The sequence below is a fragment of the Kitasatospora sp. NPDC096077 genome, assembly GCF_040303245.1.
GTDB lineage: Bacteria > Actinomycetota > Actinomycetes > Streptomycetales > Streptomycetaceae > Kitasatospora.
This window is the reverse complement of record NZ_JBEOSV010000024.1, coordinates 56105-110081: the sequence shown is the minus strand read 5'-3', so window position 1 is coordinate 110081 and position 53977 is coordinate 56105. Positions and strand designations below refer to the sequence as shown.

Sequence of the window (53977 nt, the reverse complement as noted above, 5' to 3'; positions counted from 1 at the left end):
GGCTGACGACGTACGTCACCGGCGGCGCGGCCTCGGTGGTGGACTTCCAGGACGAGCTGCTGTCGCGCGGGCCGTGGGCGCTCGGCCTGGTGGCGGCCGGGACGCTGGTGCTGCTGTTCCTGATGACCGGCTCGGTGGTGATGCCGGTCAAGGCGCTGCTGATGAACCTGCTCTCGCTCGGGGCCTCGCTGGGGGCGCTGACCCTGGTGTTCCAGGACGGGTGGTTCAGCGGGCTGCTCGGGTTCAGCCCGACCGGCGGGCTGGAGACCTTCATCCCGGTGCTGGTCTTCGCGTTCGCCTTCGGGCTGTCGATGGACTACGAGGTGTTCCTGCTCGCCCGGATCAAGGAGCTGACCGCGCGCGGGCACGGCTGCGTCCGGGCGGTGGAGCTGGGTGTCCAGCGCAGCGGTCGGATCATCACCTCGGCGGCGCTGCTGATGGTGATCGTCTTCGCCGGCTTCGCGCTCGGGGACATGCTCATGGTCAAGCAGATGGGCATCGCGCTGGCCGTCGCGGTCGCGGTGGACGCCACGCTCGTGCGGTGCCTGCTGGTGCCCGCGGCGATGAGCCTGTTCGGCGAGTTCAACTGGTGGGCGCCGGCTCCGCTGCGGAGGCTGCACCGGCGGTTCGGGCTGAGCGAGCACGTCGACCTGCCGGAGCTCGGGCGGCCGGGGATTCCGGTGCCGCGGCCGGAGGCGGCGGAGCCGGACCTCGTGAAGGCCTGACCGGTGCGGTGGAAGGCCTGACCGGTCCGGTGCGAAAGGCCTGACCGCTTGGCCGCCGCCCCGGACGGGGCTCAGGCCAGGCGGCCCAACAGGGCCACGGCGGTGCGGAGTTGGTCCCGCTCGGTGGCGGACAGCCGGGACTCGATGGCGGTCGCGATGTGGTGCTCGCGGCGGGCCCGCTGGTCGAGCAGGGCGGTGCGGCCGGCCCCGGTGGCGGCGATCAGCTGCTTGCGGCCGTCGGTGGGGTGCGGCTGCTGGGCGACCAGGCCGGCCTCGATCATCAGCGCGACGGTGCGGGCCATCGACTGGTGGCGCACCCGGCGGCGGTCGGCGAGCTCGGCGACGGTGTAGGAGCGTTCGTCGCGGACCAGCAGGCCGAGCACGGCGGCCTGGTTGGGCGGCAGGTCGTCGCTGTCGCGCAGGGTCCGGACCAGGCTGCCGAGGGCGGTGCGCAGGTCGGCGGCGAGGTCCAGGGTGTCCGGGTGCGGGGCGTTGCTGGTCATGGGAGCAGTGTATCCGGAAGGTGTGCAGCAAAACTGTACAGTTGTGCTGTATGGTTTCGGGCATGCGAATCACCAAGTTCGGACACGCCTGCGTACGCATCCAGCACCACGGGACCACCGTCGTCGTCGACCCCGGGGCCTTCACCGACCCCGCCGCACTGGCCGGGGCGGACGCCGTCCTGATCACCCACGAGCACATGGACCACTTCGAGGAGTCCCGGCTGCGCGCCGCGCTGGAGGCCGACCCGGCGGTGCGGGTCTGGACCAACGACGCGGTCGCCGCCCAGCTGGAGGGCCTCGGGCAGCGGGTCACCGTGGTCGGCGAGGGCGACGCCTTCGAGGTCGGCGGGATCGACGTCTCGGTGCACGGCGAGTGGCACGCGGTGATCCACCCGGACGTGCCGCTGGTGAAGAACATCGGCTTCCTGTTCGACGGCCGGCTGTTCCACCCCGGCGACTCCTTCACCGTGCCGCCGCACACCGTGGACACCCTGCTGCTGCCGCTCGCCGGGCCGTGGAGCAAGGCCGGTGAGGTGATCGACTACGTCCGGGAGGCGGGCGCGCGCCAGGCGGTGCCGGTGCACGAGGCGACGCTCAGCCCGATCGGGCAGATGGTGGCCACCCGGCTGCTCGGGCCGGACGGGCCGGGCGTCGGCTCCGAGCTGGTGGTGCTGGGCGAGGGCGAGGAACTGGACCTGGGCTGAGCGGCCGGGGCGGCCGGGCCCGAGGGGTCGGGGCGGACGGGCCTTGAGAGGTCGGGGCCGAGGGGTCGGGGCTGACGCCGCCGAGTCGGCGCCGGTAGCCTGACGCCATGCTGAAGATCGGACTGACGGGCGGGATCGGCGCGGGCAAGAGCGAGGTGTCCCGGCTGTTCGCCGCGCGCGGCGCGGTGATCGTGGACTCCGACCTGATCGCCCGCGAGGTGGTCGCCCCCGGGACGGACGGCCTGGCGGCCGTGGTCGCCGAGTTCGGCCCGCAGGTGCTGCGGGAGGACGGCGCGCTGGACCGTCCGGCCCTCGGGGCGATCGTGTTCGCCGACCCGGAGAAGCTCCGGGCGCTGAACGCGATCGTCCACCCGCTGGTGCGGGCCCGCTCCGCCGAACTGGAGGCGGCCGCCGCCCCCGACGCCGTCGTGGTGCACGACGTGCCGCTGCTCGCCGAGAACGGGCTGGCCCCGCTGTTCGACCTGGTCGTGGTGGTCGACGCGGACGACGCGGTGCGGGTGGACCGGCTGGTGCGGCTGCGCGGGATGGCCGAGGAGGAGGCCCGGGCCCGGATGGCCGCGCAGGCCGCGCGGGCGGACCGGCTGGCGATCGCCGACCTGGTGATCGACAACGGCGGGGCGCTGGAGGCGCTGGCGGCGCGGGTCGACGAGGTGTGGGCGGAGCTGGTGAAGCGGGCGGCGGCCGGTTCCTAGGGCTGTTCGCTCAGGCGGGGGTGAGCGGCAGTCGGGCCCGGACGGCGAAGCCGCCTTCGGGCGTCGGCCCGGCGTGCAGGGTGCCGCCGAGGTCGTCGGCGCGGGTGCGCATGCCGACCAGGCCGTGTCCCCCGGAGGGCAGTTCCGGCTCCGGGGCGGTGGTTCCGCCCGGTCCGGTTGCTTCGGCCGTGCCGTGCGTTCCGGTGGTTCCGTGCGTTCCGGCGGTCTCGGTGGGGGAGTTGACCACGGCCAGGCGCAGCCCGTCCGGTTCGACCGCGACGGTGACGGCGACCTCGGCGGCCGGGGCGTGCTTGTGCGCGTTGGTCAGCGCCTCCTGGACGATCCGGTAGGCCGCGTACTGCACCTTCGGGCCGGGCGCGGGCAGCCCGTCGTCCGGGCCGGTGACGGTCAGGCCCACCGCCAGTCCGGCCTGCCGGGACTCCTCGACCAGGGTCGGCAGGCCGCGCAGCGAGGGCGCCTGGTCGGAGGCCGGGGTCAACACCCCGAGGAGGCCGCGCAGTTCGGTGAGCGCCTGGAGGCCCAGGGCGCGGATCAGGCCGAGGGTCTCCCCGACGGCGGCCGGGTCCCCGGCCTGGGCGACCTGCCCGGCGCCCGCGTGCAGGGTGATCAGCGAGACCCGGTTGGACACCACGTCGTGCATCTCCCGGGCGAGCCGGGCGCGTTCGGCGGCCGCGGCCCGCTCCTCGGCGTGCAGCCGGGCCTCCACCAGCAGCCGGTTGCGCTCGGCCAGCAGTCGGGCGCGTTCGGCGAGTACCCGGACCGTGCGGCCGCGTTGGTGGGCGGTCAGCCCCAGGGCGAGCGGGACGGCGCCGAACACCAGGGGGTCCTCGACCAGGTTGGCCAGCGCCGAGGGGTTGCTGATGTCGCCGAGGTCGAAGGGGACGAACAGCCGGAGCTCGGCCAGTACCGCCAGGACGTACAGCAGCGGGCCGGCGCCGCGCCGGATGGCCAGCCCGTACAGCGCGAAGGCGAGCGGGAGTTGGCCGCTCAGCAGGGTGGCCGCGGCGGTCGCCGCCGGGAAGCGGCTGCGGAAGGCGAGCGCGCAGGCGCCGAACGCCATCAGGGCGGCGTTCGTCCTGGACGAGGCGGTGGGGCCGAAGTCCGGGTCGTGCGCGGCCAGCGGGACGAGCAGCAGCAGGACCACGGCGGTCGGCGCCAGGACCCGGACCGGGCGGGGCAGGCGCAGCAGGGGGCCGGGCAGCGGTGCGGTGAGGTCGTCGGCCGGCTGGTCGGTGGGCTGGCGCATGAGGGGAATGTTTCCACACGTCCGAGGAACGGGCTGATCATGTGACCGATCCGGTGGCCGGGAGGGGACTTGGAGGCCGTTCGGCTGGGCATGGAGCATGGAGTGATGAATGATCGTTTTTCTGTTGAGCCACTGCCCGTCGAGCGCCTGGAGACGTACTCCCGTGCCGAACAGGAGGAGATCCTCGGCGCCGGCGAGGACCCGTACGGCGTCGCCTACACCGGGCTGAGCTTCCGTTCCAAGGACGTGCACTTCGCCATCCGGGCCGCCGACGGCCGGCTCGTCGCCCACACCGGGCTGCTCCCGATCCCGCTCACGGTCGGCGGCACCGACCTGGAGGCGATCGGCGTCGGCGGGGTCTGCGTCGCCGCCGAGCGGCGCGGCGAGGGCCTGGCGCACGCCGTGGTGGAGACCGCCCTGGAGCACGGGCGCGCGCTCGGCTTCCGTTACGCGCTGCTGTTCTGCCGTCCGCCGCTGGCCGCGTTCTACCGGGGGCTCGGCTTCCGCGAGGTGGCCGAGGTGGTGACGGTCGAGCAGCCGGAGGGGCGGCTCGCCGTCATGCCGCTGCGCACCATGTGGCGGGCGCTGGCGGAGGGCGCCGGGTGGCCGGAGGGGCCGGTGCGGCTGCGGTCGTTGCCGATGTGACGCCTGCTCGCGGGGGTGCCGCTCAGGCGGGCGTCGGCTCGGCCTGGGCGGCCGCGGCCTGGGCGGTACGGGCGTCCTGGGTGGCCCGGGTGGCGTGGGCGACGGCGGCCGCGGCCAGGGCGCGGATCATCGGGTGGGCCCGGGTGCCGTCGCCGGACAGCTCGGGCTGGAACAGCGAGGCCAGGAAGAACGGGTGCCCCGGCAGCTCCAGGATCCGGACCTGGCCGGACTCGTCCGCGCCGCTGAAGCGCAGGCCGTGGGCGCGCAGCCGGTCCAGGTAGTCGGCGTTGAGGCCGTAGTTGCAGTGGTAGCGCTCCAGCGAGCGGGACGCGCCGAGGGCGCGTTCGGCCAGGGTGTCCGGGGTGGTCACGACGGCGCCCTCGTGGCCGACCAGGGAGCAGGCGAGCGGCACGATCACCTGCTGCTCGCGCTCCGGGTCCTGCTCGCCGTGGACGGTGTCGGCCAGGCCGCAGACGTCGCGGGCGAACTCCAGCACCGCGTGCTGGAACCCGGCGCAGGTGCCGAGGAAGGGGATGCGCTCCTCGCGGGCGGTCCGGATCGCGGCCAGGGCGCCCGCCTCGCTGCGGTACGGGCTGCCGGGCAGCAGCCAGACCGCGTCGAAGCCGTCGAGGGCGCCGGGCGCCTCGGCGTCCTCGGTGGGGATCCAGTAGGCGTCCAGCACCAGCTGGTCGCGCTCGGCGAGGGCGTCGAGCAGGCCGGGGATGCGGGCGTGCGAGCGGACGGCGGGGGAGCGGTCGCCGACCAGGGCGATCCGGGGGGTCAGGTAGGTCATGCGGCTATCCTGGCCCCGCACCCGAGATCAGCGCCAACGATGATTTCTTACGTCTCGATCAGATCGGTTGATGACCGCCGTGGATCCGCAGCAGCTGCGCACCTTCGTCACCGTCAGCCGGCTCGCCTCGTTCTCCGAGGCGGCCCGGGAACTCGGCTACACCCAGTCCGCGGTCTCCCAGCAGATCGCCGCCCTGGAGGCGGACCTCGGCACCGCCCTGCTGGTCCGCCGCCCGGTCGGCCCGACCGTCGCCGGGCGGCGGCTGCTGGAGCACGCCGCCCCGCTGCTGGTCCGGCTGGAGGCGGCGCGCGCCGATGTCGCGCGCCTGGCCGGCGCCCCGAGCGCCCGGCTGGTGCTCGGCGCCACCCCGCTGGCGGTCGGGGCGTCCCTGGGGCGCGCGCTCGGCGAGGTGCGCCGGGCGTACCCGCAGGTGGAACCGGTGGTCCGGGTGCTCGCCCAGGACGTGCTGCCCGCCCAGGTCGCCACCGGCGAGGTCGACCTCGCCCTGATCGACGGCCTGGCCGCGCCCAGCGACCCGCTGCCACTGCCCGAGGTCGGTCCGCTGGCCACCCTCGCGGTCGACGAGCAGCCGGTCGCGGTCGCCCTGCCGGTCGGGCACCCGCTGGCCGGCCGCCCCGGCCTCGCCCTCGCCGACCTGTCCGCCGCCCGCTGGCTGGACGCCCCCGACCTCACCCCCACCGCCGCCCGCCTGCGCGCCGCCACCGGCACCGACGGCTTCCGGCCCGCCACCCGCTACCGGGGCACCGACCTGCACGGCCTGCTCGCCCTGGTCGCCACCGGCCACGGGCTCACCCTGCTGCCCGAACCGGTGGCGGTGGCGGCGACGGGCATCGCCCACGCGGCGATCGCCGCACCCCGGCTGGTGCACCGCACCGAGCTGGTGCACGGCAGCCTGCCGGAGGGGCCGGCGGCGCTGCTGGCGCGGCTGTTGGCGGAGGGGGCGTAGGGCGGACGGGGGGCGGGGGCTCAGGGCGACGGGGACGGGGACGGGGCTCAGGGCGGGAGCGGTCAGGGGGTGCGCCGGGCCGGCGGGGGCGCGGTCGAGGCGAGGAAGCCGGCGACCATGCCGCTCAGGGCCGCCGGGTCGTCCAGCCACGGGTAGTGGCCCGCGCCGGGCTGGACGGTGAGGATGACGTCCGGGAACAGGGCGGCCGCCGCGGTGGCCGAGGCGGCGGTGGGCCAGAGGTCGAGCTGGCCGGCCAGCAGGAGCACCGGGCAGGCGAGCGCGCCGAGTTGCCGGCGGAGGGCCTCGGTGTCCGGTCGGTAGCCCGCGTAGTAGTGCTCGCCGACCGGGAGGGAGCGCTGCGCCGGGTCGGCGGCGGCGTGGGCGCGGGCGGCGTCGTCCCAGCGGCCGTACATCAGCGGCTCGAAGGCGAAGCGGTACCGAGCGGCCTCGGCGAAGCCGGTCGCGGACTGCATCCCCTCGTACGCCGCGACGGCCTCCGCGTACCAGGGCTCGGTGGCGCGGGCGGCGATCACCGTCCGGGCCCCGAGGTCGGAGGGCAGTCCGACGCCGGCGAAGGAGGGCGTGATCAGGGTCAGGCTGGTCAGGCGGTCGGGGTGGGCGGCGGCGTAGAGCATGGCCAGGCTGCCGCCGGCGGAGTGGCCGAGCAGGTCGATCCGGTCCAGGCCGAGGTGCTCGCGCAGCGCCTCGACGTCGGGGACCAGCCGGTCGACCCGGCAGCTGGTGAGGTCGGCGGGCAGCGCGGAGGCGCCGGTGCCCCGGGTGTCCGGGATGATCAGGGTGCGGTCGGCGCTCAGGCCGCCGAGGTCGCCGAGGTACTCGCCGGCGCGGCCGGGGCCGCCGGGCAGGCAGAGCAGGGCGGGGCCGCTGCCGAGGGTGCGGAAGGCCAGCTCAGTGCCGTCGTACGAGGTGAAGAACTCCATGGCGGACAGCTTGGGAGGCCGGGGCGCGGCCCGGCTATCGTTCAGCCACGGCTAAACGGTCGGGGCCCGGTGAGCAGGGGCCCGGTGGCCGGGGGCTCGATGGTCGGCGGGCCCGGTGGCCCGGCGGTCCGGCGGCCCGGTGGCCCGGTGGCCGGGGCGGAGCGGTCGGGGCGGAGCGGCCGGGAGCAGGGTGCTCCGGGCCGACTGATCGAGGGGGCGGCATGGCGGTGGCGATCCGGTTGTCGGCGGCGGAGGTGGCCCGGGTGCGGTTCGCCGTGTCGCCGCTGTCCGAGACGGTGCTCGGGCTGCGGGCGGCGCTCGGGTTCGCCGCGCACGAGGTGCACCGGCCGTGGGTGCGCGGGGCCCGGGCGCTGCTCGCCGACGAGCCCGAACTCCCGCTGCTGCTGGCACTGTTGAAGGGCTGCCTGCCCTCCTTCCTGTTCCCCGTGCCGGCCGTGCGGCTGCCCGCCTTCGAGGCCGAACTGGCCGGTCTGCGGGCCGCCGACCCGGCGTACGTGGAGGCCGAGTGCGCCGCCGCGCTGCGCGCCCGGGCCGGTGAACTGCCGCCCGCGGCCGAACTGTTGGAGCGGATCGCCGACGCGATGGAGCGCTGCCACGCCGCGCTGACGGCCCCGCACTGGGCGCGGATGCGGGCCGTGCTGGAAGCGGACCTCGGCCGCCGGGCGGCGGCCCTGGTGGACGGCGGGGTGGAGGGGCTGTTCGCCCGGCTGCACGAGGACGTGGTCTGGCGGGAGGGCGAGGTGCTGGTGCACGGCCGCCGCCGCACCGGCGCGGTGCGCACGGTCGGGACGGGCGGGCACGGCCTGGTGCTGATGCCCTCCGTCTTCGGTCGGCCGGACGTGATCGTCGACTACGCCCCGAGTGCCGCCGCCTCGATCCGCTACCCGGCGGACGGGGTCGGGACGCTCTGGGGGCGGGCCGGGGCCGGGTCCCGCTCCCGGCCGTCCTCCGCCGGCCTGGCCGCCGTGCTCGGCCGTACCCGTGCCGAACTGCTCGTCGCGCTCGGCGAACCGCTCGGCACCCCCGAACTCGCCGCCCGGCTGGGCGTCACACCCGGGGCCGTCTCCCAGCACCTCGGCGCACTGCGCGGCGCGGGCCTGGTGACGACCCGTCGGACCGGCCGCAGCGCCCTGCACCTGCGGACCCGGGCGGGCGCGGTGCTCACCGGGGAGGCGGATCCGGGGGACCCCGGCGCCGGGGTGGGGGAGTGGGGCCCGGGGGTCGAGGCCGGAGGCGTGGCGCCGGGAGTGTGAAGGCGTTCCCGCAGATGTGGAAGCCCGGTCACCACGCGTTCACATCCCGGGGCTGACGGCGGTCGCGCGGGCGGTGCTGTCATGGGCACAGTCGCCCGGCGGTCGGCCGGGCCGGTCCAGGGAGAGCGCCCACCATGATACTCTGTCAGCGTCTCACCGTCGTCGCCGCGGCGGCCGTCCTCGCCGCCGCCGGGCTCGCCACCGGCACCGCGCAGGCCGCCGCCCCGGCCCACCACAAGCCGGTCAAGACCGTTGCGGCGAGCGCCAGTTGTTCGCAGGCCTACCTGCCGCTGCCCGACCCGTCCTGCACCCCCGGCGCGTACAACCCGGCGGTCACCCAGGCCACCATCGGCCAGACCATCTGCGTCTCCGGCTGGACCGCCACCGTGCGCCCGCCGACCAGCTACACCAATGCGCTGAAGACCCAGCAGATCGCCCAGTACGGCTACGCGGACACCAACCCGGCGGACTACGAGGAGGACCACTTCGTCCCGCTGGAGCTCGGCGGCGCGCCGCGCGACCCGCACAACCTGTGGCCGGAGCCGCGCTACGGCAACGAGCCGGCGCAGAGCAAGGACTCGGTCGAGACCAGACTGAAGAACGCGGTGTGCGGCCACAAGGTGACCCTGGATGCCGCCCGCAGCGCGATCGCCGGCGACTGGACCACGGCGCTCAGCCGACTGGGGCTGTGAGCGGCTGACGGCGCGCCGCTCGGGAGGCGGGTGCCGTCCGGGAGGAATGCGCCGCCCGGTCCGTCCGGTCCCCTGTGCCGGACGGGCCGGGCGGCCGTCTGTGTGGGTGTTGCGGGGTGGTGAGGGGCGGGGGTGGTGCGGGTGCTGCCGCGGAGGCCTGCGAGGGTCCGGTGCCGCCCGGTCGACCCCTGGCTGCGGGCACTCGGCACGGCTGTCCCCTCCCCCGTCGGTCCCGCCGTCAGGCCCCCTGCCTCCGCGGCTCACCGCGGCTCCGAGGAACGGTCGGAGCGGGTGCCGCGTCGACGGCGGCACGAAACCTATGACACGGCGGCGCCGGGAGCAAAGCGGGTTTTCCGCCGGGGGCCGGGGGAGCGGTGCAGTTGCAGCGGGCTGGTGGTGAACCTGTGTGCGACCGCGGCGGAACCGATGGGCGGCGGGCGGGGGTCCGGGGGGTGTCGGGCGGGGGGCCGGTGCGGCGGAACTCCGTACCGGGCGTGCGGTTTCGGCGGTGGATCGTGCTCGTCCGGGACGGGGTCGACGAAGGCCGCGGCGGGGCCGAGGCCAAGTGTTTCCCCTGGTCGCGGGCGGCTGCGGGGCCGCCACGGTCCGTGTCCGGGCGGTCGGCGCAGGGTGTGCGGCGCGGGGTGTGCGGGGCGGCCGCCGCCGCGCTACGCGTGGGTGCCCGGGACGCCGAGTTGGGCGGCGAGCCAGGGCAGGGCCTGGGTGAAGGTGGCCGCGCCGGTCTGCCAGGAGTGCTTGCCGGAGCCGACCGCGTCGGTGGTGCGGATGCCGTCCTTCTTGGCGGCCGCCTCCAGGGCCTTGGCGGACTCGATCTGGCCGTGCTCCTCGTCGCCCTGGCCGAAGTAGCCGGAGACGCCCTGGTACTTGCCGTGGTGGGCGCCGAGCACCGTCAGCGGGTCGTGGGCGGCCCAGGCCGCCGCGTCGCCGCCGTACAGCTCCTGGATGGTGTGGTCCTTGTCGCCGATGTACGGGCCCTTGTCGCCGGAGAAGTCGCCGAAGTGGGTGAACCGGTTGGGGTGTTCGACGACCAGGTCGACGGCGCAGGTGCCGCCCATCGACCAGCCGGCCACGCCCCACTTGTGCGGATCGGTGGCCGCGTTGAAGGTCTTCTCGATGTACGGCGGGACGTCCTTGAGCAGGTGGCTCTCCGAGTTCCCGTGCGGGCCGTCCACGCACTCGGTGTCCACCCGGAAGCCGCCGGTGGCGTCCACGAAGACCAGGATCGGGGCGAAGCCGTTGTGCTGGGCCGCGAAGGCGTCCGCGGTCTTCGCCGCGTTGCCGGAGCGGATCCAGTTGTCGGGCGCCGCGAACTCGCCGCCGATCATCTCCAGCACCGGCAGCTTGGGCCGGGACTGGCTGCGGAACCAGGCGGGCGGCAGGTAGACCAGCTCCTGGCGGTGGGTGAAGCCGCTCGCGGTGTCCGGGATGTCGACCTGGACGATGCGCCCGGTCTTGGTCTTGCCGTGGATCTTGGCGAGGTCCCCCACGGTGATCTGGTCCGGCAGCGGCTGGCCGCTGAGCTCGCCGATCGCGTCGTCGACCGTCGGGTAGTAGCCGGTGGCCATGTTCACGCTGTTCGCGGCGCAGAACAGCGCCAGCAGCGCGGCCGGCAGCACCAGCACCCGTCGCCACCACCGGGCGCTGCGCCAGCCGAAGCCGAGCACCGCGAACGCCCCGATCGCCACCCCGCTCCACAGCCACACCCCGAACGGGATCGGATCGGTGATCCCGGACAGCGAGAGCACGGAGACGGCGAGGACCGCGGTGACCGCCAGCGCGGTGCCGAGCGCGATCGGACCCCACTTGCGCTGCCAGGTCCGGTCCCGCCAGCCCACCGCGGTCAGGAACAGGGCGAGGGCGGCGGCCTGGACCGTCCAGGGGAACCAGCCGTCGAGCAGGGAGACGTTCATGCGCGGAGGCTAGGCCTGGTGGATGAGAAGGGGCTGAGAGGCTGACCGTCGGCTGGGAGCGGGCTGATCGTCGGCTGGGAGCCGGTCGACGGCGACGGTCGGGCTGGTCCCGGGTCGTCGCCGGGCGGTCAGGACGGGACCGGGCCGCGCTCCTCGTACCACTGCCGGACGGACCGCACGATGTCCTGGCCGATCCGCTCCAGCAGCGCCGACGCGTCGTCCATCCGGGTGCCGGCGGGGGTGGCGGGTCCGAGCAACTCGGCGCCGTGGCGGGTGATTCCGGCGAGCATCGCGTTGCGTTCGGCGCTGGCCAGCAGTGCGCGGTACCAGATGTCGCCGTCGATGACGTACCGCTCCCGGCGCTGCCGGTCGTCGCGCTCCCGGCGGACCAGCGCCTGCCCCTCCAGGTAGCCGATCGCCTTGGAGACGGCGGCCGGGCTGACCTGCAGCCGCCGCACCAGGTCGCCGGAGGTCAGGCTGCCCTCGTCCGTGACGTAGAGGCAGCCGAGCACCCTGGCCACCATCCGGGGCATGCCGACGTGCACCAGCAACTCGGCCAGCTGGCCGGCGAATTCGTCGACGGCGGCCGGGTCCCGGTCGACGGCGACGGTGACGGCGGCGGGGGCCCGGGTGATCGGGCGCGGGGCGGGAGCGGTCCGGCTGCGGCGGGAGCGCTGGGCGGTCGCGCGCTGGGCGCGCTCGGCCTGGTAGCCGGACGGGCCGCCGTTGCGGGCGATCTCGCGGGTGACGGTCGAGGTCGGGCGGCCGAGGCCGCGGGCGATCTCGCCGTAGCCGAGCCCCTCGGCCAGGCCGGTGGCGATCCGCCGGCGGTCCTGCTGGGTCAGTCGGCCTCCGGGCATCCGGCCTCGTCCTCTCGTCCTCGCGGGTTCCGCGCGTGGGTTCCTCGCGGGGGTTCCTCGCGGGGTTCCTCGTGATGGTCAGGAGAGTATCCGGCCGACGCCCGCATCGTTGCAATGGGAGTATGGAGGTGTTGCGTTCACAGGCAGTCCCATTGCAAGGAAATACGTCAACTGAGCTGCGATGATGTGGAAGAGGCTCGGGAGTTGACGTTGACGGTGTTGTGAATTCGCGGGAACGTTCTCTCCGTCAACGGGAAACACCGCCGAGGGGAACACACCATGAGGACCACCACCCGCGCCGCCGTCACCGCCCTGCTCACCGGGGCCGTGCTCGCCGCCACCGTCACCACCGCCGCGCCGGTGTTCGCCGACCAGGTCGCCGGACAGGCTGCCGGCCAGGCGCAGGCCGGACGGACCGGGCAGGCCGGGGAGCGGGACCGTCACCCGGGCGTGCAGGCCGTGCTCGGCCAGGGCGTGACGACCGGTGGACTCCCCGGCGCCGTCGCCGAGGTACGGGACGGGCGCCACCGCTGGTTCGGCCGGGCGGGCGTCGCCGACCTCACCACCGGGCGGCCCCGCCAGGAGCAGGACCGGTTCCGGATCGGCAGCACCACCAAGACCTTCGTCTCCACCGTCGTGCTCCAGCTCGCCGCCGAGGGCAAGCTGAACCTGGACGACAGCGTGGAGCACTGGCTGCCCGGCGTCCTCGACGCCCCCGGCTACCAGCCCGACAAGATCACCGTCCGGCAGCTGCTCAACCACACCAGCGGGGTCCCCAACTTCGCCACGGACGAGGAGATCGGGAAGAAGTTCTGGCACGAGCCCTTCCTCCAGCACCGCTTCGACGACTTCACCCCCGAGCAGCTCGTCGGCATCGCCCGCGCCCACCAGCCCGACTTCGCCCCCGGCACCGGCTGGACGTACTCCGACACCAACTACGTCCTCGCCGGGATGATCGTCGAACGGGCCTCCGGCGGCACCCTGGCCCAGCAGATCCGGCAGCGCATCATCGCCCCGCTCGGCCTCACCGGCACTTACGAGCCCGCCTCCGACGACGTCACCATCCACGGGCCGCACGGGCGGGAGTACTCCCACCTCGGGTACGCCGAGCCGACCACCCCGGACTACGACGTGACCGAGCTGAGCCCGTCCTGGGGCTGGGCGTCCGGCGACATGATCTCCACCACCCGTGACCTCAACACCTTCTTCGCCGCCCTGCTGGGCGGACGGCTGCTGCCGCCCGCCCAGCAGCAGGAGATGTTCACGATGGTCCAGACGCCGAAGGACGCGTGGATCAAGGACACCACCTACGGGCTGGGCGTCAGCTCCGTCAAGCTGAACTGCACCACTGTCTGGGGCATGGGCGGCGCCATCAACGGCTCGTGGACCTACACCTACGGCAGCCGGGACGGCCGCCACCTGCTCTCCACCAATGTCAACGGGGACTGGCTGAACGGCGGTGGCGGACCGATCGACCTGTTCACCGCCGAGCTGAACGCCGAGTTCTGCCCGGGCGCCTGACTCAACGTCAGATGGTGGTGGCGGTGGCGATGAGGCGGCGCAGGGCGGCGTGGCCGGGCGGGCCCCAGGAGGGCTTGCCGCCGGGGCGGCCGCGCAAGCCGGCCTCGCCGATGTGGATGCCGCCGAGGGCGCGGAACAGGGCCCAGCCGCGGGCGCGGCGCAGGGTCGCCGGGTCCGCGGCGGGCCGGTAGGCGCGGTGGAAGCGGTCGACGGCGCCGTCCGGGAGCAGGTTCCAGGGGGCGGCGAGGTCGCAGGCCGGGTCACCCGCGCACAGGTCGCCGAAGTCGATCACGCCGCAGAGCATGCCGTCCTCGGTGAGGACGTTGGCCGGGTGGAGGTCGCCGTGGATCCACAGCGCCGGGCCCGTCCAGGCGGGGGCGGTGACGGCGTCCTCCCAGACCGCGAGGGCGGCGTCCGGGTCGGGGATCAGCCCCAGGTCGGCGGCCTCGGTGATCCCCCGGACGACCCCGTCGGCGACCCCCGCCAGTGGCCCGCCCCGCTCCCCGGTGGGCGCGGCGGCGGGAGCGGGGCGGTGCAGGGCGCTCAGGAAGGCGGCGAGCGCGTCGGCGGCAGCCTCGGCCCGGGTGATCGGCGCGCGGTCGGCGGGCGCGCCCGGGAGCCAGGTGGTGACCAGCCACGGGTGGGGGAAGCGCCCGGAGGGCTCACCCAGCCGCTGGGGCGCCGGGACCGGCAGCGGGAGCGGCGCCGGGAGGGCGGGCAGCCAGGCGTGCTCCTTGCGCAGCCGGTCACCCGCGGTCTCCGTCGCCCAGGGCAGCCGGACGGCGAGGTCGTCGCCGAGCCGCCAGATCTGGTTGTCCCAGCCGCGGGCGCCGAGGCGCAGCGGGAGGTCGGCCAGGTCGGGGTGCTGGTCGCGCAGCAGCTGGCGGACGAGGTCGGCGGTGAGCTCGTTGTGGGGCATGGGGGAAGGGTAGTTGGGGGAGCGGCCGGGCGGGTTCAGGTGGCGGTCAGTTGGCGGTCGTGGCCTCGGTCGTGGCCTCGGTCGTGGCCTCGGGCGCGGTCCAGCTGGCCAGGACCCGGAGGGACTGGGCGGTCTCCGAGCCCGGTTCGACGTTGTAGACGCACAGGGTCTGCTCGTCGTCACCGGGGACCTGGAAGGACTCGTACGAGAAGTGCAGCTCCCCGACCAGCGGGTGGTGGTAGTGCTTGGCGCCGTGGGTGCGGCGCAGCACCCGGTGGTCGTTCCACCAGACGGTGAACTCGGGGCACTGGATGGTGAGTTCGCCGACCAGGTCGGCCAGTTGCCGGTCGTGGGGGTAGCGGCCCGCTTCGAGTCGCAGGATGGCCACCGTCTCGGAGGCGAGCCGCGCCCAATCGCCCACGGTGTCCCGGGCCTTGGGGTCCAGGAGGTAGTAGCGGGCCACGTTGCGGCGGTTGGCGGGCAGGGCGTCGAAGTCGGTGAGGATCTCCCGGGCCAGCCGGTTGGAGGCCAGTACGTCGGTGCGGCGGCCCATCACGAGGGCCGGCACATGGGTGAGTGTCTCCAGCATCAAGTGCAGCCCGGGGCACACCCGTTGGGCCCGGGACGGGGCGCGGCGGGCGGGCTGGGCGCCGCCGTGCAGCAGGTCGTCGAGGTGCTCGCGCTCGGTGGCGTCCAGGCGGAGGGCGCGGGCGATCGCCTCCAGCACCTCGGAGGAGGGGTTGAGGGCCCGTCCCTGCTCCAGCCGGGTGTAGTACTCGGAACTGACGCCCGCGAGTCGGGCCACCTCGTCCCGGCGCAGGCCGGGGACGCGACGCACCCGGCCGTCGGAGGGCAGTCCGGCGTCCTCGGGGGTGATGCGGGCGCGGCGGGAGCGGAGGAAGCCTTGGCCGACCTGATCAACACCTCGTCGATCGCGGCGCAGAACCTCTTCCCCACTTTCGCGGTCTACGCCGGCACCAAGGCCTACGTCAGCCACCTCTCCCGGACCCTGCGGACGGAGCTCGGCCCGAAGAAGGTCCGGGTCTCCGCCCTGGAGCCCGGCATCGTCGGCACCGAACTGCAGAGCCACGTCACCGACCAGGGCGCACGGGAGTGGCTGGAGGGCTCCAGGGACACCATGGAGTGGCTCACCCCGGCGGACGTCGCCGAGGCGGTCGGCTTCATCGCCACCCTGCCGCCCCGGGTCAACCTCCAGCAGGTCACCATCATGCCGACCGGCCAGGCCAGTTGAGCGGTGCACGGTAGCCACGACGGGCGGCCCCACGCGATGCGCGGGGCCGCCCGTGGCTCTCCACGACCTCACCTCCGCCAGAACAGGTGGTGCGTCACCCCGCTCGGGCTGGGCACGACGTCCCGGTGGAACCGGTCGAGCAGCTCGTCGGAGGACTCCCAGAGCCGTAGCCCGGATCCGAGCTCCACCGGCGAGACCGCCACGTGCAGGGTGTCGACGAGGTCGGCGTCGAGGAACTCCCGGATGGTGGTGACCCCGCCGCCGAGCCGGACGTCCTTGCCTCCGGCCGCCTCCCGGGCCCGTTCGAGGACCGTGGCCGGATCACCGGCGACGAAGTGGAACGTGGTGTCGGAGAGCGTGAACGAGGGACGCTCGTGGTGGGTCATGACGAACACCGGGGTGCGGAACGGGGGCTCGTCACCCCACCAGCCGCACCACTCATGGTCCTCCCAGGGCCCGCGCTGGGGCCCGAACTTGTTGCGGCCCATGATTTCGGCGCCGATGTTGCGGGCGTAGTCCCGGGTGAAGTGGTCGTCGAGCCCCCGGCTGCCCCCGGGCTCGGTGCGCATGGGCCAACTCGCCGTGGCGCCGGCCCAGGCGAACAGCCGCTCGGGCTCGACATGACCGAACGGCCTCGCGAGGGTCTGGTCCTCACCGGCACCGATTCCGTCACTCGAGACGTTGAAGTTCTGGACTCTCAGCAGCTGAGCCATGTGTTCCTCCTGTGATGGCGACAACGGGCGACAACGGTGGTGCGACGTGGATCGTCACCAGGAGGTCGGAGCCGGTCGACGGATCTTGACCCGTACCGGCAGAATCATCCGATCTGCTGAACCCGCCGCCGGCACGTCAAGAGCGGTCGGCCCGCGACGACCACCCGATGACGGGGCCCGACCGGGCGCCGCGACGGTGAGGAGTTGGACATGAAGTTCCTGCTGATCATGCACATCGACCCGGCCATCATGGCGGAACTGACCGAGGCCGAGCGCCAGGAGATCATGGCAGGCCACGGCGAGTTCATGACGACGCTCCGCGAGTCCGGCGAGCTGATCAGCACCGAGGCGCTGGCCGACCCGTCCCGGAGCTCGGTGGTCCGCGTCCGCGACGGCGTGCCGGTCGTCACCGATGGCCCCTACCTGGAGGCCAAGGAGTTCCTGGGCGGCTACTACCTGGTCGACGTCGAGAGCAGGGACCGCGCGCTGGAGCTGGCCGCGATGATCCCGGACGCCCGGTTCAACGGCCTGGGCATCGAGGTCCGCCAGGTGATCTTCTCCGGAGGCCCGACGGAGTGAGCGCCGACCGCGCCATCGTCGAGGGCCTGCTGCGCGCGCTCGCGCCGCAGGTCCTCGGCGCGCTGGTACGCCGGTACGGGCAGTTCGAGCTGAGCGAGGACGCCGTGCAGGAGGCGCTGCTCGCCGCGGCGACGCAGTGGCCGGCCGAGGGCGTCCCGGACAACCCGCGCGGCTGGCTGACCACGGTCGCCGGCCGCCGCCTGGTCGACCGGATCCGCAGCGAACAGGCCCGGCGCCGACGCGAGGACGAGGCGGCCGCCCGGGAACCGGAACCGACGTCGCCCGGCCCCGGCGAGTCCACCCCGGCCGACCGCGACGACACCCTCACCCTGCTGTTCCTGTGCTGCCACCCGGCGCTGAGCCCGGCCTCGCAGATCGCGCTGACGCTCCGCGCCGTCGGCGGGCTGACCACCGCGGAGATCGCCCGCGCCTACTTCGTGCCGGAACCGACCATGGCGGCCCGGATCAGCCGGGCCAAGCAGCGGATCAAGGCCGGCGGCAGCGAGTTCACCCTGCCGATCGGGCACGACCGGGCGGAGCGACTGCGGGCCGTGCTGCACGTGCTGTACGTGATCTTCAACGAGGGCTACACCGCCGGCCCCGGAGACCAGCGGCGGCGCGACGACCTCGCCGCCGAGGCGATCCGACTGACCCGCCTGCTGCACCGGCTGCTGCCGGACGACGGCGCGGTGGCCGGCCTGCTGGCCCTGATGCTGCTCACCGACGCCCGCCGGGCCGCCCGCACCGGCCCGCACGGCGAACTGATCCCGCTCGACGAACAGGACCGCTCGCGCTGGGACCGCGGCCGCATCGCCGAGGGCGTCGCACTGGTCACCGACGCGATGACCCGCTCCACACTCGGCCCCTACCAGCTGCAGGCCGCCATCGCCGCGCTGCACGACGAGGCGCCCAGCACCGGCGAGACCGACTGGCGTCAGATCAACACGCTGTACAAGATCCTGGAACGGCTCGCGCCCAACCCGATGGCCAGCCTGAACCGGGCGGTGGCCGTCGCCGTGATCGACGGACCGCGGGCCGGCCTGGCCCTGCTGGACGAGCTCGCCGCGGACGACCGGATCACCGACCACCACCGGCTGCACGCCGTCCGCGCACACCTGTTGGAGCGGGCCGGCGACCACTCGGCGGCCCGCGAGACCTACCACCGCGCCGCCCGCGGCACCACCAGCCTGACCGAGCGCCACTACCTGGAAACCCGCGCCGCCCGCCTGACGCCCCGCCCCGCCACCGACTGACTTCACCGTGCCGCCCCGCCGCCCCGGGTCAACCTCCAGCAGGCTCGCACAGGAAGTCGGCGGGTCCGACTTCCTGTGCGCTTGTCCATTCCTGCGGACCAACTCCCAGGAACGGCAGCGGCCCGCGAACTCCGAGAGGAGAACCGGACCGCTTCACGCAGCTGCTCAGCCGGTGCGCGTCTCCGCACCCACCCACTCCAGGTAGGCCGCGGAGCCCGTGACCACCGGTACGCCGATGACCTCCGGGGTGTCGTAGCTGTGCTCTGCACCGATGAAATCGGCGAGCCGGCCGGCGAGGTCCGCGCGAGTCTTGAGGTCGATCCTCCACTCCGCGGAGTCCTGCACCTCACCCTCCCACCAGTACACCGACCGCACGGGATACACCTGCGCACAGGCCGCCAACCGCTCCCGCACCACCGCGGCGGCCAACTCCCGGGCCTTCGCCTCGCTTTCGTGGGTGGTGGTCACCACGATGAAGTCACGGTTCGTCATGCCGCAAACCTACCGAGCATCAGCCTCGGGCCGCCGGGTCTCCCGGGAGAGCATGAACGAGACGTCGGAGTCGATGAACCGGCCTCGGGCCTCGCCGTCGCGGACGTGCAGCTTCACGTAGCCGTAGGCGTCGAGGCCGCCGACCAGTGACACCAGGATGACCGCACCGGGGCGGGCCTGGGCCAGCCAGGGGGCCGGGACACGGCCGGGCGAGTACGTCGCGATGATCCGGTCGTACGGTCCGCCGTCCGGGCTGCCCTCGGCGCCGTCGCCGACGATCAGGCGGGGGCGGTGGCCGGGGGCGGCGAGCCGTTCGCCGGCGGCGGAGGAGAGGTCGGCGTCGTGCTCGACGCTGGTGACGTAACGGGCGCCGAGGCGGGCACACAGCAGCGCCGTGGAGTAGCCGGTGCCGGTGCCGACTTCGAGTACGTCCGCGCGGTCCGGGACGTCGAGGTCGTCGAGCATCCGCACCACGACGCCGGGCAGCGTCGAGGAACTGGTGGGCGTCCCGACGCGGGGTTCGCCGTTCGACGCGGAGCTCGCGCCGTGGTCGAGCTGGGTGACAGCTCATCGATGCTCGGAACGCTCTGCGAGACCTCACGCCTCCTTCGGCGCATAGCGCAGCAGCACCACGTCGCCCACCGTTTCAGCGCCCAGCAGCTTCATTCGGCGGGCGCTGCCACCGGGGAACTTGGCCGGGTGGACGAAGCGCGGTGCACCGGCCTCGCCGACCAGTAGCGGCGCCACGGCCAGGTGGATCTCGTCGGCCAGGCCCTGGGAGAGGAACTGGGTGTGAATCTGCCCGCCGCCTTCGACCATCAGCCGACTCACGCCCCGGGCCGCCAGATCTTCGAGCATGGCGCCGAAGTCGACCGTGTCCCCGGTGCTGACGATGTCGGCCAGGTAGTCCAGGCGGTCGCGCAGCTTCAGGGCACCGGCGTCGGTCGTGTAGACGACCTTCTTGTCACCGAAGTGCCAGAACTTGAGGTCGCGGTCCAGGTCGCCACTGGCCGTGACGGTGACCTTCAACGGGTACTCCGGCTTGCCGGCGGCCACCCGGTCAGCCCGGCGCTTGTCATTGTTGACCAGCAGGCGCGGGTTGTCACTGCGCAGGGTGTTGCCGCCGATGAGGATGGCGTCCGACTCGGCCCGCACCTGGTCCACCCGGTCGAAGTCGGCCGCGTTCGACAGCAGCAGCCGCTGAGGCGAGGCGTCGTCGATGTGGCCGTCGATCGAGCTGGCAACGCTCAGCAGGACGAAGGGGCGCTCGGCCATCGTGGTTCCGTTCTTCGCGGGTGCGGTTCGTGGTCCTGGGGAGATCACACTTCATGGAGCATGACGCTGTCGAGAGCCCGGCGAAGCTGTCCCCCAGCGCTGCAACTTACTGTCGAGAGAGGAAAGTTCACCAAAGATCCGACTCGCTCTCGTGGGTGGTGGTCACCACGATGCAGTCACGGTTCGTCATGCCGTAAACCTACCCAGCATCACCCTCGGGCCGCCCCGGCCGTGGCTCCTCGGTCGTCTCAGTCGTCGAGAACGCCGACGGGGTTGCCGGGGCCGTCCAGCCAGACCGTGTTCGTCTCCGTGGTCACCGTTAGCCCGTAACGGTCCAGCCCGGGGCGTCCGTCGGACAGCCAGGCCGTGGCGGCGGCCTCCAACCGGGCCCAGAGGCTGCGCGGGCCGCCCTGATAGCCGCGGATGGTGCCGTCGTTCCCGCTCTCCAGTACCGCCCACGACCCGTCGGGGTGGAGGAACCACCGGCCTTCGGCCCGGTCCGTGGCCAGGCGCAGCCGGGTCGTGCCGGGCATGGCGAGTTGGGCGGTCCACAGGAAGGCGGGGTCGTCCAGGAGGTCGGGACGGAGGGCCGTGTCGAGGCCGCCGGAGTCGTCGCGGGCCCGGACGGCGGCGCGCATGAGGGGCCCGATCTCGGGCCGCCGGATCTCCCGGGAGAGCATGAACGAGACCTCGGAGTCGATGAACCGGCCTCGGGCCTCGCCGTCGCGGACGTGCAGCTTCACGTAGCCGTAGGCGTCGAGGCCGCCGACCAGCGACACCAGGATGACCGCACCGGGGCGGGCCTGGGCCAGCCAGGGGGCCGGGACACGGCCGGGCGAGTACGTCGCGATGATCCGGTCGTACGGTCCGCCGTCCGGGCTGCCCTCGGCGCCGTCGCCGACGATCAGTCGGGGCCGGTGGCCGAGGGCGGCGAGCCGTTCGCCGGCGGCGGAGGACAGGGTGGCGTCGTGCTCGATGCTGGTGACGTAACGGGCGCCGAGGCGGGCGCACAGCAGGGCCGTGGAGTAGCCGGTGCCGGTTCCGACTTCGAGTACGTTCGCGCGGTCCGGGACGTCGAGGTCTTCGAGCATCCGCACCACGATGCCGGGCAGCGTCGAGGAACTGGTGGGCGTCCCGACACGGGGTTCGCTGTCCGGTGGGGCGGCGCCGTGGTCGAGCTGGGTGACCCACGTCGTGTTCTCGTAGGCGAGCCGGAGCCACGTCTGCAGGTCGGTGTCATGACGGACGGAGGTGTACCGGGTGATGCCGTCCGGGGCGTCCACGGTGGTGTAGAAGGCGGGGAGGAAGACGTGACGGGGCACGGCCGAGACGGCGTCCCGCCACGGCGGGGTGCGCAACGACCCGTCGCGCTCAAGGGCCTTCACGAGTACGGCGCGCAGGTCGCGTGCCGCTTCCTCGGTGTCGGTCGGGGTGTCATTCATCCGTGCTGCCCTTCTCCAGAAGATCCGCGAGGGCGCGCGAAACGGGCACGCCGGTCCGGTGTTCGATCCACGACCACTGGCCGTTGGGGTTCACTTCGAGGAAGCGCCAGTCCCCGGCCGGCGTCACGACGAAGTCGAAGGCGCCGAAGACGAGTCCGAACGCGCGCATGAACGCGGATACGCGTTCCCGCACCGGGTCGGGGACGGCCGTCGGCCGGTAGGTGAGGTTCTTGTAGTCGGTGCGCCAGTCGACGCGGGCGGCCGCCGAGCCGGCGTGGATCTCGACGGGGAAGAAGCGGTCGCCGACCACGGTCAGGCGGACCTCGTGGGCCTTGTCGATCCACTCCTGGAAGAGGTGGGCGCAGAGGCGAACGGAGTCGTCCAGCTGCGTCGGGTCGATGACGACCGTGTCCACCGGCGCGCCGAGGCTCTTGGTGATGACCGGGGCTCCGAGGTCGGCCGCGAAACTCCGGGCCGCCCCGGGGTCGTTGGTGATGATGCTGCGGGGTGGATCCAGCCCCAGCCGACGGGCAACGGCGAGCTGCCACGGTTTGTGGTTGGCGTCCGCATCCCGAGCGGGGTGGTTGATCCACAGGCACGGGAGGGCGGCGGCGACGCCGACGAAGCCGGCCCGGGACTGGGCGGCGGCGAACCGCCGCCCAGCCTCGGACATGCCGTCAGGTAGCCGGAACTCCTCGGGCCTGCGGAAGTACACCGACCGGACCCGGGCCAGGTCGAGTGTGCGGTGCCCGTCGTCGAGCACCCCGGCCCACCTGTCCGCGAGCGTTGCGGTCAGGGTGAGTTCGGTGGGGAACTCGGCGGTGTCGCACCGGAACACCGGGACGCACCGGCTGTTCAGGTGCTCGACCACCAGATCCGCGGTGGAGTCGAGCCGGTTCGTGAGAACCAGCACCGCCTCGCCGAGAGGTTCCGTCACCTCGGCCCTCCTAGTAGAAGTCGGTGCCTTCGTCGTTCTTGCTGTCGGAGTTGGTGTTGCTGCTGGTCTCGCCCTGGGCGGTGTGCGCCCAGGGGTTGCCGTCGGAGGTGACGGCGATCTGCAAATCCCGGTCGTACGTGACGCCGGTGGCGTCGGCCGGTTCGCTGGTCTGGCGTGCGGCGTAGCGCATGGCGAACGGCTGCCGGGAGGTGGGGGCGGTGGTGGTCACGATGGTCTCCTCTCGTGCTCCGAGTGGAGGAGCACCGACGACGCTACGGAGCACCGAGCGTTCCTCACAAAGAAGTTGCGAGTAGTTGCGACTCGATCACCCCATGGATTCGAGGACGGTCGCGATCAGCGCACGAGCCTTCGTTCCGTATACGGCCATCCGGGACAGCTGGGTGAACACCCGGGCGTACATCGCTATCTCGTGCGGTTGGGTGAGGCGCAAGTGTCCGGAGACGAGTTCGACCGACGTCTGAAGATCGTCGAACATGTAGAAGTCCTCGGCCGGTGACCGGAGCCGGTCCCGCTGGAGGGGGAGCACACCGATGCTCATGCGGGCCAGGCCGCTCACGCTGATGAGGTGCCGGAGTTGGGCCCGCATGGTCTCCGTGTCACAGACGCTGCTGTGGAGCACCGACTCCTCGATGAGTAGGGCGAAGGTCTGGCTGCCGGAGAACAGCATGCGCTGCCGCTCCATGCGGGCATCCACTGCTGCGGAGACGTCATCGACCGATACGCGGGAGCGTTGGACGGCGCTCAACACCGCTGTGGTGTACGCGCGGGTCTGAACCATGCCCGGAACGACCCGGCTCGCGTAGACGCGGAAGGTGCGGGTGCGCTGGTAGAGGTCGTAGACGGACTCCTGCGCCTGGCGCAGCCCGGAGCGTTCCATCCGCCGCCAGTCCACGTACATGGCGTCCACGGCGCGGGCGGATGCGATGAGAGCCTCTGCTTCGTCCTCAGCGCCGCACGCTGCGCACCAGGACCGGATGTCGCTCTCGGACGGGGCGGCCAGCCCGGCCTGGAGGCGCGAAGTCTTGGACTTGTGCCAGCCACAGCGCTCGGACAACTCGGCGCCGGTGAGGCCGGCGTTCCTGCGGAGCTCTTGGAGCCGGGCTGCGAAGACCTTTCGAGCTGCGACGACGCTGGATGACGGCGAGTAGGACATGGGTGGGTGACCGGATGCCGGGGGTGCCTTCGTGACGTCAGACGGTGTACTTCTCGTGCGGGACGGCTCGATCCCATACGGCTTCGAAAGCACTGGAGCAGAGCTCCGCAGCGGTCTCGTCCTCGGTGACCTCGCCACCCAGGGAGTCCCCGTCACCGGAGAAGTGCCCCCAGCGGACGACGCGGTCGTCGAACAGCCAGAAGTCGTTACCCGGGAGTGCGATGGTCGACGCGCTGCGCCTCGGTAGCCAACGCACCTGTTCACCGGCGCGGATGTTCGGGAAGGTCACGTCGTACTCGTACCTGATGTACTCGCTCACCGGCTCGGAGACGATGCGGGCGCGGCGGATCTCCACGCCACGGGTGACGGCTTCGGCGATCACGTCCAGCCACGGCCTCCACCAGGAGGCCCGATCGTCCGGGGCCAGACGGTGGCCGGCCCGCCAGGCACGGAGGGCCGGGTCGTCCTGCATGTAGCCGTCGCGCATTTCCAGATGAACCGCTGAGTACTGGGTATTCCTCAGCAACTCATCGATCTTCGGAACGCTCTGCGGCATCACATGCCTCCCTCAAAGCCGACACCATCCGGGCGGGGAGCCGCACGGCAAGCTCGTGGTCGGGAATGCTACCCGTCGTCAGGCACGCTTGCCGGGTGGTCTCGTCGAGCTTGAACCCCTGAATGACGAGGTCGCAGGTCTCCTCGTCGACCCACACGGTGGGGGAGTCGCCGTCCGGGCTGTTGGGGTCCTTGGCGATGAACCGCAGCGACATCCTGGCCTCCTAGGCCTGAGAGTTGCGAGGTACCGCGTGGTCCGGCGCTCCCATGGTGAAGGGGAGGGGGCGACGCTGTCAGGCGCTCGGGCGAACTGGACCGGGTGGGGCTGGCCGAGGGCCTGTTTGGCCTGATGGACGCTGGATGACGCGGACGCGGATCAGGTCAGCCGGAAGTCCTCGTGGGGCACCGCGCGGGCCCAGACGGCCTCGAACGCCGAGGCACAGAGGTCGGTGGTCCGCGGGTCGGTGGTGACTTCGTCGTCGATGAAGTCACCTTCACCGCTGAAGTGGTGGACCAGGAGGTGCTGCCCGTCGATGAGCCAGAAGTCGTTGCCGGGCAGAGCCAGGTCGGTTGCCTGTCGGCGGGGGAGCCATCGGACCTGCTCGCCGGAGGCGGTGTTCCGGAACGTGATCTCGTGCTCGAACCGGATGTACTCGCTCGCCGGTTCGGAGATGACGCGGGCCCGCCGTACGTCGACTCCGCGGGTGGTGGCCTCCTCGATCAGCTGCAACCAAGGGCTCCACCAGGAGGATCGGTCGGCCGGATCGTGCCGCCTCCCGCTGAGCCAGTGGAGGAACAGCGGGTCGTCGCGCATGTAGCCGTCGCGCGTCTCCAGATGGAGCGCCGAGCGGGTGCAACCCCGCAGCAGATCCTCAAGCGTGGGCGCCGCCGCCATTGTTCACCTCCGGGAAGACCGCGTCATTCGGGGTCCTGGCTGAGTTGGACTGGAGGTCGGGGTCTGAGCATCCGGGCGGCCCCACGTGGCACGTGGGGCCGCCCGGAAGAAGTCAGGGGGTGTTGGGGAAGTCGCCGGAGCGGATGCCGACGATGAAGGCCTGCCAGCCGGCGGGGGTGAAGGTGAGCTCCGGGCCGTGGGGGTCCTTGCTGTCGCGGACCGGGACGGTACCTGTGATGCCGTCTGCGACTTCGACGCAGTCGCCGTCGCCGTGGCTGTAAGTGCTCTTGCGCCATTCCAGGTTGGCTGACACGCGAAAGACCTCCGGAGACCACAAGTTGAGCGTGGGCTGCCCGCGCGGCGCGGGCAGCCCACGCTACTGCGTCATCCAGTGGTCGGGAACTCGTCGGCACGGATACCGGCCACGAACGCTCGCCAGGCCTCGGAGGGGAAGCTGAGGGCCGGGCCGTGCGGGTCCTTGCTGTCGCGGACCGGGACGAGACCGATGATGCCGTCCGCTACCTCGATGCAATCGCCGCCCGATGCGTTGCTGTAGCTGCTCTTGCGCCAGTTCATGGTCCGTACCCTTCCGTTGCCAACTGCTGCATCCAAGACGCCGATTCTGCCGGTGTCATCGCCAACGAGGTTATGTGGTCGAAGACATACTCGTGTCGAGCGATATCGGGCTCCTTCTCGATGTAGAGGCTGCTGGTGACCGACTCGCAGAAGGCAATCTCGCCAGGAACCTCTGAGAAGGACAGGATGCGGAAGTTCGTGCCCATCGCCGGGTGGGCACCAGCGTTGAATGAGAGGACTTGGACAGTAATATTTGGCTGTTGAGCGGCCTTGATCAGCTCGTTGACTTGCTCCGTCATCACATCCGCTCCGCCGACGACGCGACGGAGAACCGCCTCGGAAAGTACGGCGTGTACGGTGAGGGGCTCCGGTCCTCGAATGAGTTCCTGGCGTTGCATTCTGAGCTTCACACGACGCTCGATCATGCGCTCGTCTTTCTGCTCAGGCCAGAAAGTTCGGAATACCTCCCGTGCGTAGCCAGCAGTTTGAAACAGTCCGGGGACCAACTCGGACTCGTAGGACCGGATCCGCGAGGCGTCGGCCTCCAGGCCGACGTAGGTCTGGAACCAGTCCGGCAGGGTGTCACCGTAGTCGTGCCACCAACCGCGTTGCGTGCTGCGTCGGGTCAGCGAGACGAACTGGTGCAGTTCAGCCGGATCGCTGACGCCGTACAGTTCGAGCATCGCGCGGACGTCTGATTCCTTCAGTGTCGTCTGGCCTGACTCGATCCGCGAAATCTTGGTCGCGCTGAAGCCGAGTTCATCCGCAACGGACTTGGCCTGACGCCCGGTCCGTTCGCGCAATCGTCGCAGCTCGGAGCCGAGCCTACGGCGCAGCACGGTTGGACTGTCCACGCTCGTCGCTCCCTCTTGGTTGACGTCGGGTCACAGTCTGCCACCTCCCCTGGTGATCACAAGAGTCTTGCGGCGTCGCGCAATTGCGCAGAGATGCGCTTGCGTGATGGAGCCATCGCGGAGCATGCTACAGCGAGTAGTCCTTCAGGTCGTGTGAGTGACCTTGACTGGCCTACTTGCCGGGCATTCCTTTGTCTCCGCCCGGTCGTCGCATGGCCCCAACTCCTCTCCCTGGATGGTGACTTCGCCATGTCTCGAACCTCCTCCACCATCTGGCTCCCGCGCAGCCGGCGTTCCCCCGCCATCGCGCGCCAGCGGCTCGCCGCCCTCCTCTCCTCCACCCCCGACGGTGGCCGCTTCCTCGACTCCGGGCTCGTGGTGACCACCGAGTTCGTCACCAACGCCGTCCTGCACGGCACGCCGATCGGGCACCTCATCTACTTCGCCATTGATGTGGACCCCACGCGGCTCCGCATCGAGGTGCACGACGCCCGCGGTGACCGCCTCCCCGCCCTCGCCGCGCCCGGTCTCGACGGCGAGACCGGGCGCGGCCTCCAGCTCGTCGACTCCCTTACCGCGAGCTGGGGTTGCAGTCCGCGCCGCCCCATCGGCAAGGTCGTCTGGGGCGAGGTGGCGAGGTGAGGGCCGACTGCGAGATCCGGATCGAGCCCCCTGGGATCCGGCCGACGGGCCGCGCGCGGCGCCGGGCCCTGGAGTGCGTCCGGCGGCGGATGCTCGCCGGGACCGGAGGCCGAGGGCCCGCCTGAGCGGCTCCGCCCCCGCGTGTTAGATTTGAACCCGTTCAAATAAAGGGGGCGGCATGGCCGGGATTCCCGCGAGTGCGCGGTGGTTGGCCGGGGCAGCGAGCGCGGTGTTCCTGGTGCCGTTCATTCTCACCGCGCTCACGCGCGGGGTCAGTGGGCAGCTCTACCTCTGCGCGATCGGACTGCTGACCGGGGCCTTCTGTACCGTGCCGGTCTTCTACCGCCGCAGGGACCGCTTCCGGGTCGCCTGTGCGGCGGCCGGGTTCAGCGTCGCCGCCGTGTGGGTGCCGGTGCTGGTCATCGGCCTGTTGGCCGCGCTTGGCCTGGGCGCGTGGGACTGGTTCCTCGGCTACCTGGCTCTCCCGCTCGCGGCGATCGCCGCGCTGATCGGGGCCTTCCAGCGAGCCTACGGGCCCGACTCCGGGCGGTCGGCGGTGGCCGTTGGCTGGGCGGCGGCGGCCGTCTCGGCGGCCTGCTGGTTCCCGCTGGCGTTCTGAGGCCGGCCGACCAGGCACGTGGTCGACCGGTCCCCTCCTACGCCGAGGTCAGCTGGCGAGGACGGTGGCCGTGGCGCGGGAGTGGTTGAGCTCGGCGTCGGCGATGTACGCGGAGAGGTCCACCGAGGACCTGGTCCATGCACCGTCGGTCGAGGTGACGCTCACCGGCACGGTCACGGTCGACGGCCCGCCGAAGCAGGGGACGTGGACCGAGCCGCGGCCCGACACCCCCGACTGGGCGCCCTGCACGGTGATGGCGGCCGACTGGAAGTCCGGCAGGCACTGGTACGTGACCGAGACGTTCAGGGTCTGTCCGGCGTCCGCGACGACGGCGCCGTTGATGCCGACCTTGAGGCTCCCGACGGCGTGCGCGGGGGTGCTGACGAGGGTCGCTCCGACGACGGCGAGCGCGGAGGCGGCCAGGAACCGGGTGGCCTTCGTACGTATGGACGAGCTCATGAAAGAGCCCCTTTCTCTCCTGGTGACAGCGGACGCCCATGGTGAACGCCCGTGCCCCATCTTGCTGTTCGCAGCCGACCGGAGTGACGGGAGAGGCGGTGGACGTCTGAAATGGCACCGGCATGTGGCGCGGAGCCGTCCGATAACCGGATGCCCGGCCCGTAGCGGCATCGGTACCCTCGCCCGGTGACCGACCACGGCATCTCCCTCCCGTACTTCCGGCTCCACGTCGTGCCCGCCGTCGTGGCCCTGGCCAGCCCGACCTGGCAGCGTGAAGTGTGGCTGGACGGCGAGCAGTTGGAGGATCTCGACTACATCGTGCACGTGCTCTTCGACGACTTCTGCGACGCGCACGAGCCCGCCCGCTTTCTGGGTGGGAGCCTGCGCACCGAGCGGGAGGTCGAGTTGATGGCCCGGCTCGGCGTCGCCTATAGCGCGGTGCAGGACGCCGTCGGTGCCCGGTCGCCCGACGAGGTGTTCCTGGACGCCCCGGGCTGGCCCGCAGTGGTCTCGGCGGCCGCCCGGCTGGCGCAGGTGATGCTGGCAAACGACTATGCGGCCCTGGCCGCACCGCCCGAGGCCGGGCACTCCTGACCGATGGGAGCGGCCGGGCGCGCGGGAAGCTCGTGCTGCCGGCCGGTCGAGGCGGCGGCCCGGCCGGGATCCGACCGGGCCACTGGCCTCAGCCCGCGAACTGCTCCCGCAGGGCGGCCAGGCCGACGGTGAAGACCCCGTGCACCCGCTCGGTGGACTCCTTGCGGTGCTCGGCCTCGATGTCGTACGTGACGCTCCACTCCACGAAGCTGGCGCCCAGCTCGGTGACCGGGGTGACCCGCAGGGTGGCCCGGTAGCCGTCGAAGTGGAAGGTGCCGTCGGGGAAGCTGTAGGTGTAGCTGCGGGCCTCGACGTCGTAGGCGATCAGCGTCTCGTGCAGCACGATGCCGCCGAACTCGAACACCCGCACCGTACCGATCGCGTTGCCCGTCAGCTCGTTGCCGAGGGTGCTCGGCGGCAGGTGGGGGTGCCAGTCGCCGAGGGCGTGGTAGTCCCCGATCACGTCCCAGACCTGCTCGGCCGGGGCCTCCACCACCGTGCTGACCGTCAAGACCGCCATGGTCCTCGCCGCCTTCCGTCCGTTCGTCCGTTGATCCGTTCCGTGCGGCACCATCCTGAGGCAATGTCAGGCGCCGTCGCCAGGAGGCCGGTGCTCCCTGCCGCCGTCAGCGGTGGACGAGCCGGCGCAGCAGCCGTACGCGGGTGCTCCAGCGCGCGGGGGAGTCGACGGTGCCGCCGCAGGCGCGGACGGCCCGGTCGAGGGAGTCCTCCACCAGGGCGTCGTGCAGCCAGCGGAAGGCGAGTGGCCAGGCGAGCCGTGCCGGGCCGCGCAGCCGCATGGCGACGGTGTGGTTCAGCACCGAACCGCCGTTCCCGGGGGAGACGGTGAACTCGTGGAACCCGTCGAACCCGCGCGGGGCGCTGAACCGGAAGCGCACCCACCGACCCGGCTGGTACCCGACGACCCGGTAGCGGATCGGGCCGTGTCCGCCGGAGGAGCCGACGGCGAGCGGGCCGTCGAGGTGCAGGCGGGGCCAGGCGGGGCCGGGCCAGAGCCGGTCGTCCGGGCCGGCCAGGCCGTCGAGGAGTGTGCCGACCGTCGACTCCGGTGCCGGGATGGTGCGTTGGTGGACGTTGATGACCGCCATCGTGGATCCTCCTGGTTTTGGATGGGCCCCTCCAATTGAATTGGAGAGTACTCTCCAATGCATGCCCAGGCCACCCCGTCACGACGAAGCCACCCTCCTCGACGCCGCCGTCCGCCTCGCCGCCACCGGTGGACCGGCCGCCGTCACGATGTCCGCCGTGGCCCGCGAGAGCGGCGCACCCAACGGCTCCGTCTACCACCGCTTCCCCCAGCGCTCGGCGCTGCTCGCCGAGTTGTGGCTGCGGACGCTGGACGAGTTCCACGCGGCCTACCTGCCCGCCTTCGCCGCGGACGCCGAGCCGCGCCCCGCCGCCGGGGCGGCCGCCCGGCAGGTCGTCGCCTGGAGCCGGGCGAACCGGGAGCGGGCCGTCGTCCTGCTGCACGGCGTGCACGCCTTCGGCCGGGCCGAGTGGCCCGAGGAGCAGCTGAAGCGCGAACGGCAGGCCGCGGTCCGGGTGCGGCGGGCGGTGGCCGGGCTGGCCGAGCGGCTCGGCGCCGCGACACCGCTGGACCTCGACCGGGTCACCCTCGCCGTCGTCGGCCTGCCGCTCGCCGTCGTTCGGCCGCACCTGCACGCGGGCACCCCGCTGCCCGCGCACGCCGAGGAACTGGCCGCGCGCGGCGCCGTCGACCTGGTGGGCGGGATCGGGTCGTCGGCATAGGGGTCGCCCCAGCACGGCCGCAGGCCGCCGGCCGGAGCTGGGCCGCCGCCGGATCAGGGCCGTAGGATCGCCGATCATGGACCCCCGTACCGGACTGATCGCCGTTCCGCCCGGCCGCGTCACCCTCTCCGACCGCCGCACCCAGCGGAGTTGGAGCGTGGAGGTGGCCGCGTTCGAGTTGGCGGCCTGTCCGGTCACCCGTGAGCAGTACGAGGGCGCCGCGGGCGACCGCCGCCCGGCGCACAGCGTCTCCTGGCTCGACGCCGTCCGGTACTGCAACGAACTGTCCCGGCGCGAGGGCCGCCGGGCCGCCTACGAGCTCGACGGGACGGACGGCGAGGAGGTCGCCTGGGACCGCACCGCCGACGGCTACCGGCTGCCCACCGAGGCCGAATGGGAGCACGCCTGCCGCGCCGGCACCGACGGCCCGCGCTACGGCCCGCTGGACGAGATCGCCTGGCACCGCGGCAACTCCGGCGAACGCCCGCACGAGGTCGGCGGGTTGCGGCCCAACGCCTACGGGCTGTACGACCTGCTCGGCAACGTCTGGGAGTGGTGCTGGGAGCGCTACGACCCCGAGGTGTACGGAAGTTACCGCGTCCTGCGCGGCGGCGGCTGGTTCGACGAGCACTGGAGCTGCCGCGCCTCCGTCCGCCGCCGCAGCCACCCGACGCTGCGGATCGACGACGTCGGCTTCCGGGTCGCCCGCTCGGTGACGGACTGAGGAACAGTCGAACGATCTCGGGCGTTGGCGGCTGCGTGAACGCAACGAAGATCACCCTCCGTCCGATAGCCGAAGCCGACCTCACCGCCATGGGCGGAATGCTGAACGACCCTGACGCGCTGGGCGAGTTCCAGTGGTACGGCTGGGGTGATCCCGAGCGCTTCCGCCGGCGGTGGGCCGAGCACGGACTGCTGAGCGAGGAGCAGTGGGTGTTCGCGGTGGCGGGAGACGCGGGCGAGTTCCTCGGCTTCGTCGCCGCCAGCCGCAAGGGCGCGCGCCCGACCGCCCCGTACTGGAGCATCGGCGCGCAGCTGCTGCCGCAGGCGCGCGGGCGGGGGATCGGCACCACGGCCCAACGCCTGCTGGTGGACTACCTGTTCGCGCACACCCCGGTGATGCGACTGGAGGCGGACACCGAGGCCGGGAACCTCGCCGAGCAGCGGGTGCTGGAGAAGCTGGGCTTCACCCGCGAGGGGGTGCACCGGGCGATGGCCTTCCGGGACGGGCAGTGGCGCGACATGGTCTACTACAGCCTGCTGCGCACCGATCCGCGCCCCTGGCAGTAGCCCGCAAGCCGCAAGTCGCAAGTCGCCAAGCCGCAAGTCGCCAAGTCGCCAAGCCGCAAGCCGCAAGCCGCGTCACCCGAGCCAGGCCGCCAGCGCCGCGCCCAGCAGCGCGAGGTCCGGGGTGCCGCCCGCCCGGCAGGTCCAGGCGATGACGCCGTCCGGGCGGATCAACGCGGCGGAGAGGTTCTCGCCGTGGATCGCGGTGACCTCCCTGGCCCGCAGCCGGTCGTCCAGCCGGGCGCGGGCCGCCGCCAGCGCGGGGCTGCCGGGCGGGGCGAGCAGCAGGAAGCCGCCGCTGGTGGTGAGTCGGCTCAGCCGGGTGCTGCCGCCGCCCGGAAGGTCGAGCAGCAGGTCGGGGGCGGGCCGGCCGAGCCGGGGGTGCGGCTCGGCGGGCGCGTACGGCAGGTCGTAGCGGGTGTCGAGCCCGGACAGCAGCCGGCCGAAGTACCGGTTCACCTCGGGGAAGTCCATCAGGTCGGCGACGATGGACCGCAGGGCCTCGGTGTGCGGGCCGGGCAGCAGCAGGGCGGACTGGGCGCGGGCGTTGTGCAGCACGGCGGCGGCGACCGGGTGCCGTTCGGCGGTGTAGCCGTCGAGCAGGCCCTCCGGGGCCTCCTCGCGCACCACGGCGGCCAGCCGCCAGCCGAGTGCGACGGCGTCCAGCAGCCCGAGGTCGAGGCCCTGGCCGCTGCCCGGCGAGTGGACGTGGGCGGCGTCCCCGGCGAGCAGGATCCGGCCGTTCCGGTAGTCGGTGACCTGGTGGGCGTGGTCGGTGAAGCTCACGGCGTCGGTGAACCGGGTGACGAAGACCCGGGCGTCGGCGGCCCGCCGGGCGCTGCCCTCCAACTCCTCGGCGGTGATCGGCCCCTGGTGGTCGGAGTGCGGGACGGCGGGCTCGTACACCTCGACCGAGCCCCCGCCGTGCAGCACGGTGCCGTGCGGAGTCCGGACGGTGGGTGGCAGGGCCTTCCAGGAGACCAGGTCCGCCCGGGCCCGGCGGCCGGTGACCAGCGGCCCGGTGCCCGGGAAGTCGAAGCCGGCCAGCTCGCGGACGGTGCTGAGGTGGCCGTCGCAGCCGACCAGGTACGGCGCCCGGTAGGACCTCGACTGCGGGGGCGAGTCGGTGCCGGCGGTGAAGGAGACGGTGACGCCCCGGTCGTCCTGCCGGAGTCCCGTCACGGTGTGGGCCTGCCGGATCCGCACCCCGAGGTTCTCCGCGTGGGCGCGCAGGGCGGCTTCCAGGCCGGACTGCCCGATGGGCCGGCCCCGGCGCTCGGGCTCCTCCTGGAGCGCGGGGTCGATCGTCCCGATCCGGGCGAAGTGCCCGTTCCCGCGGTCGGGTTCGACGACCGCCCCGGCGTCCTTGGCCTTGGCCCTGCGCTTGCCCCGGCCCCTGCTCTTGCCCTTGGCTTTCCGGTGGGCATCCTCCGGAGCGTCGTCGTCGTCCCACCGGTGCAGGGCCAACAGCAGTTCGAGGCCGCGGCGTTGCAGGGCCTCGAAGGCGAGCGGGCCGATCCCGGGGGCCCGGCGCCGTGGGGACGGCCGGGGGAGCTGCTCCAGGACGATCGTCTCGGCTCCGGCGAGGCGGAGTTCGGCGGCGAGCAGCAGTCCGACCGGCCCGGCGCCGACCACGATCACCTGGGTGTCATGGTTCATCGTTCCTCCTCGGGGCGATCGCCGGTCAGGGAACTCTACGGGAGCGGTGATCCGGGATCCGGGGCTGCGGGCGACGTCCTCACGGTCCGGCTCAGGCGACCCCGAACCACTCCTCGGCGAGGGTCTCCAGGGTCCGCGCCGATGGCTTCAACTCCCTGAGATACCACGGTAGATCGCTGTACACGTGGAGCAGGGTGTACGCCATCAGCAGGCGCGGCTCGACGGAGCGGCCGTAGGCGGTGAGCAGCTGCCCGAGCAGGTGCGGGTCGGCGCGGGTGGTGAACAGGCCGACGGCGACCAGGTCGTAGGCCGGGTCGCCGATCATCGCGGGCTCGAAGTCGACCAGGCCGGTGAGGCGCCAGCCGCCCGCAGGGTCGGTGATCAGGTGCTCGCGCATGAACTCGGTGTGCAGCAGGGCGCGTTGCTGTCCTGACGGGAACGGGCCGGACGGGAACGGGCCGGACGGCAGCGGGGCGGCGGCGAGGAAGTCCGGGATCTGCTCCAACCAGGCCTCGGACAGGCCGCGTTCGCGCTGGCGCTCGACGGCCCCGGCCCGCTGCCGGTCCAGGAAGGCGGGCCAGTCCTCGGGCCCGAGTACGTCGGCGAGCGGCTCGGCGTCCAGGGCGTGCAGGGCGGCGAGCGCCTCGCCGCAGTCGCGGGCGATCCGCCCGCGCTCGGCGGGCGGGACGCGCGGCCAGGCGGTGGCCAGGCCCTCGCCGTGGAGCCGGGACATCAGCAGGTAGCGCCAGCCGTTGACGTCCGCGCCGGCCGCCCGGACGGATGGTGTGGGGATCGGCAGCGCGCCGTCCAGGAAGGCCAGGACGCGTTCCTCCGTCAGAGCGTCCCGCGCGCTGCCGGCCGGGAACAGCTTGAGCACGTGCTCGGCGCCCACCGCGTAGACCGGGACGGACCCCGCCGCGAAGCGCTCCAGCGGCAGCCCGCCGAGGCCGAGGCGCGCGCACAGCGCCTCGGCGCCCGGGCGCAGCACCGACTCGTCGGGGAGGACCGCGTCCCCCTGCTCGTCCGTCTCCACCGGGGGCAGCATGCCTCGCACCGTAGGTACACCAACGGCCCTGCGCCAAATGGTTTTTCAGCGCGCGGCCCGACGGGTTCAGCGTGCGTGCCTCAGCGTGCGGCCCGGCGGGTGGCGCAGCCGTCCGGGGCGTGCACCGGGTCCGGTTCGGGGCCGCTCTCCGGGTCGCGGGTGAGCAGGTAGCGGGCGCCGGAGCCGGTCCGGCCGGCCCGGTCCTCGGCGTTGTAGAGGGCGCAGCGGGTGAGCGAGAGGCAGCCGCAGCCGATGCAGCCGGTGAGCTTGGTCTTGAGCCGTTCCAGCTCGGCGATCTGCTCGTCGATCCGGCTCTGCCAGGAGGCGGCGACGGCGTCCCACTCGGTGCCGCTGGGGGCGGGCCGTTCGGGCAGCCGGTCCAGGGCGACCTTGGCCTCGTCCAGGGAGAGGCCGACCCGCTGGGCGGCCCGGACGAACGCGATCCGGCGCAGCGTGCCGCGCGGGTAGCGGCGCTGGCCGCCGGCGGTGCGGGTGGCGTGGATCAGGCCGAGGCTCTCGTAGTAGCGCAGGGCGGAGGCGGCGAGCCCGCTGCGGGCGGCCAGCTGGCCGATGGTGAGCAGGTCGCCGGTGCGCGGGCCGGCGGGGCGGCCGCCGTCGGAGGTCGCGGTCATGGGCACCCACTGTAGCCGCTTGACCTCAAGCTGGCTTTAAGTTGCACGATCGACGCATGACGACGAAGACCAGCACGGACCTCGTGGCCGGGGCCCGTTTCGAGGACCTCCAGGCGCTGATGGCCCTGATGACCGGCGACGAGAAGCACGGCCCCGCCGCCACCTCCACCCTGGACGCGCTGTGGGTGCTGTACGACCGGGTGCTGCGGGTGACCCCGGACACCGCCGAGGCCGAGGACCGCGACCGCTTCCTGCTCTCCAAGGGGCACGGTCCGATGGCCTACTACGCCGTGCTCGCGGCCAAGGGCTTCATCGACCCGGCCGTGCTGCCGAGCTTCGGCGGCTACGACTCGCCGCTCGGCCACCACCCGGACCGCACCCTGCTGTCCGGCGTGGAGATCTCCTCCGGCTCGCTCGGCCACGGTCTGCCGCTGGGCGTCGGCACCGCGCTCGGCCTGCGGGCGCAGGGGCTGACCGACCCGGCGGTGTGGGTGCTGGTCGGCGACGCCGAGTTCGACGAGGGCTCCAACCACGAGGCGGTGGCCTTCGCCGGCGCGTCCGGGCTGGACCGGCTGCACGTGGTGGTGATCGACAACTCCTCGGCCACCCACGGCTGGCGGGGCGGCATCGCCCAGCGGTTCGCCGCCGAGGGCTGGTCCACCGCGACCGTCGACGGCCGCGACCACGAGGCGCTGCACCGGGCGTACACCGCCGAGCACCCGGGCCGCCCGCACGCGGTGGTCGCCCGGGTCGAGCCCAAGAACCCCTGACCCCTATCCAGTCGACATCCAGTCAACCGCCGGACGATGAGAGGCACTTCACCGATGGACACCATGCGCGACCGCTTCGTCGACGTCACCACCCGCCTGCTGGACGAGGACCCCCGGCTGGCCGTGGTGCTCGCCGACATCACCGCCGCCGCCTTCGAACCCGCCCAGCGGCGCCATCCCGACCGGGTGGTCAACGTCGGCATCCGCGAGCAGCTGCTGATCGGCGCGGCCGGCGGGCTGGCGCTGACCGGGATGCGGCCGATCGCCCACACCTTCGCCAGCTTCCTGATCGAACGACCCTGGGAGCAGGTCAAGTTGGACCTGGTCCACCAGGGCGTCGGCGCGGTGCTGGTGAGCGCGGCCGGCTCCTACGACTGGCCGGCCGGCGGCCGCACCCACATGTCCCCGGGCGACGTCGCCCTGCTGGACACCCTCCCGGACTGGACGGTGCACGTCCCCGGCCACCCGGACGAGGCCGAGCAACTGCTGCGCCATGCCTACGCGGACGGTGACCGCAACGTGTACGTCCGGCTGTCCGCCCACCAGAACGACGCGCCGGTCGCGGTCGAGCCCGGCCGCTTCGCCACCGTGCGCACCGGCGGCCGGGGCGTGGTGCTGGCCGTCGGCCCGATGCTGGACGCGGTGCTGGCGGCGACCGAGGGCCTGGACGTGACCGTGCTGTACGCGGCGACGGTGCGCCCCTTCGACGCCGCCGGGCTGCGCGCCGCGCTGGGCGAGAGGGCGGACGTGGTGCTGGTGGAGCCGTACCTGGCGGGCACCTCGGCGAACGAGGCGCACGCGGCGCTGGCCGACCGCCCGCACCGGGTGCTGGCCCTGGGCGTGCCCCGGGAGGAGCACCGGCAGTACGGCGCGATCCCCGAGCACCTGGCCGCCTACGGCCTGGACGCGGCCTCGCTCAAGGCGCGGATCGGCACTTTCCTCTGGTGAATCAGCCGGTCAGTACCACCGCCACCGAGTCCGCCGCCAGCCGCACCGCCCCGCCCTCCGGCACCCCCGTACCCTCCGGCGCCCCCGTCCCCGCCAGCGCCGCCGCCCCGAAGGCCGCCACCACCTCCCGCCCGGTGCCCGCCAGCGGCACCGCCGCCTCGCCCGGGCCCAGGTTGACCGCGACCCGGTACGGCCCCCGGTGCACCACCAGCCAGCCCGCCGCCTCGTCGTACACCACCCGCACCGCGCCGAGGTCCGGATCGGCGAGCTCCGGCCGGGTGCGCCGTAGCAGGATCAACGTCCGGTACCAGTCGAGCAGTTCGGAGTGCGGGGCGCGCCGGGGCTCGGTCCAGTCGAGCACCGAGCGCAGCAGGGTGGCCGGCTCCTGCGGGTCCGGCACGGCCTCGGCGGCCCAGCCGTGCTCGGCGAACTCCCGCCGCCGGCCCCGTCGGACGGCCTCCGCCAGCTCCGGGTCGGTGTGGTCGGTGAAGTACTGCCACGGGGTGGCGGCGCCCCACTCCTCGCCCATGAACAGCATCGGGGTGAACGGCGAGGTGAGCACCAGCGCGGCGCCGCAGGCCAGTCGGCCGGGCGGCAGCGAGGTGGAGATCCGGTCGCCGAGCGCCCGGTTGCCGACCTGGTCGTGGGTCTGCAGGTAGCCGAGCAGCCGGTGGCCCGCCGTCGAGCCGAACGGCCGTCCGTGGCCGCGCTCCCGGAAGGTGGACCAGCCGCCGTCGTGGAAGAAGCCGTGGCGCAGCGCCTTGGCCAGGGCGGCGAGCGGCGCGCGGGCGAAGTCCCCGTAGTAGCCCTGGGATTCGCCGGTGAGCGCGCAGTGCAGGGCGTGGTGGAAGTCGTCGCTCCACTGGGCGGTGAGGCCGTGGCCGCCGGCCTCCCGGGCGGCGGTGGTGCGTGGGGTGTTGAGGTCGGACTCGGCGACCAGGAACAGCGGGCGGTTCTCCGTGACGGCCAACCGCTCGACGGCGTACGACAGTTCCTCCAGGAAGTGGACGGCCCGGTCGTCCACGAGGGCGTGCACCGCGTCCAGCCGCAGGCCGTCGATCCGGTAGTCGCGCATCCAGGCCAGCGCGCTGCCGATCAGGTAGGCCCGCACCTCGTCCGAGCCGGGCGCGTCCAGGTTGACCGCCGAGCCCCACGGGGTGTGGTGCCGGTCGGTGAAGTACGGGCCGTACGCGGGAAGGTGGTTGCCGGACGGGCCGAGGTGGTTGTGCACCACGTCGAGGACCACCCCGAGGCCCTTGCGGTGCGCGGTGTCCACGAAGCGCTTGAGTCCCTCCGGTCCGCCGTAGGGCTCGTGCACGGCCCACGGTGACACCCCGTCGTAGCCCCAGCCGTGCCGGCCGGGGAACGGGCAGACCGGCATCAGTTCGACGAAGTCGACCCCCAACTCGACCAGGTGGTCGAGGTGTTCGGCGGCCGCGTCGAAGGTGCCGCGCGCGGTGAAGGTGCCGATGTGCAGTTCGTAGAGCACCGCGCCGGGCAGTGCGCGCCCGCGCCAGCCGGTCCGCGACCAGTGGAAGGCGGCGTGGTCCACCGCCCGGCTGGGGCCGTCGGGTCCGTGCGGCTGCCGGGGCGAGCGCGGGTCGGGCAGTGCCGGGCCGTCGTCCAGCCGGAAGGCGTAGTCGCCCTCGGGCGCCTCGCCGGACCACCAGCCCGTGCGCTCCGGGCAGCGCGCCAACTCGTGCTCCACGCCGTCGACTTCGACCCGGACGCGGACCGAGGCGTACGGCGCCCACACCTCGTACCGTGCCATCCTCAGCCCCTCCTCGTCAGCAGCGCCACCGGCGACGCCGCCAGCAGCTCGGCCACCGGCACCGGCCCGGCCGGGAAGCCGCGCAGCGACAGCAGGTCCGTCCAGGGCCCGCCGGCCGGCAGCTCCAGGACGGCGTCCCGCCAGCCGCCCGCCCGGGCCAGCCCGTACGGCAGCCGGGTGACGGCGGTGACCACGTCCGCCCCGCGGGCGAAGGCGAGCAGGTGCTCGGGGGCGTCCAGCGGCCGGTACGCGCCGAGCGGGCGGGAGCGGCGCAGGTGCAGGGCGGTGGCGGTGAGGTGCAGCTTCTCCCGGGCGAGGTCGCCGGGGCGCGGGGTGGCCGCGTCGGTGAGCCGTACGGCCAGCGCGCCGAGGTCGACCACGCCCCGGTTGTCCGGGTCGACCAGGGTGTACAGCGGCTCCTCGCTGCCCTGGTAGAGGTCGGGCACGCCCGGGACGGTCAGGTGCAGCAGGGCGGCGGCCAGGGTGTTGGCGCGGGCGTACGGGCCGAGCGCCCGCACGGTGCCCTCGATCCGGGGGAGCAGCCCGGCGTTGCCGTACACGGCGCGGGCGCGCTGTTCCAGGGCCTGTTCGTAGCGCGGGTCGGGGGCGGTCCAGGAGGTGTGCAGCTTGGCCTCCCGGGCGGCCTTGAGCAGGGCGGCGACCAGCCGGTCCGGGTCGATCGGCCAGGCGGCGACCAGGGTGTGCCAGAGCAGCCAGTCGGTGTCGCGGTCGAGTCCGGGGGCGGCGGGCCCGGCGGCGGTGGACCAGGCGGCGGCCTCGGCGGCCCAGGCCTCCGGCTGCTCGGCGAGGACGGCGAGCCGGGCCCGGGCGTCGGCGCTGCGCTTGGTGTCGTGGGTGGAGAGCGCCGTCATGCTGTGCGGCCAGGCCTGTTCCAGGTAGCGGCACCAGCCGTGGAACCCGGCCGGGGGCAGCCCGGGCCGGGCCGGTTCGCCGCCGACCTCGTTGAGGCCGGGCAGGGCGTTCCAGCGGTAGAAGGCGGTGTCCTCGACGCCCTTGGCGGCGACCGCGGCGGCGGTCTGGGCGAAGCGGGCGCAGAACTCCTCGTGGTCGGGGCCGCGCCCCAGCTCGCCCAGCGCCAGCGCGGCGACCAGCCGCACGGTCGGGTCGTCCGCGTCGTCCACGGCCAGGTCGGGGTCCGCGGCGGGTTCCCCGGGCCGCGAGTACGGCCGGTACGCGGGGTAGTCGGTGAGCAGCCGCCGCAGGGCCGCGCGCAGCTGCCAGGGCGCGTGGTCGGCGTGGGCGGGTTCGGCGGCGCCGATCCGCAGCGCGATCCGGACCAGCCGCTCGATCTCGGCGCTCAGCTCGCCGCCGGGCCCGGTCATGTCGGCCCGGCCGCGCCGGGCGGCGGCCACCGCCGGATGCGGGTCCTCGCACCTGCCCTGGACCGGCCCGCCCGCCGGCTCGCCGTGCAGGAAGGCCCGGTACGCCCCGGCGAGCCGCCCGGCGCCCGCGTGGTCGAGGAGCACGCCGTCGATCCGGCGCAGCGCGTCGTACCCGGTGGTGCCGGCCACCGGCCAGTCCGCGGGCAGCCGCTCCTCGCCGGTGAGGATCTTCTCGACGACGATGTAGGCGCCGCCGGTGGCCCCGGCCAGCCGGCGCAGGTAGCCGCGCGGGTCGGCGAGCCCGTCCGGGTGGTCGATCCGGAAGCCGTCCAGGACCCCGTCGGCGTGCAGCCGCAGCAGCACGGCGTGGGTGGCGGCGAAGACCTCCGGGTCCTCGACCCGGACGGCGATCAGCTCGTTGACGGTGAAGAACCGCCGGTAGTTGAGCTCGGTGCGGGCGAGGCGCCACCAGGCGAGCCGGTACCACTGGCGGGCCAGCAGTTCGGGCAGCGGCAGCCCGGCGGTGCCCGGGCGCAGCGGCAGCTCGTGCCGGTGGTAGCGCAGCGTGTCCCCGTCCACCACCAGCTGGTCGAGGACGACGCCGAGCCGGTCGCCGAGCAGCGGCAGCAGCACCCGCCCGCGCGCGGGGGCGTCGGCGGGGCCGGGCTGCGCCGTCCAGTCGATGTCGAACCAGCGGGCGTACGGCGAGTCGGGCCCGTCCCGGAGCACCTGCCAGAGCGGGTGGTTGAGCCGTTCGGGGACGGGCACGGCCATGTGGTTGGGGACGACGTCGGCGATCAGTCCCAGGCCGTGCCGGTGCGCCTCGGCGGCCAGGGCGCGCAGGGCGGTCTCGCCGCCGAGCTGCTCGCTGATCCGGGTGTGGTCGACGGTGTCGTAGCCGTGGGTGGAGCCGGGGGTGGCCTCCAGCAGCGGGGAGAGGTGCAGGTGGGAGACGCCGAGCGCGGCCAGGTAGGGGACGGCGGCGGTGGCGTCGCGCAGGGTGAATCCGGGCTGGAGCTGGAGGCGGTAGCTGGCGGTGGGGCGGGTAGCGGCCGGGCGGGGCTGCGCGGGCTCGGCGGCGGAGGTCATAGGTCCATAGGTACCCGGCCGGGCCCGCCGCCAAGACCCGCAGCTGACCCGAACAGGTGACCGCGAGATCCCTACGCCGGGCCGGGGATCCCCGCACGGACCCGGCCCCGAGGGCCTCGCACGGGCCCGGGAACGTCACCCGGCCCCGAGTCCCTCACCCGGCCCCGGGAGCCTCACGCGGGCCGCTGCAGCACCAGCAGCGAGCGGTCGGTGAGCCACAGCGCGTCCCCGGCCTTGACCCTCGCCCCGCCGCCGGGGGCGGGCAGCCGGGGCTGGGCGGTGTCGACCACGACCTGCCACTCCTGCCCGTGGCCGGCGGGCACGGTGAACTCCAGCGGTTCGAAGTGGGCGTTGAACATCAGCAGGAAGGAGTCGTCGACGATCCGCCCGCCGCGCCGGTCCGGCTCGGAGATCGCGTAGCCGTTGAGGAAGACGGTCAGCGACTTGGCGTAGCTGGCGCCCCAGTTGCGCTTGGTCATCTCCTCCCCGGCGGGGGTGAACCAGGCGATGTCGGTGAGGTCGTCGTAGCCGCTCACCGCCCGCCCGTGGAAGAACCGCCGCCGCCGGAACACCGGGTGGTCGCGGCGCAGCCAGATCATCCCCTGGGTGAACTCCAGCAGCCGGGCCGCCGGGCCGTCGCCCTCGGGCCAGTGCACCCAGGCGAGTTCGTTGTCCTGGCAGTAGGCGTTGTTGTTGCCCTGCTGGGTGCGGCCGAGTTCGTCGCCGTGCGAGAGCATCGGCACGCCCTGGGAGAGCATCAGGGTGGCGATGAGGTTGCGCTGCTGGCGGGCGCGCAGCTCCTCGACGGCCGGGTCGGTGCTGGGGCCCTCGACGCCGCAGTTCCAGGAGCGGTTGAAGGATTCGCCGTCCCGGTTGTCCTCGCCGTTGGCCTGGTTGTGCTTGTCGTTGTAGGAGACCAGGTCGCGCAGGGTGAAACCGTCGTGGCAGGTGACGAAGTTGATGGAGGCGATCGGGCGGCGGCCGTCGTCCTGGTAGAGGTCGGAGGAGCCGGTGAGCCGGGAGCCGAACTCGGCCAGGGCGGCGTTCTCGCCGCGCCACAGGTCGCGCACGGTGTCCCGGTACATGCCGTTCCACTCCGTCCACAGCGGTGGGAAGTTGCCGACCTGGTAGCCGCCCTCGCCGAGGTCCCAGGGTTCGGCGATCAGCTTGGCCTGGGAGACCACCGGGTCCTGCTGGACCAGGTCGAAGAACGAGGACAGCCGGTCCACCTCGTGGAACTGCCGGGCCAGGGTGGCGGCGAGGTCGAAGCGGAAGCCGTCCACGTGCATCTCGGTGACCCAGTAGCGCAGCGAGTCCATGATCAGCTGGAGCACGTGCGGGCTGCGCATCAGCAGGCTGTTGCCGGTGCCGGTGGTGTCCTCGTAGAAGCGCTGGTCCTGGGCGAGGCGGTAGTAGGAGACGTTGTCCAGGCCGCGCAGCGACAGCGTCGGCCCGAGGTGGTTGCCCTCGGCGGTGTGGTTGTAGACGACGTCGAGGATGACCTCGATCCCGGCCGCGTGCAGCGCCTTGACCATCGACTTGAACTCCTGCACCTGCTGGCCGCGGTCGCCGGTGGAGGAGTAGGAGGAGTGCGGGGCGAAGAAGCCGATGGTGTTGTAGCCCCAGTAGTTGGCCAGGCCGAGGTCGCGCAGCCGGTGGTCGCGGACGAACTGGTGCACCGGCATCAGCTCGATCGCGGTGACGCCGAGCTTGGCCAGGTGCTCGATGACCGCCGGGTGGGCCAGGCCCGCGTAGCTGCCGCGGATCTCCTCGGGGATGCCCGGGTGCAGCCGGGTGAGGCCCTTGACGTGGGCCTCGTAGATGACGGTGCGGTGGTAGTCGGTGCGCGGCGGGTGGTCGGTGCCCCAGTCGAAGTACGGGTTGATCACCACCGAGTGCATCGTGTGCGGGGCGGAGTCGAGGTCGTTGCGGCGCTCGGGGGCGCCGAAGTGGTAGCCGTAGACGGACTCGTCCCAGTCGATGTGGCCGCTCATCGCCTTGGCGTACGGGTCCAGCAGCAGTTTGGCGCTGTTGTGCCGCTGGCCCAGGCCCGGGTTGTACGGGCCGTGCACCCGGAACCCGTAGCGCTGGCCGGGCTGGACGCCCGGGAGGTAGGCGTGCCGGACGAAGGCGTCCGTCTCGCGCAGTTCGACGGCGGTCTCCGAGCCGTCCCCGTCGATCAGGCACAGCTCGATCCGGTCGGCACTCTCCGAGAACACCGCGAAGTTGGTGCCGGCCCCGTCGTAGGTGGCACCGAGGGGGTAGGGCTTACCGGGCCAGACCTGCATGAGTCCTCAACTTCCTTGTGACAACTTCCTTGTGGCATACCGGAACTGACGTCCATTCGGATGTACGGTCGGACGACCCGGCCGGACCCGGACGCTCTCTTCCCGGCCGGGCGGCCGGGCATGTGCGGGCTCCGCGCGCCGTGACGCACGGCACAGCCCGCACACTCCCGGAGATACTCCCCGAGCGCCTCCCCGGCGGCCGGGAGGTACCGCCGGGGTTGCTCCGAACGGGTGTCCGGCGGGCATTCGTGTGAAGAGTGCGGGCGCCGTTGCGACCGGTGGGGCCAATGGTGCGGACGGGCCCCTGGTCCATCCGGCTGCGGGCGGCTCGCGGCGGGCAGTACCCTTGATCGTCCGGCCGCCCCGGCCGACCGGTGCTTGTCAACGGCCCGTCAACGGCCCCCGCCCCTGCGGAGGTCAGCCGCAGATGAGGTGGCGCATGGTGTTCCCCGCTGGCGGCCGCGGCCCCGGGCCCGACGGCCCCGACCGAGGCGGTACCCGCAGCGAGGCGCCCACGGTCGTCATGCGCCCCACCCTGACCGGCCGGGCCCTCGTCCCCGCCCAGGCCGGCCCGGTCGAGGTCCCCGCGCTCGCCTGGTCGGCCGGCGAGTGGGAGGAGTCCTACCAGCGGGTCCGGCTGTCCGGCCGCGCCTACGTCTGGCTCAACCTGGTCGAACAGCGGCTGCGCTCCCTGGTCGACGAGGTGCTGCACCCGATCTACGCCCCCGCCCACGGCGAGGACTGGGTCACCGCCGCCGCCGGACCGGCCGGCGAGGAGTGGGCCCACCGGGCCGGCGCGGTGCGCGAGGTCAGCCGCCGCAAGGGCTACCTGCTCGACCCGGCCGACGACGACCCGCTGGTCTTCCTCACCCTGCCCCAACTGCGCGAACTCATGGTCCAGCACTGGCCCTGCTTCGAGCCCTACCTCGCCGACCGGCGCGAGATCGAACTCGCCCTGGACGAACTGGAAGTGGCCCGGCACGTGGTCTCCCGCAACCGGGTGCTCACCCAGACCGTGCTGGCCCAGACCGAGCGCGCCGCCGCCCGGCTGCTCGCCGTCCTGGACGGCGGCGCCGGCGGGGTGCCCGCCGACGTGGTGGAGTCCCTGGTCGCCGGCCGCTACGCCGACGTGGTCGCGGTGCACGCCGACCGGGTCCGGCTGCAGCGCGACCTGCCCGTCGAGGACCTGCTGGACGGTGCCCGACGCCTCGACGCGCTCGGCATCGGCCTCGGCATGCTCTGCCAGAACTACACCGGCAAACGGCTGGTCCGGCTGGCCGGCGAGGGCTGCCGGGTCCGGCTGCTGTTCCTCAACCCGGCGAGCAGCGCGGTGCGCCGCCGCGAACGCGAACTCGGGCTCTCCCGCGGCGAGTTGTCCCGCTCGATCGAGATGAACATCATGCACGTGCGGCGGGTCCGGGCCCGGCTGCGGGACCAGGGCGGCTTCGAGATCCGGGTCTTCGACGAGACCCCGCGCTTCACCGCCTACCTGGTCGAGGGCCCCCGCCCCACCGGCCCGGTGGCCGGCCGGCGGCAGAGCCGCGACCTCGGCGTCATCCAGCCCTACCTGCGCCGCTCCCGGGGCATGGAGTCCCCGGCCCTGATCCTGCGCGGCGGCGCCGGCCAGCAGCCGGGCGGCAGCGAACCGGGCCTGCTGGAGGTCTACCGCGAGGAGTTCGAGGGGATCTGGGCGGACTCCCGGAACGTGTCCTGAGAAAACCCCTGGTCAGGGGCGGGGCGCCGGTGGAACACTGCGCGCCGTGAACAGCCTCCCCACCTGGACCCTGGTACCGGCCGGCCCCGAGGACCTCGACCCCATCGTCGACCTCAAGGCCCAGGTCATGCGCGCCGACCTGGAACGCCTCGGCCGCTGGGACCCGGACCGCTCCCGGGAACGGGTACGGAAGTCCTTCTCCGTCCGGCACACCTCGGTGCTGCGGGTCGACGGGGCCTTCGCCGGGTGCGTCACGATCCGCCCCGACGAACGCGGCGGGCGCCACCTGGAACTGTTCTACCTGGCCCCCCGCCTCCAGGGCCGGGGCCTCGGCACCGCCGTGCTGCGCCACCTCCTCGCCGAGGCCGACACCGCGGGCGAACCCGTCCACCTGGTCGTCCTGCGCGGCAGCGCCGCCCGGCGGCTGTACGAGCGGCACGGCTTCACCGTCGTCGCCGAGGACCCGATCGACGTCGCCATGCACCGGCCCGCGCCGTAGCGGTCCGCACCGGCCCGCGCCCCGACGGTCCACGCCGCACCGGCCCGCACCGGTCCGCGCCGTAACGATTCCCCCAAAGCGGCTGGTCAGCGCCGTGACGCCCGTGGTAGGTGTAGCCGCTGTGAAGATCACGGGGGATGACGGGGCCGTACTGCGCCTCGAAGACGTACACCGCACCTACGGCACCGGCCCGGAGGCCGTCCACGCGCTCAGGGGGGTGGACGTCAGCTTCGACCGCGGCACCTTCACCGCCGTGATGGGCCCCTCCGGCTCCGGCAAGAGCACCCTGCTGCAGTGCAGCGCCGGGCTCGACCGCCCCGACAGCGGCCGGGTCGTCCTGGCCGGCACCGACCTCGCCGGGCTCACCGAGACCCGGCTCACCGTCCTGCGCCGACAGCAACTCGGCTTCGTCTTCCAGGCGTTCAACCTGGTCGGCTCGCTCACCGCGGAACAGAACGTCGGCCTGCCGCTGCGCCTGGCCGGGCGGCGCCCCGACCGCGCCGAGGTGCACCGCGCACTCGCCCAGGTCGGCCTCGGCGAGCGCACCGGCCACCTGCCCTCCCAGCTCTCCGGCGGCCAGCAGCAGCGCGTCGCCATCGCCCGCGCCCTGATCACCAAGCCCCGGATGCTGTTCGCCGACGAGCCGACCGGCGCCCTCGACAGCTCCAGCAGCCGCGACGTGCTCACCCTGCTCCGCGAACTCGTCGACCGCGAGGGCCAGAGCACCGTCATGGTCACCCACGACCCGGTCGCCGCCTCCTACGCCGACCGCGTGCTCTTCCTCGCCGACGGCCGGATCGTCGACGACCTGCCGCGCCCCACCGCCCAGCAGGTCGCCGAGCGGATGACCGCCCTGGAGACCGTGGCATGAGCGAGCCCACCGAGAGCACCGCCGGCCGGCGGTCGTTCGGCACCCTGCTGCCCGTCGCCGCCGCCGGCCTGCGGCGCCGCAAGGCCGCCTTCGCCGGCTCCTACGTCGCCCTCACCCTCGGCGTCACCCTGGTCGCCACCACCGGCAGCCTGCTCAACCGCACCGCCGGCGACGACTCCCCGCTCGGCGCGCCCTCCCTGCACAAGGTGCTCCAGTTCACCTCCGCGATGGCCGCCTTCGTCGCCGTCTTCGTCGTCGCCGGTACCTTCGCCTTCGCCGTCGCCCAGCGCCGCCAGGAGATCGCGATGCTGCGCGCCGTCGGCGCCACCCCCCGGCAGATCGTCGGACTGATCACCGGCGAGGCCGCCGTCGTCGCCCTCGCCTCCGCCGTCAGCGGCTGCCTGCTCGCACTGCCCGGCGCGCCCGCCCTGGCCGCCTGGCTGGTCGACCGCGGCGCCGCCCCGGCCGGCTTCACCGCCCGGCCCGCCGTCGGCCCGATGCTGCTCGCCGCCGCCGTCGGCCTGCTGGTCGCCCTGCTCGGTGCCGTCACCGCCGCCGTCCGGGCCGGCCGGGTGCGCGCCGTCGAGGCGCTCGGCGACGCCGCCGCCGACCGCAGGGTGATGACCGGACCGCGCTGGGCCGGCGCCCTGCTCTCCCTGCTCGCCCTGGCCGGCACCGTCGGCTACTACCTGTCCGCCGACACCATGCCGCCCGCCCCCGGCGACCAGCCCGACGACCCCCAACTCGCCTCCCAGTGGGTGCTCGGCGCCGACCTGCTCACCATCACCACCCTCGCCCTGTTCGCGCCCGTCCTCGTCCCCGTCCTGCTCCGGCTGCTCAGCGCCCCGCTCGCCCGGCTCACCGCCGCCGCCCCGCTGCTCGCCCGGCAGAACGCGCTCACCGCCGTGCGCCGCACCGTCTCCACCGCCACCCCCGCCTTCCTCACCATCGCGCTCGCCGGCACCGTGATCGGCTCCACCGCCGCCTTCGCCGACGCCATGACCGCCCAGAACCGGGCCACCGCCGCCGCCCGCTACGTGCTGCGCCCCGGCGCCGCCCCACTGCCCGCCGACGCCGCCCACCGGCTCACCGCCGACCGGCCCGGCCTGCACGCCACCGCCACCACCGCCACCGTCGTCACCGGCCTCGGCGCCGACCGGCCCGCCTTCGACGACCACGGCGAGGACTCGCCCGCCACCGTGCCCTCCGCCGCCACCGTCGTCGACGGCGACCTCGCCACCGCCTGGACCCTGCCCGCCGTCGCCGGCACCGCCGCCGACCTGCACGGCGCCACCCTCGCCGCCTCCACCCACCAGGCCCGCGGCCACGGCTGGAAACTCGGCGACCAGATCAACCTGCGCCTCGCCGACGGCACCGTCACCAGCCTTCGGCTCGCCCTCGTCTACCGGACCCAGCTCGGCCTGGACGAGATCCTGCTCAGCGGCGACACCGTCACCGCCCACCTGGCCGGCGCCCGCCCCGACGCCGTCCACCTCGGCGCCGAACCCGCCGACCGGCTCGGCGGCACCCTCACCGACGCCCGCAACCCCGGCCCCGACCAGGGCGCCCACTACGCCTGGATCGCCACCACGACCATCCTCGGCCCGGCACTCCTCTACGCGCTGATCGCCATCGTCAACACCATGGTGATGAGCACCGCCGACCGCCGCCGCGACTTCACCGTGCTGCGCCTGGCCGGAACCGTCCGCCGCCAGGTGCTGCAGACGGTCGCCCTGGAGGCCGTCCTGGTGGTCGCCACCGCCACCGTGCTCGCCCTCGCCGTCACCGCCCTCACCCAGTACGGCACCACCGCGCTGCTCGACCACCGCATCCTCGCCGGACAGGCCACCGTCCCCCTCCGCCTGCCCTGGCTCCCGCTCGGCGCCGGCGCGGCACTCTGCCTGGCACTCGCCCTGGCCGCCTGCCTCCTCCCCAGCCGCCTCGCCCTGACCACCCGCACCACCGCCCGGTAGGCCGCACCGCCTGCCACCCCGACCGGAACGAGCCTGTCAACCCCTCCGGGGGATACCGGAGTTCACCCCGGGTGCGGGCCCCGCCCGGCACCTGGACCGGGCCCGGGCGGATCCCCGGCGGCCGGGTTGTCGGTGGGGCGGGTGATGATAGGGGCTTCGTGCAGGAGGACGGAAGGACAGACCTGATGAGCTGGTGGCAGCAGCCACTGGTCGGCTTCGACCTGGAGACCACGGGCACCGACCCGGCCGTGGACCGCATCGTCACGGCCGCGCTCGTGGACACGGTCGGTGCCGTCCGGGTGGAGGCCGCCAACTGGCTGCTCGATCCCGGGGTGCCGATCCCCGCCGAGGCGGAGGCGATCCACGGGATCGGGGACGCGGTGGCCCGCGGCCGGGGGCGGCAGGCCAAGGAGGCGGTGGAGGAGATAGCCGCGGCGCTCTGCGCGCGGATCGCGGACGGCCGGCCGGTGGTGGCGTTCAACGCGCCCTTCGACCTCTCGCTGCTCGACGCCGAGCTGCGCCGGTACGGGCTGCCCACGCTCGCCGACCGCCTCGGCGCCCCGGTCGGGCCGGTGCTGGACGCGCTGGTGATCGACCGGGCGGTGGACAGGTACCGCAAGGGCTCCCGCACCCTGCAACGCGTCTGCGAGGTGTACGGCGTCGAGCTGACGGACGCCCACGAGGCGGGCAGCGACGCCCTCGCCGCCGTGCGGGTCGCCGTCGCCCTGGCCGGGCGCTACCCGGCCGAGGTGGGGGAGGTGGCGCCCGCCGAACTGCACCGGCGCCAGGTCGGCTGGTACCGGGAGTGGGCCGAGGGCCTGCAGTCCTGGCTGCGCCGCGGCAAGGACCCGCAGGCGGTGGTCGACCCCCGCTGGCCGTCCAGGGCGACGGCGGGGGACGACGCCTGACGGCCCGCCCGCCCCGGAGGCCCGCCCGCCCTACGAGGCGGGGAAGTCGAAGGTGTACCCCTGGGCGACCAGCCAGGGCAGCAGCTGCTTGAGCGCGGCCACGGTCTGGCTGCGGTCGCCGCCGCCGTCGTGCATCAGGATCACCCCGCCGGGCTTGAGCTGCTTCTGCACGGTGGCGACGATCGCGGGCACGCCGGGGCGGGACCAGTCGCGCGGGTCGACGGACCAGCCGAGGGAGGACATCCCGAGGCTCGCGGTGATGTGCTCGTTGTCCGCGTTGAAGCCGCCGCCGGGCGCGCGGAACCAGCCGACCCGGGTGCCCGGGCCGCCGGCCTTGACGATCATGTCCCGGGCGGCGCTGATCTCGTACACCGCCTTGTCGTGCGGGAGCTTCTCGAACGGCTGCGGGTGGTGGACGCTGTGGTCGCACAGCCGGTGCCCCTCGGCCAGCACCCGCTTGACCAGGGCCGGGTTGGCGGCGGCGTTCTGGCCGATCTCGCAGAAGGTGGCCTTGACGTGGTACTGGGCGAGCAGGTCGAGGATCTGGCCGGTGGCCGGGCCGGGGCCGTCGTCGAAGGTGAGCGCCACGGTGCGGCCGCCGGAGGCGGTGGAGCCGATCACCCTGGTCGGCGATCCGGTGTGGGCGGGCGGGGCCGACGGCGCGGGCGCGGAGGCGGGCGCGTCGTGGGTGCCGCCGGCCGGGCTCCGGCCGGGCGTGGTGGGCGGGTGCGGCTTGACGGCGGCGGGCGGGGCCGCGGCACCGGTGGCGGCGTCGGAGCCGGGGCCCGAGCCGGGGCCGGGCGCGATGCTCGCGGCCGCGCCGCCGGTCGGCTGCGCCGGGGTGGTGGTGGCCGCGGCGGCGGTGGTCGGCTGGAGCGCACCGCTGGCGGTGCCGCACGCGGACAGGCCCAGCGCGGCGGCCACCGCGATGCAGCCCGCGACCAGCCGCCGACGGCCGGCCGGACGGCCGGGGAGTGAGGGGGAGGGGGAGCGGCGACGGGGGGCGGTCCGGTGCATGACGGCGGCTCCTGAGGGGCGAGAAGGGGGCCGATCCCTCGGTCAGGATGACTGTGCGATAGGACGCCGATCGTACGTGTCCCGGTTGCGGGCCGGACCGCTCCGGCGTAAGAGTCTTCTCACACTCGACCGGTTCGGCGTCCGCCGCTCAGCGCGCCCGCCCCTGCCCGGTCAGAACGGGTACCAGCGCACTTCGGTGGCCCCCTCCCGGAGCGAGGCGACCCGCCGGCCGAACTCCGCGAGCGCCGCCGGGTTGCCGACCGCCTGCTGGGCGACCCAGGAGGCGCTGGCGGTCTCCCGGGCCCCGCGCAGCACCGCGAACCCGGGCCAGTCCCGCACGTCCCGCCCGTACGCCTCGGTGAACGCCCGGTACTCCTCGGCCGGCACGCCGTAGCGGTCGTGGGCGAGCGCGAGGACCACCAGGTCGTGCTCGCGCAGGTCGTCGGCGAAGGTCTCCAGGTCGAGCAGCACCGGTCCGTCCGGGCCGACGTGGACGTTGCGCGGCAGCGCGTCGCCGTGGATCACCCCGGGGCGCAGCTGCGGCGCGAGGTCGGGCAGGGCGGCGGCGAAGGAGTCCCGGCGCCGGCGCAGGAAGTCGACGTCCGCCGGGTCGACGTGCCCCTCGGCGGAGGCCAGCCAGCGTTCGACCGGTGCGAGCAGGTCGCGCCGGCCGAGCGGGAAGGGCGGCAGCGGCAGCGCGTGCAGGGCGCGCAGCAGCGGGGCGAGGTCGACCGGGCGGGCCGGGCGGACGGCGGGGGCGAGCCGGTGCCAGAAGGTGACCGGGTGGCCGTGGGCGAGTCGGGGTCCGGGGGCCACCTCCCCGTAGGGGTCGACCACCGGGATGCCCTGTCCGGCGAGCCAGTGGGCGACGGTCAGTTCGCGCCGGGCCCGCTCGTGCAGTTCGGGGGCGCGGCCGACCTTGGCGACCACGGCCGGGTCGCCGAGGTCGAAGACGGCGTTCTCGCCGAGCGCGATCAGCCGGGCCCCGGCCGGGTCGGGCAGTCCGGCGGCCGCGCAGGCCCCGGCGAGCAGCAGCCGGGCGCGGTCCTCGTCGAAGGGGATCATGGCTGGGCTCCGTTCCGCGGCCGTTCATCCGTGCGTCCGGAGGATTCCGGACGGTGATCATCATGACGCACGGCCGCCCGGCCGCGCGGCGGGTCCCCGTTCCCGGGGTGAAGCTCGGGGTGGACCCGGCCCCCGGGATGGGGTGGGTCCACCCCTACCCCGGGACCCTGATCTCTCCTCCCCCGGGGTAGGGGGCGGACTCCACCCTGAGGGGGAGATGACTCCACCCGGAGCACGAGGTCAATCGCCTTGCGGGCAGGAGACACTGGGGCGGGGCCGGTTCGGGTCGGTCCCGTACGGGGGTTGGAACACGGGGGCTCCTTGCCGCGCGGCAAGCAGGTACTCGTAGGATGACGCCCAGTCCCACTTACCTGCCGACCGGCTAGGGAGCGCCAGTGCGCGCGGCCCGGCCGTTCCTGCCGTCGCCCGGCGTCCCGTCCCCCAAGGGCTGCGGTGAACCATGCCCAGGAGGCATTCGAGCATGTTCCACCGACTAGGACACTTCGTCGTCCGTCGCGCCTGGTGGGTGATCGGAGCGTGGCTGATCGCGGCGGTCGCGATCATCGGGTCCGCTCCCGCACTCACCACCAACACCGACCAAGCGGCCTTCCTGCCGAAGCACTACGAGTCCATCCAGGCGGCGGACGTCCAGCAGAAGGCCTTCCCGTCCGACAAGTCGCCGTCCGCGCTGCTGCTCTTCGAGCGCACCGACGGCGCCGCGCTGGACGCGAACGACCAGGCGGCCATGGACAAGGTCACCCAGGGCCTGGCCGACAAGAAGATCCCGCTGGTCGAGCAGGTCCTGCCGGTCTCCGACCAGACGGGCTCCTACTCCAAGGACCACAAGTACGCGATGGCGCTGGTCGCCATCGACAAGAGCAAGATGCAGCAGCCGGAGTACACCGACGCCGCCAAGAAGATCCGCGAGGACGGCAAGGAGCTCGCCGCCGGCAGCAACCTGAAGTTCCAGGTCGGCGGCGACGCGGCGACCGCGCTGGACCAGAAGGAGTCCAGCGACAAGGCGGGCATCCTGATCGGCCTCGGCACGGTCGTGATCATCCTGCTCACGCTCGGCATCATCTTCCGCAGCCCGATCGTCGCGCTGCTGCCGGTCGTCTCCGTGATCATCTACTCGCTGGTCGCCACCGGTCTGATCGGCTTCGCGAGCGACTGGTTCGGCCTCAAGGCCGACAGCTCGATGTCGCAGATCCTGACCGTCGTGCTCTACGGCGTCGGCACCGACTACTTCCTGTTCCTGATGTTCCGCTACCGAGAGCGGCTGCGGGCCGGGGACAACCGCAAGGAGGCCGTGGCCAACGCCGTCGGCCGGGTCGGCGAGGCCATCACCTCCGCCGCCGGCGCCGTCGTGGTCGCCTTCGCCGTGCTGGTGCTGTCCAGCCTCGGCATGTTCAAGGCGCTCGGCCCCTCGCTGGCCATCGCCGTCGGCGTCACCGCGCTCGCCTCGGTCACCCTGGTGCCCGCGATCCTCTGCCTGATCCCGCAGAAGGTCCTGTTCTGGCCCTCCAAGGCCTGGCAGCGCGAGCCCTCGAACGCCCGCTTCGCCGCCATCGGCCGCACCGTGGGCCGTCGTCCGGCCGGGGCCGCCCTGGTCTCCGGCCTGGTGATGGTCGGCCTGGCGATCGCCGCCCTCGGCTACCAGGGCACCTTCGACATGGCCGGCAGTGCCATGCCGAAGGACAAGGAGTCGATGGTCGTCCAGAACACCATGATCAAGGCCTACTCGGCCGGCGCCGCCGACCCGGCCCACATCCTGCTGACCAGCCAGAACGGCAACAAGATCGACGTCGCCGGGCTGCAGGGCTACGTGAACGACCTGGGCAAGGTCGACGGCGTGGCCGCCGCCGCGCTGCCCACCCCGGACCGCGGCATCAGCAAGGACGGGCTCACCGTCGACGTCACCGTCGTGCTGAAGGACCAGTCCACCACCAACAAGGCCATCGACACCATCGGCAAGGTCCGCACGGTCGCCCACAACGAGGCGCCGGCCGGCACCAAGGCCTACGTGGCCGGCACCACCTCGGTGCTGAAGGACATCAACACCGCGATGGCGCACGACTACAGCCTGGTGTTCCCGATCGCCGCGGTGCTGATCATGATCATCCTCGGCCTGCTGCTGCGCAGCGTGGTCGCCCCGTGGTACCTGATGGCCTCGGTCGGCCTCGGGTTCGGCGCCACCCTCGGTGCCACCACCCTGGTGTTCCAGGACTTCAAGGGCGAGTCCGGACTGATGTTCATGCTGCCGATCCTGATCTACCTGTTCGTGGTCGCGATCGGCACCGACTACAACATCCTGATGATCGCCCGACTGCGCGAGGAGGCCCGCGAGGGCCGCAGCCCCCGCGAGGCGGCCAGCCAGGCCATCCGCCACGGCGGCCCGACGGTGGCCGCGGCCGGCTTCATCCTGGCCGCGACCTTCGGCACCATGCTGCTGGCCGGCAACACGATGATGAGCGAGATGGGCTTCTCGATCGCCATCGGCATCATCATCGCGGCCTTCGTGATGTCGATGTTCTTCACCCCGGCGCTCACCGCCCTGCTCGG

58 protein-coding genes (2 of these 58 cut by a window edge) are annotated in these 53977 nt (G+C 73.4%); 25 read left to right on the top strand and 33 right to left on the bottom strand.

The annotated features are described in order from the left end of the window. Positions 1–725 carry the final stretch of an MMPL family transporter gene (locus tag ABTZ03_RS21955; protein ID WP_350514725.1) on the top strand. Its footprint begins 1483 nt before the window's first position, so the window shows 725 of its 2208 coding nt (coding positions 1484–2208); its start codon lies off the left edge, out of view; the stop codon is at positions 723–725. Between the two features lie 71 nt (positions 726–796). Here the strand turns inward: ABTZ03_RS21955 and ABTZ03_RS21950 are convergent, their stop codons facing one another. Further along, positions 797–1228 carry a MarR family winged helix-turn-helix transcriptional regulator gene (locus ABTZ03_RS21950; protein WP_350514724.1) on the bottom strand — a complete coding sequence of 144 codons (432 nt, stop codon included), beginning with the start codon at positions 1226–1228 and terminating at the stop codon, positions 797–799. A 62-nt stretch (positions 1229–1290) separates the two neighbouring features. Between ABTZ03_RS21950 and ABTZ03_RS21945 the strand changes: the two genes are divergently transcribed. Together ABTZ03_RS21945 and coaE are read left to right on the top strand one after the other, a co-directional pair. Then, complete coding sequence (locus ABTZ03_RS21945; protein WP_350514723.1) at positions 1291–1932, top strand: MBL fold metallo-hydrolase; 642 nt, start codon at positions 1291–1293, stop codon at positions 1930–1932. A gap of 107 nt (positions 1933–2039) precedes the next feature. Beyond that, positions 2040–2645 carry a dephospho-CoA kinase gene (gene coaE / locus ABTZ03_RS21940; RefSeq protein ID WP_350514722.1) on the top strand — a complete coding sequence of 202 codons (606 nt, stop codon included), beginning with the start codon at positions 2040–2042 and terminating at the stop codon, positions 2643–2645. A 10-nt stretch (positions 2646–2655) separates the two neighbouring features. Here the strand turns inward: coaE and ABTZ03_RS21935 are convergent, their stop codons facing one another. Beyond that, the gene (locus ABTZ03_RS21935) at positions 2656–3912 is read right to left on the bottom strand and encodes a sensor histidine kinase (protein ID WP_350514721.1); all 1257 of its coding nucleotides are present in this window, start codon (positions 3910–3912) and stop codon (positions 2656–2658) included. A 105-nt stretch (positions 3913–4017) separates the two neighbouring features. Between ABTZ03_RS21935 and ABTZ03_RS21930 the strand changes: the two genes are divergently transcribed. Beyond that, a complete protein-coding gene (locus ABTZ03_RS21930; RefSeq protein WP_350514720.1) occupies positions 4018–4557 on the top strand; it encodes a GNAT family N-acetyltransferase in 540 nt (179 codons plus the stop codon). Between the two features lie 22 nt (positions 4558–4579). Here the strand turns inward: ABTZ03_RS21930 and ABTZ03_RS21925 are convergent, their stop codons facing one another. Then, on the bottom strand, positions 4580–5350 hold the full coding sequence (locus ABTZ03_RS21925) for a CTP synthase C-terminal region-related (seleno)protein (protein ID WP_350514719.1): 771 nt from the start codon (positions 5348–5350) through the stop codon (positions 4580–4582). A gap of 70 nt (positions 5351–5420) precedes the next feature. Between ABTZ03_RS21925 and ABTZ03_RS21920 the strand changes: the two genes are divergently transcribed. Then, positions 5421–6317, top strand: a complete 897-nt coding sequence (locus ABTZ03_RS21920; RefSeq protein ID WP_502894544.1) for a LysR family transcriptional regulator — start codon at positions 5421–5423, stop codon at positions 6315–6317. Between the two features lie 62 nt (positions 6318–6379). Here the strand turns inward: ABTZ03_RS21920 and ABTZ03_RS21915 are convergent, their stop codons facing one another. Next, positions 6380–7258 (bottom strand): alpha/beta fold hydrolase, encoded by an 879-nt coding sequence (locus ABTZ03_RS21915; RefSeq protein ID WP_350514718.1) that lies wholly within the window; start codon positions 7256–7258, stop codon positions 6380–6382. A 221-nt stretch (positions 7259–7479) separates the two neighbouring features. Between ABTZ03_RS21915 and ABTZ03_RS21910 the strand changes: the two genes are divergently transcribed. Both ABTZ03_RS21910 and ABTZ03_RS21905 read left to right on the top strand, forming a co-directional pair. Next, entirely contained in the window at positions 7480–8532 is a 1053-nt protein-coding gene (locus ABTZ03_RS21910; RefSeq protein WP_350514717.1) for a DUF5937 family protein, read from the top strand. A 134-nt stretch (positions 8533–8666) separates the two neighbouring features. Next, positions 8667–9224, top strand: a complete 558-nt coding sequence (locus ABTZ03_RS21905; RefSeq protein WP_350514716.1) for a hypothetical protein — start codon at positions 8667–8669, stop codon at positions 9222–9224. Positions 9225–9892: 668 nt separating this feature from the next. Here ABTZ03_RS21905 and ABTZ03_RS21900 read toward each other — a convergent pair. Then, complete coding sequence (locus tag ABTZ03_RS21900; RefSeq protein ID WP_350514715.1) at positions 9893–11155, bottom strand: alpha/beta hydrolase; 1263 nt, start codon at positions 11153–11155, stop codon at positions 9893–9895. 128 nt (positions 11156–11283) lie between these two features. Next, positions 11284–12015 (bottom strand): GbsR/MarR family transcriptional regulator, encoded by a 732-nt coding sequence (locus ABTZ03_RS21895; protein ID WP_350514714.1) that lies wholly within the window; start codon positions 12013–12015, stop codon positions 11284–11286. Positions 12016–12294: 279 nt separating this feature from the next. On the opposite strand from ABTZ03_RS21895, the gene ABTZ03_RS21890 reads away from it, so the two are divergent. Continuing rightward, positions 12295–13536: a serine hydrolase domain-containing protein gene (locus tag ABTZ03_RS21890; RefSeq protein WP_350514713.1), complete on the top strand. Its 1242-nt coding sequence runs from the start codon at positions 12295–12297 to the stop codon at positions 13534–13536. A 7-nt stretch (positions 13537–13543) separates the two neighbouring features. Here ABTZ03_RS21890 and ABTZ03_RS21885 read toward each other — a convergent pair whose 3' ends face one another. Both ABTZ03_RS21885 and ABTZ03_RS21880 read right to left on the bottom strand, forming a co-directional pair. Continuing rightward, complete coding sequence (locus ABTZ03_RS21885; protein WP_350514712.1) at positions 13544–14455, bottom strand: aminoglycoside phosphotransferase family protein; 912 nt, start codon at positions 14453–14455, stop codon at positions 13544–13546. A 46-nt stretch (positions 14456–14501) separates the two neighbouring features. After that, positions 14502–15293 carry a helix-turn-helix domain-containing protein gene (locus ABTZ03_RS21880; RefSeq protein WP_350514711.1) on the bottom strand — a complete coding sequence of 264 codons (792 nt, stop codon included), beginning with the start codon at positions 15291–15293 and terminating at the stop codon, positions 14502–14504. A gap of 66 nt (positions 15294–15359) precedes the next feature. Between ABTZ03_RS21880 and ABTZ03_RS21875 the strand changes: the two genes are divergently transcribed. After that, the gene (locus tag ABTZ03_RS21875; RefSeq protein WP_350514710.1) at positions 15360–15707 is read left to right on the top strand and encodes an SDR family oxidoreductase; all 348 of its coding nucleotides are present in this window, start codon (positions 15360–15362) and stop codon (positions 15705–15707) included. Between the two features lie 68 nt (positions 15708–15775). On the opposite strand, the gene ABTZ03_RS21870 is transcribed toward ABTZ03_RS21875, so the two are convergent. Beyond that, complete coding sequence (locus tag ABTZ03_RS21870) at positions 15776–16420, bottom strand: dihydrofolate reductase family protein (RefSeq protein WP_350514709.1); 645 nt, start codon at positions 16418–16420, stop codon at positions 15776–15778. 210 nt (positions 16421–16630) lie between these two features. Here ABTZ03_RS21870 and ABTZ03_RS21865 point away from each other — a divergent pair, with 210 nt between their 5' ends. After that, positions 16631–16999, top strand: coding sequence for a YciI family protein (locus ABTZ03_RS21865; RefSeq protein WP_350514708.1), 369 nt, complete (start codon positions 16631–16633; stop codon positions 16997–16999). Then, positions 16996–18252: an RNA polymerase sigma factor gene (locus tag ABTZ03_RS21860; protein WP_350514707.1), complete on the top strand. Its 1257-nt coding sequence runs from the start codon at positions 16996–16998 to the stop codon at positions 18250–18252. The genes ABTZ03_RS21865 and ABTZ03_RS21860 overlap by 4 nt, the downstream gene beginning before the upstream one ends. A gap of 165 nt (positions 18253–18417) precedes the next feature. Here the strand turns inward: ABTZ03_RS21860 and cutA are convergent, their stop codons facing one another. From cutA to ABTZ03_RS21795, 13 genes are all read right to left on the bottom strand, one after another. Beyond that, positions 18418–18744 (bottom strand): divalent-cation tolerance protein CutA, encoded by a 327-nt coding sequence (gene cutA, locus ABTZ03_RS21855; RefSeq protein WP_350514706.1) that lies wholly within the window; start codon positions 18742–18744, stop codon positions 18418–18420. Positions 18745–18753: 9 nt separating this feature from the next. After that, positions 18754–19218, bottom strand: a complete 465-nt coding sequence (locus ABTZ03_RS21850; RefSeq protein ID WP_350514705.1) for a methyltransferase domain-containing protein — start codon at positions 19216–19218, stop codon at positions 18754–18756. 123 nt (positions 19219–19341) lie between these two features. Continuing rightward, positions 19342–20019, bottom strand: a complete 678-nt coding sequence (locus ABTZ03_RS21845) for a RibD family protein (RefSeq protein ID WP_350514704.1) — start codon at positions 20017–20019, stop codon at positions 19342–19344. A gap of 248 nt (positions 20020–20267) precedes the next feature. Beyond that, positions 20268–21461 (bottom strand): methyltransferase domain-containing protein, encoded by a 1194-nt coding sequence (locus ABTZ03_RS21840; protein ID WP_350514703.1) that lies wholly within the window; start codon positions 21459–21461, stop codon positions 20268–20270. Continuing rightward, positions 21454–22398, bottom strand: a complete 945-nt coding sequence (tgmB, locus tag ABTZ03_RS21835; protein ID WP_350514702.1) for an ATP-grasp ribosomal peptide maturase — start codon at positions 22396–22398, stop codon at positions 21454–21456. The genes ABTZ03_RS21840 and tgmB overlap by 8 nt, the downstream gene beginning before the upstream one ends. Before the next feature lie 10 nt (positions 22399–22408). After that, on the bottom strand, positions 22409–22627 hold the full coding sequence (tgmA, locus tag ABTZ03_RS21830; RefSeq protein WP_350514701.1) for a putative ATP-grasp-modified RiPP: 219 nt from the start codon (positions 22625–22627) through the stop codon (positions 22409–22411). Positions 22628–22723: 96 nt separating this feature from the next. Then, positions 22724–23572, bottom strand: a complete 849-nt coding sequence (locus ABTZ03_RS21825; RefSeq protein ID WP_350514700.1) for a helix-turn-helix domain-containing protein — start codon at positions 23570–23572, stop codon at positions 22724–22726. A gap of 37 nt (positions 23573–23609) precedes the next feature. Then, positions 23610–24128 (bottom strand): DUF6879 family protein, encoded by a 519-nt coding sequence (locus tag ABTZ03_RS21820; protein WP_350514699.1) that lies wholly within the window; start codon positions 24126–24128, stop codon positions 23610–23612. Further along, positions 24100–24342 carry a hypothetical protein gene (locus tag ABTZ03_RS21815; protein WP_350514698.1) on the bottom strand — a complete coding sequence of 81 codons (243 nt, stop codon included), beginning with the start codon at positions 24340–24342 and terminating at the stop codon, positions 24100–24102. Before ABTZ03_RS21815 ends, ABTZ03_RS21820 begins: the two co-directional genes overlap by 29 nt. Positions 24343–24503: 161 nt before the next feature. Further along, a complete protein-coding gene (locus ABTZ03_RS21810) occupies positions 24504–25022 on the bottom strand; it encodes a DUF6879 family protein (RefSeq protein WP_350514697.1) in 519 nt (172 codons plus the stop codon). 112 nt (positions 25023–25134) lie between these two features. Continuing rightward, entirely contained in the window at positions 25135–25335 is a 201-nt protein-coding gene (locus tag ABTZ03_RS21805; RefSeq protein ID WP_350514696.1) for a DUF397 domain-containing protein, read from the bottom strand. A 71-nt stretch (positions 25336–25406) separates the two neighbouring features. Then, on the bottom strand, positions 25407–25598 hold the full coding sequence (locus ABTZ03_RS21800; RefSeq protein WP_350514695.1) for a DUF397 domain-containing protein: 192 nt from the start codon (positions 25596–25598) through the stop codon (positions 25407–25409). Continuing rightward, on the bottom strand, positions 25595–26452 hold the full coding sequence (locus tag ABTZ03_RS21795; RefSeq protein ID WP_350514694.1) for a helix-turn-helix domain-containing protein: 858 nt from the start codon (positions 26450–26452) through the stop codon (positions 25595–25597). Before ABTZ03_RS21795 ends, ABTZ03_RS21800 begins: the two co-directional genes overlap by 4 nt. Positions 26453–26701: 249 nt before the next feature. Here ABTZ03_RS21795 and ABTZ03_RS21790 point away from each other — a divergent pair, with 249 nt between their 5' ends. Both ABTZ03_RS21790 and ABTZ03_RS21785 read left to right on the top strand, forming a co-directional pair. Further along, complete coding sequence (locus ABTZ03_RS21790; RefSeq protein ID WP_350514693.1) at positions 26702–27094, top strand: ATP-binding protein; 393 nt, start codon at positions 26702–26704, stop codon at positions 27092–27094. Positions 27095–27272: 178 nt separating this feature from the next. After that, positions 27273–27713: a hypothetical protein gene (locus tag ABTZ03_RS21785; RefSeq protein ID WP_350514692.1), complete on the top strand. Its 441-nt coding sequence runs from the start codon at positions 27273–27275 to the stop codon at positions 27711–27713. A gap of 48 nt (positions 27714–27761) precedes the next feature. Here the strand turns inward: ABTZ03_RS21785 and ABTZ03_RS21780 are convergent, their stop codons facing one another. Then, positions 27762–28172 (bottom strand): hypothetical protein, encoded by a 411-nt coding sequence (locus ABTZ03_RS21780; protein WP_350514691.1) that lies wholly within the window; start codon positions 28170–28172, stop codon positions 27762–27764. A 186-nt stretch (positions 28173–28358) separates the two neighbouring features. Here ABTZ03_RS21780 and ABTZ03_RS21775 point away from each other — a divergent pair, with 186 nt between their 5' ends. Then, a complete protein-coding gene (locus tag ABTZ03_RS21775; RefSeq protein WP_350514690.1) occupies positions 28359–28766 on the top strand; it encodes an SCO4402 family protein in 408 nt (135 codons plus the stop codon). 88 nt (positions 28767–28854) lie between these two features. On the opposite strand, the gene ABTZ03_RS21770 is transcribed toward ABTZ03_RS21775, so the two are convergent. After that, the gene (locus tag ABTZ03_RS21770) at positions 28855–29277 is read right to left on the bottom strand and encodes an SRPBCC family protein (RefSeq protein WP_350514689.1); all 423 of its coding nucleotides are present in this window, start codon (positions 29275–29277) and stop codon (positions 28855–28857) included. A gap of 115 nt (positions 29278–29392) precedes the next feature. Then, a complete protein-coding gene (locus ABTZ03_RS21765; RefSeq protein ID WP_350514688.1) occupies positions 29393–29875 on the bottom strand; it encodes an SRPBCC family protein in 483 nt (160 codons plus the stop codon). A gap of 61 nt (positions 29876–29936) precedes the next feature. On the opposite strand from ABTZ03_RS21765, the gene ABTZ03_RS21760 reads away from it, so the two are divergent. The 3 genes from ABTZ03_RS21760 (at position 29937) to ABTZ03_RS21750 (ending at position 31826) form a co-directional block, all read left to right on the top strand. Continuing rightward, complete coding sequence (locus ABTZ03_RS21760) at positions 29937–30536, top strand: TetR/AcrR family transcriptional regulator (protein ID WP_350514687.1); 600 nt, start codon at positions 29937–29939, stop codon at positions 30534–30536. A gap of 76 nt (positions 30537–30612) precedes the next feature. After that, a complete protein-coding gene (locus ABTZ03_RS21755) occupies positions 30613–31260 on the top strand; it encodes a formylglycine-generating enzyme family protein (protein ID WP_350514686.1) in 648 nt (215 codons plus the stop codon). 35 nt (positions 31261–31295) lie between these two features. Next, the gene (locus tag ABTZ03_RS21750; RefSeq protein ID WP_350514685.1) at positions 31296–31826 is read left to right on the top strand and encodes a GNAT family N-acetyltransferase; all 531 of its coding nucleotides are present in this window, start codon (positions 31296–31298) and stop codon (positions 31824–31826) included. Between the two features lie 72 nt (positions 31827–31898). On the opposite strand, the gene ABTZ03_RS21745 is transcribed toward ABTZ03_RS21750, so the two are convergent. The 3 genes from ABTZ03_RS21745 to soxR all read right to left on the bottom strand — a co-directional run bounded on the left by ABTZ03_RS21745 (position 31899) and on the right by soxR (position 35159). Next, positions 31899–33482 carry an FAD-dependent monooxygenase gene (locus ABTZ03_RS21745; RefSeq protein WP_350514684.1) on the bottom strand — a complete coding sequence of 528 codons (1584 nt, stop codon included), beginning with the start codon at positions 33480–33482 and terminating at the stop codon, positions 31899–31901. Positions 33483–33573: 91 nt separating this feature from the next. Next, positions 33574–34527 (bottom strand): aminoglycoside phosphotransferase family protein, encoded by a 954-nt coding sequence (locus ABTZ03_RS21740; protein WP_350514683.1) that lies wholly within the window; start codon positions 34525–34527, stop codon positions 33574–33576. Positions 34528–34607: 80 nt separating this feature from the next. Further along, a complete protein-coding gene (soxR, locus tag ABTZ03_RS21735; RefSeq protein WP_350514682.1) occupies positions 34608–35159 on the bottom strand; it encodes a redox-sensitive transcriptional activator SoxR in 552 nt (183 codons plus the stop codon). Between the two features lie 56 nt (positions 35160–35215). Here soxR and ABTZ03_RS21730 point away from each other — a divergent pair, with 56 nt between their 5' ends. After that, the gene (locus ABTZ03_RS21730; RefSeq protein WP_350514681.1) at positions 35216–35929 is read left to right on the top strand and encodes a thiamine pyrophosphate-binding protein; all 714 of its coding nucleotides are present in this window, start codon (positions 35216–35218) and stop codon (positions 35927–35929) included. A gap of 54 nt (positions 35930–35983) precedes the next feature. Continuing rightward, positions 35984–36877, top strand: coding sequence for a transketolase family protein (locus ABTZ03_RS21725; protein WP_350514680.1), 894 nt, complete (start codon positions 35984–35986; stop codon positions 36875–36877). Between the two features lies 1 nt (position 36878). Here ABTZ03_RS21725 and treZ read toward each other — a convergent pair whose 3' ends face one another. From treZ to glgX, 3 genes are all read right to left on the bottom strand, one after another. After that, positions 36879–38648: a malto-oligosyltrehalose trehalohydrolase gene (treZ, locus tag ABTZ03_RS21720; protein WP_350514679.1), complete on the bottom strand. Its 1770-nt coding sequence runs from the start codon at positions 38646–38648 to the stop codon at positions 36879–36881. A 2-nt stretch (positions 38649–38650) separates the two neighbouring features. After that, entirely contained in the window at positions 38651–41080 is a 2430-nt protein-coding gene (gene treY / locus ABTZ03_RS21715; protein ID WP_350514678.1) for a malto-oligosyltrehalose synthase, read from the bottom strand. A 173-nt stretch (positions 41081–41253) separates the two neighbouring features. After that, positions 41254–43368, bottom strand: coding sequence for a glycogen debranching protein GlgX (gene glgX / locus ABTZ03_RS21710; RefSeq protein ID WP_350514677.1), 2115 nt, complete (start codon positions 43366–43368; stop codon positions 41254–41256). A 439-nt stretch (positions 43369–43807) separates the two neighbouring features. On the opposite strand from glgX, the gene ABTZ03_RS21705 reads away from it, so the two are divergent. The 5 genes from ABTZ03_RS21705 (at position 43808) to ABTZ03_RS21685 (ending at position 49333) form a co-directional block, all read left to right on the top strand. Continuing rightward, positions 43808–45082 carry a DUF5919 domain-containing protein gene (locus tag ABTZ03_RS21705; protein ID WP_502894542.1) on the top strand — a complete coding sequence of 425 codons (1275 nt, stop codon included), beginning with the start codon at positions 43808–43810 and terminating at the stop codon, positions 45080–45082. Positions 45083–45128: 46 nt separating this feature from the next. Further along, positions 45129–45581, top strand: a complete 453-nt coding sequence (locus ABTZ03_RS21700; RefSeq protein ID WP_350514676.1) for a GNAT family N-acetyltransferase — start codon at positions 45129–45131, stop codon at positions 45579–45581. A 121-nt stretch (positions 45582–45702) separates the two neighbouring features. After that, positions 45703–46452, top strand: a complete 750-nt coding sequence (locus ABTZ03_RS21695) for an ABC transporter ATP-binding protein (RefSeq protein WP_502894541.1) — start codon at positions 45703–45705, stop codon at positions 46450–46452. Further along, on the top strand, positions 46449–48425 hold the full coding sequence (locus ABTZ03_RS21690) for an FtsX-like permease family protein (protein ID WP_350514675.1): 1977 nt from the start codon (positions 46449–46451) through the stop codon (positions 48423–48425). The genes ABTZ03_RS21695 and ABTZ03_RS21690 overlap by 4 nt, the downstream gene beginning before the upstream one ends. 185 nt (positions 48426–48610) lie before the next feature. Beyond that, complete coding sequence (locus ABTZ03_RS21685) at positions 48611–49333, top strand: exonuclease domain-containing protein (protein WP_350514674.1); 723 nt, start codon at positions 48611–48613, stop codon at positions 49331–49333. A 30-nt stretch (positions 49334–49363) separates the two neighbouring features. On the opposite strand, the gene ABTZ03_RS21680 is transcribed toward ABTZ03_RS21685, so the two are convergent. Together ABTZ03_RS21680 and ABTZ03_RS21675 are read right to left on the bottom strand one after the other, a co-directional pair. After that, positions 49364–50350, bottom strand: a complete 987-nt coding sequence (locus tag ABTZ03_RS21680; protein WP_350514673.1) for a polysaccharide deacetylase family protein — start codon at positions 50348–50350, stop codon at positions 49364–49366. A gap of 171 nt (positions 50351–50521) precedes the next feature. Continuing rightward, positions 50522–51415: an aminoglycoside phosphotransferase family protein gene (locus tag ABTZ03_RS21675; protein ID WP_350514672.1), complete on the bottom strand. Its 894-nt coding sequence runs from the start codon at positions 51413–51415 to the stop codon at positions 50522–50524. Between the two features lie 481 nt (positions 51416–51896). Here ABTZ03_RS21675 and ABTZ03_RS21670 point away from each other — a divergent pair, with 481 nt between their 5' ends. Beyond that, on the top strand, positions 51897–53977 hold the 5' portion of the coding sequence (locus ABTZ03_RS21670; RefSeq protein ID WP_350514671.1) for an MMPL family transporter. The gene runs 106 nt beyond the window's last position; the window shows 2081 of its 2187 coding nt (coding positions 1–2081); its start codon is at positions 51897–51899; its stop codon lies beyond the right edge, outside the window.

Coding starts and splice junctions, on each gene's coding strand:
- ABTZ03_RS21885 (WP_350514712.1), bottom strand. CDS start 14,455: ATGCCCCACAACGAGCTCACCGCCGACCTCGTCCGCCAGCTGCTGCGC.
- ABTZ03_RS21740 (WP_350514683.1), bottom strand. CDS start 34,527: ATGCTGCCCCCGGTGGAGACGGACGAGCAGGGGGACGCGGTCCTCCCC.
- ABTZ03_RS21905 (WP_350514716.1), top strand. CDS start 8,667: ATGATACTCTGTCAGCGTCTCACCGTCGTCGCCGCGGCGGCCGTCCTC.
- coaE (WP_350514722.1), top strand. CDS start 2,040: ATGCTGAAGATCGGACTGACGGGCGGGATCGGCGCGGGCAAGAGCGAG.
- ABTZ03_RS21895 (WP_350514714.1), bottom strand. CDS start 12,015: ATGCCCGGAGGCCGACTGACCCAGCAGGACCGCCGGCGGATCGCCACC.
- ABTZ03_RS21680 (WP_350514673.1), bottom strand. CDS start 50,350: ATGCACCGGACCGCCCCCCGTCGCCGCTCCCCCTCCCCCTCACTCCCC.
- ABTZ03_RS21820 (WP_350514699.1), bottom strand. CDS start 24,128: ATGCCGCAGAGCGTTCCGAAGATCGATGAGTTGCTGAGGAATACCCAG.
- ABTZ03_RS21920 (WP_502894544.1), top strand. CDS start 5,421: ATGACCGCCGTGGATCCGCAGCAGCTGCGCACCTTCGTCACCGTCAGC.
- treY (WP_350514678.1), bottom strand. CDS start 41,080: ATGACCTCCGCCGCCGAGCCCGCGCAGCCCCGCCCGGCCGCTACCCGC.
- ABTZ03_RS21760 (WP_350514687.1), top strand. CDS start 29,937: ATGCCCAGGCCACCCCGTCACGACGAAGCCACCCTCCTCGACGCCGCC.
- ABTZ03_RS21725 (WP_350514680.1), top strand. CDS start 35,984: ATGGACACCATGCGCGACCGCTTCGTCGACGTCACCACCCGCCTGCTG.
- ABTZ03_RS21930 (WP_350514720.1), top strand. CDS start 4,018: ATGAATGATCGTTTTTCTGTTGAGCCACTGCCCGTCGAGCGCCTGGAG.
- ABTZ03_RS21690 (WP_350514675.1), top strand. CDS start 46,449: ATGAGCGAGCCCACCGAGAGCACCGCCGGCCGGCGGTCGTTCGGCACC.
- ABTZ03_RS21870 (WP_350514709.1), bottom strand. CDS start 16,420: ATGGCTCAGCTGCTGAGAGTCCAGAACTTCAACGTCTCGAGTGACGGA.
- ABTZ03_RS21705 (WP_502894542.1), top strand. CDS start 43,808: ATGGTGTTCCCCGCTGGCGGCCGCGGCCCCGGGCCCGACGGCCCCGAC.
- ABTZ03_RS21825 (WP_350514700.1), bottom strand. CDS start 23,572: ATGTCCTACTCGCCGTCATCCAGCGTCGTCGCAGCTCGAAAGGTCTTC.
- cutA (WP_350514706.1), bottom strand. CDS start 18,744: ATGACGAACCGTGACTTCATCGTGGTGACCACCACCCACGAAAGCGAG.
- ABTZ03_RS21785 (WP_350514692.1), top strand. CDS start 27,273: ATGGCCGGGATTCCCGCGAGTGCGCGGTGGTTGGCCGGGGCAGCGAGC.
- ABTZ03_RS21950 (WP_350514724.1), bottom strand. CDS start 1,228: ATGACCAGCAACGCCCCGCACCCGGACACCCTGGACCTCGCCGCCGAC.
- ABTZ03_RS21900 (WP_350514715.1), bottom strand. CDS start 11,155: ATGAACGTCTCCCTGCTCGACGGCTGGTTCCCCTGGACGGTCCAGGCC.
- ABTZ03_RS21755 (WP_350514686.1), top strand. CDS start 30,613: ATGGACCCCCGTACCGGACTGATCGCCGTTCCGCCCGGCCGCGTCACC.
- ABTZ03_RS21865 (WP_350514708.1), top strand. CDS start 16,631: ATGAAGTTCCTGCTGATCATGCACATCGACCCGGCCATCATGGCGGAA.
- ABTZ03_RS21845 (WP_350514704.1), bottom strand. CDS start 20,019: ATGGCCGAGCGCCCCTTCGTCCTGCTGAGCGTTGCCAGCTCGATCGAC.
- ABTZ03_RS21915 (WP_350514718.1), bottom strand. CDS start 7,258: ATGGAGTTCTTCACCTCGTACGACGGCACTGAGCTGGCCTTCCGCACC.
- ABTZ03_RS21810 (WP_350514697.1), bottom strand. CDS start 25,022: ATGGCGGCGGCGCCCACGCTTGAGGATCTGCTGCGGGGTTGCACCCGC.
- ABTZ03_RS21745 (WP_350514684.1), bottom strand. CDS start 33,482: ATGAACCATGACACCCAGGTGATCGTGGTCGGCGCCGGGCCGGTCGGA.
- ABTZ03_RS21730 (WP_350514681.1), top strand. CDS start 35,216: ATGACGACGAAGACCAGCACGGACCTCGTGGCCGGGGCCCGTTTCGAG.
- ABTZ03_RS21790 (WP_350514693.1), top strand. CDS start 26,702: ATGTCTCGAACCTCCTCCACCATCTGGCTCCCGCGCAGCCGGCGTTCC.
- ABTZ03_RS21800 (WP_350514695.1), bottom strand. CDS start 25,598: ATGAACTGGCGCAAGAGCAGCTACAGCAACGCATCGGGCGGCGATTGC.
- ABTZ03_RS21890 (WP_350514713.1), top strand. CDS start 12,295: ATGAGGACCACCACCCGCGCCGCCGTCACCGCCCTGCTCACCGGGGCC.
- soxR (WP_350514682.1), bottom strand. CDS start 35,159: ATGACCGCGACCTCCGACGGCGGCCGCCCCGCCGGCCCGCGCACCGGC.
- ABTZ03_RS21675 (WP_350514672.1), bottom strand. CDS start 51,415: ATGATCCCCTTCGACGAGGACCGCGCCCGGCTGCTGCTCGCCGGGGCC.
- ABTZ03_RS21685 (WP_350514674.1), top strand. CDS start 48,611: ATGAGCTGGTGGCAGCAGCCACTGGTCGGCTTCGACCTGGAGACCACG.
- ABTZ03_RS21840 (WP_350514703.1), bottom strand. CDS start 21,461: ATGAATGACACCCCGACCGACACCGAGGAAGCGGCACGCGACCTGCGC.
- ABTZ03_RS21910 (WP_350514717.1), top strand. CDS start 7,480: ATGGCGGTGGCGATCCGGTTGTCGGCGGCGGAGGTGGCCCGGGTGCGG.
- treZ (WP_350514679.1), bottom strand. CDS start 38,648: ATGGCACGGTACGAGGTGTGGGCGCCGTACGCCTCGGTCCGCGTCCGG.
- ABTZ03_RS21945 (WP_350514723.1), top strand. CDS start 1,291: ATGCGAATCACCAAGTTCGGACACGCCTGCGTACGCATCCAGCACCAC.
- ABTZ03_RS21815 (WP_350514698.1), bottom strand. CDS start 24,342: ATGTCGCTGCGGTTCATCGCCAAGGACCCCAACAGCCCGGACGGCGAC.
- glgX (WP_350514677.1), bottom strand. CDS start 43,368: ATGCAGGTCTGGCCCGGTAAGCCCTACCCCCTCGGTGCCACCTACGAC.
- ABTZ03_RS21935 (WP_350514721.1), bottom strand. CDS start 3,912: ATGCGCCAGCCCACCGACCAGCCGGCCGACGACCTCACCGCACCGCTG.
- ABTZ03_RS21925 (WP_350514719.1), bottom strand. CDS start 5,350: ATGACCTACCTGACCCCCCGGATCGCCCTGGTCGGCGACCGCTCCCCC.
- ABTZ03_RS21780 (WP_350514691.1), bottom strand. CDS start 28,172: ATGAGCTCGTCCATACGTACGAAGGCCACCCGGTTCCTGGCCGCCTCC.
- ABTZ03_RS21765 (WP_350514688.1), bottom strand. CDS start 29,875: ATGGCGGTCATCAACGTCCACCAACGCACCATCCCGGCACCGGAGTCG.